Below are 56,974 nucleotides of genomic sequence, written 5' to 3'. Positions count from 1 at the left end.
AACTGCCCGGAAGAAGTTAGGTTCCACCGTCCCCTTCCGGCGGATGACAGATAGACCCGGAGCAGTCGACCGGACCCGCCGGAAGGGGACGAAGCATCACCGAACAATCGAATGTCCAAGCACCGCAGCAATATTGGCGATCCAGGAGGTGGTCACTGAACAGACGATCATCAGTTCCGCATCCGGGAAAGCAGCGGATGCGGTGTGTGAAAGCGGCCCTCACGGGCTGGTGAACAGTAATGACATCATTCCCCCTTCCGTAGATTCCAGGCCCCGGCGCAACCGCGCCGGGGCCTGTCGGCGTTGACACCGAGAGGCCCTGTGCAACTACCCAACCCCCACCCCGCCGACGGTTCCAGTGCCGCCGACAAGCTCGACGACGACGATTACCCCGCCTACTCGATGGGACGCGCCGCGGAAATCCTCGGTGTCACCCAAGCGTTTCTGCGCAGCCTCGACGCCGCGCAACTGCTGACCCCGCAACGATCCACCGGCGGGCACCGCCGCTATTCGCGCTACCAGCTGCGCATCGCCGCACGCGTGCGTGAACTCGTCGACGCCGGCAACGCCCTCGACGCCGCGTGCCGCATCGTCATCCTCGAAGACCAACTCGCCGAGGCCCAACGCCTCAACACCGAACTGCAACACACCCTCGACCAGCGCAACAACTCCACAGAGACGACGTGAACGTGCCCGACACACGCACCGGCGAATCGGCCGCCACCATCGAGTACGGCACCGGCCGGTCACACTCGCCGGGGGTCACCCGCTGGCCGGTGTCCTACACCACCGGTAGTCTCCCGCAGCAGGAGTGACACAACCACTGACCAATCCCGGAGGTCGGGTTCAGCGGCGTCGCGTTGTGCCGACTTCTCATCGGCATATTCACCCAGTGCCCGGCCCGCAGAGACATCGGCGAGGTTCGTTCGGCCGGGCCGGGCGCGGGCCGGTCAGCGTTCATGTGACATGCTGGTTGACGAGCACGGGTTGTTGACATGATCGCTCGGCTCGCAACAGGAAGTTGTACATCAGTATGTCGCAGGGCAGTGTGAAGTGGTTCAACGGCGAAAAGGGCTTCGGCTTCATCGCTCAGGACGGGGGAGGCCCCGACGTTTTCGTCCACTACTCCGAGATTTCCGGCTCCGGCTTCAAGTCCCTGGATGAGGGACAGCGCGTCGAATTCGAGATCGGCCAGGGCCAGAAGGGCCCGCAGGCCCAGAGCGTTCGCGCCATCTAGGGACCGAGTCTCCACGAAACCCGCGCCTGTGGCGCGGGTTTCGTGCTTTTCGGAGGGTTGCCGACCCGGGCGGCAGAGCGTTCGCCGGCATCCGGCCGGGCATGGGCGGTGCGCGGATGGCGTGGGCCCACGTGGACACGGGCGGCAGATTCCCGTAGCGTCGAGGTAGACACCCGGTCTCGTAGCAGCGGACGGTGGACAACAGGGTCCGCTCGGCGCTTCTGATCCGGAGACGGGATCACGGTCCTGACGATCGAATATCGGATCGGCAAACCACGAGCGGTCGAACGCCGCTGGATCACTCTTCGCAACCAGCGCCTGCATGATTCGCTTGCTCGGGGTGTGTGTTCTCCATCGCTCACCACAGGACCGCCACGGCCCGCGAACGGGCCCAGCGCCGGCGACGCCTGAGCGGAGCGAACGGTACGGCTCGGCGACATCCCGACCGATCTCATGGTCGTCACGTCGCCGGCTTCCCTCAATGCGGCCGATCCGCGGCCGAGTCAGGAGCGTCGGCATGAACTGCCCGACCCGCCCCATCCCCAACCCCGCACACCTGTACCGCGAGCATTGCGCACGCGTGCAACTCAAAACAGCCGAGACGAAAACGGGGTATGTCGACGGCGCTTGGTGGCCACACAGCACCGATCTCGCCGCCGAACTGCCCCACCTGATCACCGCGATCGCGGGACGGCTCGACTCGATCCACCGCGTGGTTTACCAGCCCGGCGAATGGACTCCCACCCCACAACAACTTGCCCACGCCGGACGCAGTGTCCGCCTCGACGGGAACCGGCACGGCACCGCGCATACGATCGAAATCCTCGGCGCCAGCGACCGGCGGCAGATCCTTCTGATCATCCCGCCACGCACCGATCCCCACAGGGCCGGCGCCGTGATGGCGATGGCTTGCCGCGTCGACGACGAATCCACGATCGACCAACTGCTGGCCCAGCTTCCCGGACGCACCGGCAGAGCAGCAGCCCTACGACAGTGGCGCAGCAGCGGAACCATCCGCCGGGTCGACACATCCGGCAACGCGCACCAGCTACATATCCGATAACGACAGAGAGAACACATCATGAGCGACAGAGCAACCGCCGGACCCCAGCTGTTCAGCCACGAGTACACCGCACCGGACAGCACTCCCGCCAGTGCAATCGACACCGACCTGCGACCGAAATTCCTTTCCGCGCACGAAGATCAGCAACACGACGACTAACGCCAGCGGCACCTCGATCTATCGCGGCGGCGAGTGGCTCCCGGCAAGCACCGCTTCGACCGCACCGGCATCGGCGTCGCGAGGCTATCGACGCCGCACAGTGCGCCATCAGCACATCGAACACGGTCGTCACCACCGGCCGGCGATACGAGTCACCGGAACCCACGGGCGACGACATCGCCGCCCTCGGTGGCGCCGATATCGAAGCGCGGCAACAGGATCGGCACCGACTCACCGAGCGTGTCGTACAGCGTCAGCGACGGGTCGATACCGCCGAGAGTGAGGTTCGGACGGCCCTCTCGGTTCGGCATCCTCGGCGGGCGTGGTGGTGACGTACCCCGGCGGCGAACTCGGCCCCGCCGGGGTGGATACGCCGCTGGTTGCCGCGCTGCCGAAACGGAGCGCCCAGCCGTGACACGCGAAACGAGGTCCGCTGCCACGCCGTCCGGCTCGCGTGCGACGGGTGGTGGGCGGCGCGGCGAGGTGCTCGCGGTATTGCGCGACTCGCGTGATGCGTTGAGCATCCTCGATATCGCCGCGCACCTGCAGTTGCATCCGAACACGGTGCGTTTTCACCTTGAGGCGCTGGTCGAGGCCGGGCAGGCCGAGCGGGTCGACAGTCCGCGCACCGGCCCGGGCCGGCCTCCGCAAATGTTTCGCGCCCATCGCGGGATGGACCCCGCCGGGCGGCGTAACTACCGGTTGCGCGCCGATATCCTCACCGCCCAGCTGGCCTCCGATCCCGACCCGTTGGATCGTGCGGAGCAGGCCGGGCGCAGCTGGGGCCGCGCGTTGACTCGCGACATGGATGCCGTGGCGCCGACCGCCGAGCAGGCTGTGAGCGATTTGGTGCGGGTGCTCGACGAGGTCGGATTCGACCCCGAACCCGACATCGAAAGCGGTCGGACGCGAATCCGGTTGCGGCACTGCCCCTTCCTCGACCTGGCCGAAACTCGTGCGAGTGTGGTGTGCCCGATCCATCTGGGCCTGATGCACGGCGTGCTGGAGGGCCGGGCCGCGCCGCTGGCTGTCGAGCGGCTCGAGGCATTCGCCGAACCCGATCTGTGCCTGGCCCATCTCACCCCGACCGGCAGCGCCGGGTCCGTGCCGGGCATGTGACCCACCTCCTAGTTTTTACAATATTCTGTTGTATAAACTGATCTGTGCGAGGCTCGCCAGCCAAGCCCCCCCGGTTATGACACGCGTCATCCATGACCCACCGGCCCGGCAGGGCGGCGACTCGACACAACCGCCCATACCGGAGATTCGAGGAAATGCGATGACCACCGCGATGCTGCCCCCGCCCCCGATCCACCACCCGCTCGAGATCCCGCAGCACGCGGTCGGCGTTATCCGCCGGGTGCGAGACGCCGTGCGTGCGTTACCCGCTCCGAGGCTTCCGCGGGACATGCTCGCGGCAACGACGGTGGGCGATCTCGCCTTCACTCACGTCATCGACGCCCGCACTCTCGCCGTCGTCGCCCGCAAGGACCGCCACATCCAGCCGATCGCCGCGATGATCACCGAACACCTGCTCGGCGTCACCGCGACAGTGGTCGGCAGCGCGATCACCGTCACTCTCCGCTGACCGTTCCGCGACTGTCCACAGCGACGCCGCGTTGATCCCCGCCCCGGTGGGTTCGAACCGGCCGAGAGGCCGGCAGTGTTTCCGCAATCGACAACATCCCCGAAACCGGCGGCGCCCTGATCGTGGCCAACCACGCGGGCGTACTCCTCATCGACGCACTGATGCTCCAGTTGGCCGTGCACGACCGACACCCGAAACAACGGCTTCTGCGGTTGCCGGCCGCTGATCTGGTCTTCGAACTGCCCATCCTGGGCGGGTTGGCCCGCAAGGCCGGGCATACCCTGGCCTGCCCCGCCGACGCCGAACGCCTGCTGCGCTCCGGCGAGCTGGCCGGAGTGGTTCCCCGAAGGATTCAAGGGTGTCGGCAAGCCCTACCGTCAGCGCTACAAGCTGCAGCGGTTCGGACGCGGCGGATTCGCTTCTGCGGCGGTCGAGGCGCGCGTGCCGATCGTTCCGTGCTCGATCGTCGGCTCCGAGGAGATCTACCCCAAGCTCGCCGACATTACCCCGCTGGCCCGGCTGCTCGGGTTGCCCTACTTCCCGCGCTGTACACACTGCTCGCCAAACGTCCGCACCCTTTCACCGCGGTCGGAACCGGGGTGCCGAATTCGATGTACCACTTCGAGGGCACGGTGAGATCGGGCGACGACGTCGAGCGAATAATCGCTGGTAGAGGTGCTCGTCCGTGTAAGATTCGTCCTGCTTGGTCGAAATGGATGATGCCGCGGCTGGAGCCGGTGGGTACTCGGCCTTCCGTGTTCGTGCGTAGCCCGGTTGTGTAGTGGCAGTACGGCGGCGCATTTCGAGTTGGTCCGATGGCGTCCGCGGTAGCCGACAAATGGATACTTCGCTGACGAGGGAAGGCTCGCATGCAGATTCCGGCTGCGCGAATCCTGTTCACCGACGATGATCGAGACGAAATCGCCCGTCGTGTCACCACCGCGCTGAGCACCGGTGCGCTCACTCTCGGGCCCAACACGCGAGAGTTCGAATCCGATTTCGCGGCCGCCCACGGCGCTCCCTATGCGGTCGCGGTCAGCAGCGGAACCGCCGCGTTGGAGATCATCCTGCGCAGCGTCGGCGTTGCCGGACGTGACGTCGTCGTGCCGGCGAATACCTTCGCCGCCACCGGATTTTCGGTGCTGCGCGCGGGCGGCAACCCGGTCTTCGCCGACGTCGATCGCGATACCTTCGCGCTGTCGCCCGCAACCGTGGAGGCCGCGCTCGGACCCGACACGGCGGCCGTCGTGCTCGTCCATATCGGCGGATTGGTCTCGCCCGACGCGCCGGCGCTGCGGGAGCTGTGCGACGAGCGGGGGATCGTGCTCGTCGAGGATGCGGCGCATGCTCACGGCTGTAGCTACGGCGGGCGGTTCGCGGGCTCCTTCGGCGTCGCGGGAGCTTTCTCGTTCTATCCGACGAAGGTGCTGACCAGCGGCGAGGGCGGAATGATCGTGACCGCCGACGAGCGTATCCGCGACGAAGCCGTGATCTACCGAGACCAGGGCAAGGCCGGCTTCCTCGGAAACGTGCACATCCGCGAGGGGTACGCCTGGCGGATGAGTGAACTGCACGCCGCGGTCGGCCTGGTTCACCTGCGTCACCTTCCCGAATTTCTGCGGGTGCGCCAGGCCGCGGCACACCGCTACGACGCGGCGATCGACGCGATGGACGGATTCGAGCGGCTCGCCATCGCTCCGGAAGGGCGCAGCAACTACTACAAGTACATCGTGTTGCCCACCGACGACATCGACCGGGCGCAGTTCAAGAAGGCGGTCAAGGAACGGTTCGAGGTTGCGCTGACCGGTGAGGTGTACGAGGCGCCGCTGCATCGGCAACCGGTGTTCGAGCGCTTCGGCGGCCGGCGGCTCGAGGTTGCCGACGATATCTGTGCCCGGCACATCTGCCTGCCGTTGCATTCGGACATGACCGATGCCGAGGTCGATCATGTGCTGGCTGCGCTGGGCGAGGTCCGAGACACACTGATGGGAGGCTGAACAAGACATGCGGATCGGAGTGACAGGCGGCTCCGGCTTCATCGGAGCCCACGTGATTCATCGGCTCGCCGAATCCGGACACACCGTCTACGCCCTGGATACGGTCGCCCCGTCGAGTCCGGACCCCCGGGCGCGATTCCGCCGGCTGGACGTGCTCGACTCGTCCGCCGTCGTCGGCGCTTCGGCGGATCTCGAGGTGATCTTCCATTTGGCCGGCATGTCGAATGTCGATGTGGCGCATCGCGATCCGCTGCGGACGGTGCGATTGAACGTGGACGGCACCGCCAACATTCTGGACGCGGCCCGTGTCCACGGCCTGCGCCGAGTCGTCTTCGCCAGCACCGTGTGGGTGTACGGGGCCGCCTTCGACGTCTCGGACGGGACGCGGCCGCTGACGGAGGCGGCGCCGATGGCGTTGGCCAAGGCCGGCCACATCTACACCTCGACGAAGATCGCCGCGGAGATGCTGATCCACAGCTACGCCGAGACCTACGACGTGCCGTTCACGATTTTGCGCTACGGCGTGCCGTATGGGCCCGGCATGAGAGACGAACTCGTCTTGGCCCGATTCGTTCGCAAAGCCATCGCGGGTGAGCCGCTGACTGTCGCCGGAGATGGCAAACAGTTCCGCAACTACGTTTTCGTCGAGGACCTCGCCGACGCGCATGCCCGCGTGCTCGACGACGCTGCCGAGAACCAGGTGATCGCGCTCGAAGGCAGCGAGCGGGTGAGTGTGCTCGATATGGCGGAGACGGTACAGGCGCGGTTTCCCGGTACCCCCATCGAGCATGTGCCGGCGAGGCCAGGTGATTTCCGGGGCATCGACGTATCGAACGCCCTGGCCGAGAAGCTGATCGGGTGGCGACCCACGACCTCTTTCCAGGACGGCGTCCGGCGATACGTCGAGTGGTATCTGGCGGAGCATCCGGACACGGCCGCGGCCCGCGGAAACGGGTAGCTATGTCGACTCCCTCCGCGCTGCTGCTGTCCGGCTCGCTCGGTATGGGACACGATGTGATGGCCGACGCATGCGCGGTGTCGCTGCGCCGGCGCGGATGGGCGACCGACACCGTCGACAGCATGCGCATGATGGGAAACCGTCGAGGTGGGCTCGGCGAAAAGGTGTTTCGCGGCATGCTCGCCGTGCCCGGCCTGTACGACGCCTTCCACTTCGGGCAACTGCGCTCCGGAGGCCGGCTGGCCCGGTTCATCGACGCGGCATCCTGCCGCTACCTGGTTCCCGCCCTGGACGCGCGGCTGCGCGACCGGCCGGTGCAGTTGCTGGTGTCGGTGTTCGCCACCGGCGCCGCCGCGGCCAGTCGGATCAAGGATCGTCATCCCGATGTGGTGAATGCGGTGTTCTGCACCGACACCTGCCCGCATCGGTTGTGGGTGCATCCCAACACCGATCTCTACCTGGTGACCTCGGACCCGGCGGCCCGCTACATCCGACGCTTCGAACCCGACGCGGAAATCGCGGTGGTACCGGCGCCGGTACGCCCGCAGTTCTACCGGGCGCCGCCGCAAGACGAGGCGCGGGACGCGCTGGGCGTGCCCCGGAACGCGAAATGCGTGCTGCTCATATCGGGGGCGTGGGGTGTCGGTCCGCTGGCCGAGGCGGCCGACCTGATCGCGCGCGCAGGCGTTCACGTGCTGGTGGTCGCGGGCCGCAATGCCGGACTGGAAGCCCGGCTGCGGTCGATGGCCGCTGGAGCGGAGCTGATCGTCCCCTTCGGTTTCACCGACGAGATTCCCGTGCTGATGTCCGCCGCCGACCTCGTCATCACCTCGTCGGGGGATACCTGCGCCGAGGCGAGAGTAATCGGCCGCGACTTGCTCCTGCTCGACGTCGTGCCCGGACACGGTCGAGACAACCTCCATCAGGAGCTCGTGCGTGGCGCTGCCGCGGTGACGTCCGCGCAACCGGAGGCGATCCGGCGTTGCGTTCTGGCTTGTCTGGAGCGAATCGAACCACCGCCGACTCGAATTGCCGTCGAACCCGAGGCGTGGGAAGAGGCGTTCGGCGCCACGCTGGATCGGGTCGGGCTGGGCGGCCGGGCGTCGGCGCCGTGAATCAGTCGCTGACGTACGGGTTGCCGGCGGTGATCGTAGCCGCGGCGTTGTACGGGTGCGCCCCGGCAATCCAGGCCACGGCGGCGCGGCGGACCGCGCACGGCGGCGGCCTGGGACTGCTGTTGCTGGCGCGGCTCGCCGTGCGGCCGCTGTGGCTGTTCGGATTGGCTTGTGAGATCGGCGGTTTCGCGGCCGAGGCATACGCGTTCTCGGTGGCGCCGGCGACTCTGGTCGCGCCCTTGCTGACCCTTGACATGGTGTTTCTCGTTGTGATTGCCCGCCGCGGTCTCGATGAACGGCTGGCGGCGGTCGGGCGCTACGGGATCGTCGCGATGATGCTCGGCACCGGCCTGATGGCGTACGCGTTCAACGACGAATCGGCACTCGGTTCGCCCGCGTCGAACGTACAGATGCTCCTGTTCGTCGTTGGCGGCGTAGCGGCCGCCGCGGCCGGGGCGGTCGTGGGGGACCTCGGTGCCAGGACCCCACGACCACGGGTCGCGGCGCTCGGGTTCGGCACCGCGGCGGGAATCGCCTACGGCATCGCAACGGTCGCGACACGCCAGGTCGGACTCACTTTCGAGCTACACCGTCCCTGGACGATGCTCGCCACGCCGACACCGTATGTCCTCGCGGTATGTTCGGTGCTCGGGATCAGCCTGCTGCAGCGCGGTCTGCAGGCGGGCGCCGCGGTCCTCACGTTTCCGGTCACCAGCTTTCTTTCCTCGTTCGTTCCCGTCGTACTCGGTGTCACCGTGCTCGGTGACGAGATCCCCGGAGGCGGCGCGGGCGCCGCCTTCGTCCTCGCGTTGCTGGCGGTATCTGTCGGTGTGACATGTCTCGGCCGCGATCGCGCGTCGGCCGCGCGCAGGCTCGAGGCGGAGACCGACCCGACCCCGAGGAGGGTAGGGTGAGCTGGCTGGTTACCGGTGGTGGCGGTTATATCGGATCGCACGTGGTGCGCGCGCTCCGCGCGACCGGCCGGTCCGTGGTCGTCCTCGACGATTTCTCCACCGGTCGCCGCGCCGCGATACCCGATGATGTCGCTACGGTCGCGGCGTCGGTCACCGACTTCGCGGCCATGACCACCGCGCTGCGCGAACACGAAATCACCGGAGTCGCCCACCTCGCCGGCCGGAAATCGGCAGTGGATTCGATGTCCCACCCGCTCGAGTACTACGAGCAGAACACCGGCGGAACCCGCACCTTGCTCGCCGCGATGCATGCTACCGGCGTCGAACATCTCGTATTCTCTTCCAGCGCAGCGATATACGGCTCGCAGGTCGGAAACGGGTCGGTACGCGAACAGACACCGCCGTGCCCGATAAACCCGTACGGGCGCAGCAAGCTCGCATGCGAGTGGATCGTCGCCGACGCCGCCGCGGCGTTCGACGCGCTGAGCTCGACCGTACTGCGCTATTTCAACGTCGCGGGGGCGGGCGGCCCGGGGCTCGGGGATCGAAACGCGACCGGCTTGATTCCCAATGTGCTGCAAGCGATTTCGACCGGCCGGCCGCCGGTCGTCTTCGGTGTGGACTACCCGACGCCGGACGGATCCTGCGTCCGCGACTTCGTACACGTGCTCGATGTCGCGAACGCACACGTCAGCGCTGTCGAACGGCTCGAGTGCGGCCGGACGGGGAATTCGGTGTACAACGTCGGCACCGGGCGCGGGTATTCGGTATTCGAAATTCTCGATGCCGCCCACGCGGTGACCGGCGAGCGGTTCCGGTACGAGGTCGGCGACCGACGGCCGGGCGACCCGCCCCGCGTGATCGCCGATATCGCCAGAATCGGCCGGGAACTGGGGTGGCACGCGCGGCTGGGACTGGCTGACATGCTGTGCAGCGAGTGGGAAGCGCGAAAAGCCGTGCGTGGGCGAACGAGCGCATGAAATCCGCTGTCGCGCAGGCGATGAGCGCTGGTGCCGGTGCCGTGATGCTCAATGCGCTCCCATCGGTCACGGCGATCTCCACGGTTCGCGCGCACCTGACCCCTCGCCTGTCGGGATACGCGGATACCGGCACGGTCGCATTGACCTTCGACGACGGTCCGGATCCGGCGTCGACACCTGCCGTCCTGGACGCACTGGCCACTGCTGGCGTGCACGCGACGTTCTTCCTCCTCGGATCGATGCTCGAGCGGGCACCGGCGCTCGGCGCTCGGATCGTCGAGGAAGGTCACGAGGTAGCGCTGCACGGCTGGAGCCACCGCTGCCTGCTGGCGCGCGGGCCGGTATCGACGCACCGCGACATCGCGCGCGCGTACGGCCTGATCGCGGAGACGACTCGGAGCAGACCGCTGCACTACCGACCGCCCTACGGGATACTCTCGGCCGCGGCGCTGACCACGGCCCGGCGGCTGGAGATGACGCCCGTGCTGTGGACCGCGTGCGGGAAGGACTGGACGCGGACCGCAACACCGGACACGGTGGCACGCCGAGTGATCCGCGAACTCCGCCCTGGGGGCACCATCCTGCTGCACGACTCCGACTGCACATCGGCACCCGGCTCGTGGCGCACCACCCTGGAGGCGCTGCCGCGAATTTTGACCGAGTGTGCCGAGCGTGACCTGTGTGTCGGCTCTCTGGCGGAGCGGACCTGCAACCAGGGGAGTGAGGCCGACAGCCGCGCGGGGAGTTGATCACTACCAGGAGGCGCCCCTGATGCTGGACCGCGGAAGTTCGACGGTCAGGTGCCGAGCAGTTCTCGGGCGAAGAGGTCCTCGATCGCCCACTGTCGCGAGGACAGTCCCTGTTCGGCGTGGTAGCGCAGATAGGTGTCGAGGGTGGGGCGGTTGGCCGCGATGCCGTAGGGCCACCAGTCGTCGCCGAACTGCTCGGCGTTGCGCTCGACCAGTGCGTTGAACCACGGCACCATGGTCTGCACTTCGTACAGGCGGCGATTGCGGCGATAGTATTCCGCCGCAGTGTCTTTCGCCTCGTTGAAGACCCGGAAGATTTCGCGCGCGAGGCCGGGGCGTTCGCGCAGCCGGTCGCGGCGCACGACGATGACGTGCATGATCGGGAAGATCTCGGTGCGTCGGTGATAGTCGCGCTCCAGGAGTTCGGCGTCGGGAAACAGGCGGGCGACGTTCGGCGATCCGTCGAGTACGCACTGGGGGACGTTCGCAGAGAACAGGGCGTCGATCTCGCCCGCGTCCAGCATCGCGCTCAGGCAGGCGCCCTCGGGTGCGGCGGTCACGTCGACGCCGGCGGGATGCGGGTGCGGTATGAAATCGAACGGTGCCATGGGTTTGTCCAGTCCGCCGATCACCCAGCGGCTGCGTTCCGGGTGGAAGTCGTATTCGTCGGCGAGGATGCCTTTGGCCCACACGCCGGAGTCCTGACCGTAGGTGCCGAACTCCCCGATGGTGCGCCCGGCGAGCTGTGCGGGGCGCTCGATACCGGCGTGGACGTTGACGAAGACGCAGGAATGACGGAACACCCGGTTCGGGAAGATCGGCAGCGCCACGTACGGTAGGCCCGCGTCGAGCAGGCGCAGGTAGAAGGTGAGTCCCAGCTCCGCGATGTCGTATCCCCGGTCGCGGATCGTCCGTTCGAAGATCTCCGGCAGGGTGGCCGCGGTGTGCATGGTGAGTGCGCTGCCGTCGACGGTGGTGGCCTCGTCGAACAGTGCGCGCGTGGTGTCGTAGCGGAAGCAATCCGCGGTGAGCGTGTCGTCGGTCATGAGCGTGAATCTCCTTTCGGTTCTGCGCTTTCCACGGTGGCCGGTGGGCGTACGAGGTGTCCAAGTCCCGCTCCGCAACGTCGATACCCTCTCGGTATCGTGCGTGGGGTGGATCTTCGCCTGCTCCGGTACTTCGTGGCCGTCGCGGAGGAGCGCCACGTCGGCCGGGCGGCGCACCGACTGCACATGACCCAGCCGCCACTGACCCGCGCGATCCGCGAACTCGAGGACTACGTGGGTGTGGCGTTGTTCGAACGCACGCCCAAGGGGGTCGTCCCGACTGCGGCCGGATCGGTGTTGTACGAGGAGGCGTGCGCTCTGCTGCGCCGGGCCGACCGCATCCGCGAGCGGGTGACCACCGCGGCCGGCACCGCGACGCTGACCATCGGGACACTGGCCGATACCGCCGCCCACGTCGACAGCCGGCTGGTGGCCGCGTTTCGCGCCCGCCATCCGCACGTGCAGGTCAGGATTCACGAAACCGATCTCGGCGATCCGACGGCCGGGCTGCGCGCCGGGCTGGTGGACGTGGCGCTGACCCGAACTCCGTTCGACGCCAACGGAATCGGCATGCGCGTGCTCCGCTCGATACCGGTCGGTGTGGTGATGCGCGAGAACGATCCCCTCGCTTACCGTTCGTCGGTCACCGCGGCCGATCTGACCGACCGCCGCTGGGTGCGGCTGCCCGCGGAGGCCGACCGGGCGTGGACCGCGTACTGGACGTGCGGCACACCCGATGGTGCCGCGCCGGAACTGCGCACGATCCAGGAATGCCTGCAAGCGGTCCTCTGGAACGGGACCTCGGCCCTCGCCCCGCTCGACCAGCCACTACCCGCCGGGCTGGTGACCGTCCCGTTTCCGGATCGCCCGCCGAGCCGTCTGGTCGTGGCATGGTCGAAAGCCGCTCGCAGCCCGCTGATCCGTAGTTTCGTCCGGACAGCGGCGGAGGGATACGGTGCCGCGGACGCGGGCGTCTGAACGCACCGCCCTGCGGGAGGTGGTGCAATCGAGAACTAACGGTCGGTGTTGAATCGAGAGCCGGCGGATGATCTCGTGGACGAATTTCGCTATGGCGTCTTGTATTTCGGGTCGGGCCGAGGTTGTTCGAGGCGGAATGCCCGGTGTTGCCGAGCATGCCCGTCCGTACCGGCATTGGCGGTGATCGGCACCCAGGACCGGCTGGCTCAGACGCGACGGCGGTGGCGACGGAACGGAAAGCGGCTGTGCTGATGCGTATTCGGGGTGCTGCCGAGGGCGACTCGACCTCATCTCGAGCTGACTATCGTGTGTCGGTGAGCATTCGCGAATACGAGCCGGGTGATGTCGTCTACTTCCCGGCGGGACCGTTCCACGGCATCTGCGCGGTCGTACAAGAGGTGGACGACCACCGAGCGCAGCTGCACCTGAGCTTCAGTGAAGGTGTCGCGCATCGCGAAGGGAACGTACTACGAGAACGCCGCCACAACTTGACCGTCGGATTCGATGAAATCGAGTTGCTCTAGATAGTGCCCCAGCTGGGCGGTCACAGCGGGCCGGGCTCCCGGGGACGAGGTCGTGTCAGCGGGACGAGCCGGGGGCCTCGGCGGGGCCGGGGCGATGGGCGGACGCGGAGCCTGGCAGTTGCAGGGTCGGGGAGTAGCGGATGGCGACCAGGACCGCAGCGGCGATGAGCCCGGCGTTGACCGCGACGAGGGTGGCGGTGGTGGCGGCGCGGGAGATCGAGACGATGTCGACCATGCCGTGAAAGACCGCGACGATCAGGAGGCTTGCGCGGGCGTTGTTGAACAGGAATGTGGTCAGGTAAGCGCCGAACAGGATGCTGATCAGCCAGCCCGGAATCATCAGCGGCCCCAGGGTGGCCAGTCCGTCCGGGTAGAAGAACAGCGGCAGATGCCAGCCCGCCCACGCGACCGCGAATGCCGTGGTCGCGGCATAGGAGGTCCAGCCGGCGGCCTCCAGGCTGGGGATGGCGTAGCCGCGCCAGCCGGTCTCCTCCCCGAATCCGAAGAAGGCGATCTCGATCGCCACGAGCCAGATCCCGACGTCGGCGTATTCCTTGGAGCCGAGGAACTGCGAGAAGTCGACAGGGTCGCCGAGCAATGCCGAGATCAGCGCGCCCACCCCGAACAGTGTCAGCGGAAATCCGATCGCGAACAGCCACCAGCGCGGCGGCACCCGCCAGCGGACCATCTGCGCGAGCAGTTCCCGCACTGCGGGTGCGCCGCCGGTGCGAGCGCGCATGACGAACGCCGCGATCAATGGGCCCAAGCTGCCCAGGTAGTGCAGGAACTGCAGGCGGTCCGGAGCCAGCAGCATCGGCAGCCACAGCAGCCAGGTCAGGGCGTAGGCCAGAGCGAAGAACTGTATCGTCCGCGCCGGGATCGGTCGCCACCATCGGGGTGCTCGCACCCTGTCCCCCTTCTATCCGGGCCCAAACAGGCCGTCGTCCGCCATGGCGGAATCCAACCAGGCGCGGGACTTTCAGAACGCAGTGGTCGAGATCGAACAGAGCGCACCGCGGTCCGGTGCGGCCTCCCTCGCTATCGGAGTTCGAGCCGTATCGTCCGGGGAGTGACCAACGCCGAGCAGATCGTACGACTCGCCCAGGGCGACGCTGCTGTCACCATCGACCCTCGCAATGGATGCCGGATCAGCGGCATGACCGTTGACGGCATCGAATTGCTCCGCCAGGGAACCGAATACGGCGCCTTCCCGATGGTGCCCTGGTGCGGCCGCCTCGCTTACGGCCGCTTCCGCAACGGTGGCGTCGTCCACCAGATGCCGCTCAACCACCCGCCGCACGCCATCCACGGCACCGGACGGGACTCCGCCTGGACCACCACCCGGACGGACGACCTATCGGCTGCATTCACCGTCGATCTTGCCGACCCGTGGCCTTACCCCGGACGCGTCACGCAGCGGGTAGAACTCGGCGACGACTCTGTGACACTCACTCTGGAGCTGGCGGCCCCTGACATAACGGGGCCGAAAGACTCAGCAGCCGGCAGCCTGGTCATCGGGGGAGGCGTTCCAGCTCGTCGTGATGCCGGTCACGGCCGGCTTCGGCCTATGGTCTGGCCTTCTGCTTCCTGGATCCGGCGTGCGACTTCGCCGAGGCCGTCGGCGAGGGCGGTCAACTGTGTTGGTGTGAGAACGTCGATCAGCAGGTCGCGGACCAATGTGACGTGCCCGGGAGCCGCTTGTTCGAGTGCGCGGCGGCCTTTGTCGGTCAGGGTGGCGGTGACGCCGCGGCTGTCGCCGGGAACGGTCCCGCGGCAGACGAGCCCGGCCTTCTCCAGCTGATCCACCTGATAGCTCAACCTGCTCTTGGAGTTGATCAGCGAGTCGGCGAGCGCAGTCATCCGGAGAGTGCTGTCAGGGGCGTCGGCCAGCCGGACCAGAACCTCGTATTGCCCGTGGGACAGTCCGGCATCGCGTTTGAGCTGGCCTTCGATCTCCCGCTCGAGCAGCGCCCAGCCGGAGAGCAGCGCCTTCCAGGCGCGCATTTCCTGGTCGTCGAGCCATCGCACGGGCTCAGTCTACCCACCTTGTTCGAATTTGAATAAAGGCGTACTATCGCCGGCATAAGGTTCAAATTTGAACAATAGGAGGTGTGATGACTGCCGAGCGGACAGACCGGATGCCGGTCTTGTATCTGTCGCACGGTGCGCCACCGCTGGCCGACGACCCGATCTGGCCCGAACAGCTGGCGCAGTGGTCGGCGGCATTGCCGAAACCGAAAGCGGTGCTGATGATTTCGGCGCATTGGGAGGATGCGCCGGTGACCCTCGGGGCAACCGAGACGGTTCCGCTGGTGTACGACTTCTGGGGCTTCCCGCAGCACTACTACGAGGTTCGCTATCCAGCGCCGGGTGCGCCCGAGTTGGCGGCGCAGGTTCGAAAGTTGGTGCACGGTCCGGGGACGGCGGTGCGGGAAGCGCCGGACCGGGGCCTGGATCACGGTGCGTACGTGCCACTGGTGGAGATGTATCCGGAGGCAGACGTCCCGGTGCTGCAGATGTCGCTGCCCACTCTCGATCCCTCGGAGCTGATGACGCTCGGGCGCAAGCTCGCTCCGCTTCGTGACGACGGCGTGCTGATCGTGGGCAGCGGATTCTTCTCGCACAATCTACGGGCACTCACCGAAGACGGCTCCGTGCATCCGGTGATGGCCGAATTCGACGAGTGGGGCCACGGCGTGCTCGCCGCGGGCGATATCGATGCCCTGCTCGACTTCGAGAACAAGGCCCCCGCAGCGCATCTCGCGCACCCGCGCACCGAGCACTTCGCCCCGCTGTTCGTCACCCTCGGTGCGGGCGAAGCCGACCTCGCCACCCAGCGCAGCGTCATCGACGGCTTTTGGCACGGCCTCGCCAAACGCTCCATCCAACTCGGCTGAATCACTCACCCAGACCCATAGGAGTTTCCATGACCAGCGCCACCGCGACCGCCCCTGTGGCGCACGCCTCCAGCCAGGTCGGCTATGACACCGGGCTGCTGGTGTTGCGTCTGGTGATCGGCCTGACCGTCGCCGCGCACGGCACCCAGAAGCTCTTCGGATGGTTCGGCGGCGGCGGCATCTCCGGCACCGGCCAATTCTTCAGTGCCAGTGGCTATCCCGCGGGTGACGCCATGGCGGTCGTTGCCGGGCTCAGCGAAACCCTCGGCGGTCTCGGTCTGGCACTCGGTCTGATCACTCCGCTGGCGGCGGCCGCCGTGCTGGGCGTCATGATCAACGCCATTGCGGTGCACGGAACCGGTTCGTTCTTCGCCCCCAAGGGTTTCGAATACGAATCGACCCTCGCCCTCGCCGCTGCCGCGCTCGCCCTCACCGGACCCGGCCGCTTCTCCGTCGACCACTACCTTCCTGTGCTGCGCACTCACCGGCTCGTCTACGGCGTGGCCGCGATCGTGCTGGCAGTAGTCGCCGCGAGCATCGTGCTGCTGGTACGCAACTGACCTGCCGTCACTGTTCGGCTTCCGTGCCGGGACCGGGCATACCGCCCCGGCACCGAAGCGGCCGCCCCGGTCCCGCAACGAATTCGGCACCTCGGTTGGTGCTTCGACCTTGCCGGGTCGGACTGTGAAGATCAGCCGAGTGTGAACGTCCTGGCGCGGATACGGCGCCGGCTGGGAGAGTGTTCCGCATGGAGAACTTGCGGGACGCCGAGCGCCGACTCCAGACCGCGCAGCTCGCTGGAGACGTCGAGGCGCTGGATCGGCTGCTGGATGATCGGCTGATTTTCACCTTCGGTGCGAACGTTCAGACCAAGGCGGACGACCTGGAGCTGCACCGCACCCGAGCGCAGGTGGTGACGAAGGTGACCGAGGAGGAGTTGACCGTACTCACCGACGGGCGTACCGGGGTGACGTGGTTTCTCGGCACCGTCGAAGGGACCGTCTCCGGGACGCCGTTCGCGGCCAGGATGCGCTACACCCGTACTTGGCTGTACGACGAGACCCACGGTTGGCGAATCATCGCCGCGCACGCCAGCACGACTGATTGAGGCAGCCGAGCTGCACTTTCGCGACCGTGTGCCAGCCCTTCCAGATGTCCGCCCGGCAGTTGGCATCGAGTCCGACTGCTAACCGGTTACTTTCGTTCCTGCCGAACAGGTTGGTCGGCTGATGGGGCGTTAGCCTTGCGCGAGTTCGTAGCTGTAGTACACCAGGCCGTCACCGAGCTGTCGGGTGTTGACCAGGTGTAGCGGCTTCTTGGCGCCGGCCTCGTCGAACAGCCGCCGGCCGGTTCCCACCACCACCGGAAAGACGACGAGCCGCAGTTCGTCGAGCAGGTTGTGTTCGATCAGTGTGCGTGCGAGCCGGTAGCTGGCGTAGATCAGGATTTCCCCGTCCACTGTGCCCTTCAGCTCCGAAACCTCCTCGACCGCGTCGCCGCGCAGGACGGTGACGTTGCTCCACCGAGGGGCCTCGACAGTCGAGGACACGACGTACTTGGCCATGCTGCGCACCCTGTTCGCCCACTCGGGGCCTACACGGCCCTCCGCCAGGTTCTGCTCTGTCATCCGGTCCGCGAACCACTCATTGGTCCGCCCACCCAGCAGCAACACCTCGGCATCCAGCGCCTCCTGCGTCTCGCGGGCGGTCCAGTCTTCGAGGTCCTTGGCTCCGACGAACTGGTGGAACCAGCCGCCGTGTTCGAAGCCCTCCGCGCCGTCCGGGTCTTGGACCACTCCGTCGAGTGTGACGTTCGAGGTGAGGACGATCTTTCCCATTTTCCGTGCTCCTTTGACGAGGTTGTCGGTTGTCACCGGTGTCGACGCCGCGGCACCGGAAAAGGGGGCGCTGCCCGTGCGCCCCCTTCGCGCGGCGGCCGGCGTCCGTACAGGATGGAACCGCACACGCGGAGAGAGGTGGCCGGAGTGGAGCTGGCGAAAACAGACCTGATGTCGCGGGCGCGGGACGGCGACGGCGAGGCGTTCCGAGCGCTGACCGAGCCGCACCGTCGCGAGCTACAGGTGCACTGCTACCGGATGCTCGGATCGTTTCAGGATGCCGAGGACGCTCTTCAGGACACCATGTTGGCCGCGTGGCGTGGCCTCGACCGATTCGAGGGCCGTGCCTCGGTTCGCACATGGCTGTACCGCATCGCGACCAACCGGTGCCTCGACGCGTTGCGCGCCGAACGCCGGCGTCCCGCGAAGCAGTGGGACGTTCCGGGAGTCGAACCGCCGGAACCGACGGGTTTCGGCGAAATCCATTGGCTCGAGCCCTATCCCGACACCCTTCTGGACGGCGCGATCAGTGTTCCGCTGGGTCCGGAGGCCCGCTACGGGCAATCCGAATCCATTTCCCTGGCGTTCGTGACCGCCCTGCAGATTCTGCCACCTCGCCAGCTCGCCGTTCTCATCCTGCGCGACGTCCTCGGATTCCACGCCAACGAAGTAGCCGACATGCTCGATACGACCGTCGAATCGGTCAAAAGCGCCCTCAAACGCGCACGGGCGGGCATGCGACATCGACTGCCGGTGACGGCTGCCGGAGCCCAGCCGCCCGCCGCCGGCTCGCCTGCCGAGAACACGCTCGCGGCGAAGTTCGTCAGCGCCTACGAATCCGCCGACATCGATGCCTTGGTGGCGCTGTTGACCGACGACGTCTTCATGTCGATGCCACCGATACCGTTGGAGTACCGGGGCCGAAACAGCGTGGCCCGATTCTGCGCCCTCGTTTTCGGCTTGGGACGGAGATTCGAACTGGTGCCGACGCGAGCCAACGGTCAACCGGCGTTCGGTGTCTACCTGCCCACCCCCACCGGTAGTCAGGGAGTCGGCCTGTTCGTGCTCACCCTCGCCGGCGACCGAATCAGCGCCATGACCCGCTTCGAGGAGAACGTCCTCCCTACGTTCGGGCTGCCGTCATCCCTGCCACGTGCACGGTAGAGCGCCGTCGACTCATGCCACCTACCGCCGCACATCGCGCACACCCCGACCCTGGCCGGGCAGGATTCGGGCGATCCGATGACGTTGGCGCACACCGACGCAGTCGCCTCCCCGACCGGGTATCTTCACGACCGTGACCTGTCCGACGTGGTCCGTTCGTTCCCTGGTTCAGGTCGCGGGCACGCTCGGGCCGCCAGGGCAACCACCAGCAGCCTTGTCCCGCAGCAGAACTCAACCCGATTCCTCGCCACGCACTACGCCGTATCCGTTGGATCTTGGCGATTACTACCGGAACCCGACTGTGGTTCAAAGAAATTCGGAAGGAGCTCGGGGTGCACGCATCGGTTTCCCGGCTGAAGGGGATCATGGCGCCGTCACCGCTGCCCGAAGCGGTGTCGCCGCCGTGGGACGACATCGAATCGGCCTGTGGGGTCCGGCTGCCGTCGGACTATCGGGATTTCATCGACAACTACGGCAACGGCGGGATCGGCGAGCTGTACGTGCTGTACCCGGCGTCCCGTCGGCTCAATGGTGAGGTTCGGCTCACGTCGCTGATCGACAATGCGCGGGATCTGGTTGCGAACGAGGTTTTCGACTACGACGACGACGGCAATCCGCTTGTCGGTTATCCGGAACCGGGTGGCCTGCTCCAGTGGGGTGGCAGTACCAACGGCGACATGTTCTTCTGGGTCACCGAAGGTGAGGATCCCGACGGTTGGACGGTGCTCGCGCATCTTCACGGCCCCGCGGTCTGGGCCAGGTACGACGGTAACATGGTCGACTTTCTGACCGAACTCGTGACCGGTGAATACCGTTATGCCCGTTCGGTACTCGGCTCGCACGCTGGACACGTGCTGTGGACGATGATCAGCGATTGGAAACACCGCTACGGCGGGCCCCCGCATGCTTCCCTCCATGGCGGCGACGACCAGGCCGGTGTGCAGGTGAGCGCAGGCTCACCGCTGCCGTGGGACCGTGTCGACATATCGGGTGGTGATCAGGACGTCTTCGGACGAACCGGCGAAGTCGTTCCGCTGATAGCCGCCGACGGTGCGACGACGATCCGGCTCGGTGGAGGCGGCCTCGCGCCCGGCATCGCCTATCAGCTGTTCGCGTGGGCACATACGGACGAGGACGCCGCGCCCGATCTGCTCGAAATAGTCTGCGACGGAATGATTGTCGCACGCGGAACACTGTCGGACTCGCCACGGTCGCGCATGGTGGAGGCCCGGATTCTCGTCCCCGCCAACACGCCGGATGCGGTGGTACAGATCCGTGTCCGCAGCGAGAAGCCGGCAGTCATGCTACGCATCTTCTACCTGACCATCAACGGGACACTGGGGAACTGACTGGCGTCCGGCGTCCGCTTCCGGCTCAGGGAGGACCTCGTGCAGTTCTTCCACGACGGCGGCCGGTGCGACGCTGGGGCACAACGCTTCCCGGCACGAAGAGTCGAGATGATCAGTGGGCAGTGAAGTCGCCCGCGACGCGTGCCCCGGTCAGGCTGTGACCGCGCCTGATCGTGGCGAAGCGCATGTTCGACTCACCTTCTGGTTCCGGTCCCGAGGTTTCACAGATCGATGCTCTGGCCAGGGGACAGGACCGTGATTTCGATGCCGGTCAGGCCGGCCAAGAGGGTTCGGGTGGAGGTTTGGCCGAGGTCGCTGAGCATGAGCTCGTGGATCTGGATTACCCGGCGAGGCTTGACCGCGCGCAGGTAGTCGGCCGCCTCGCCCAGCTTGGTCCAGGGCCCGCTTGTGGGCAGTAGCAGGGTGTCGACGGGCACCTCGGGTACGAAGTAGGCGTCGCCGGGGTGGAACAGCGTCTCGTCGATGAGGTAGCCGAGGTTGTCGACGCAGGGTATGTCCGCGTGAATCGTGGCGTGGCGGTCGCCGTGGACACCGACGGTGAAGCCGCCGACGCTCAGGTCGTCCCCGGTGGTGAGGATCTGCACCCGCCCGCCGTGGCTGCCGAGCTTGTCCAGCACCGCGCGCGGTCCGAGGATCCGCAGTTCCGGATCGTCGTCCAGGGCGGCTGCCAGCAGGGCGTCGTCGAAATGGTCGAAGTGCTCGTGGGAGATGAGCGCTGCTGCGGCGCCCGTGACGGCGGCCTTCGCGTCGGGGGTGAACGTGCCGGGGTCCAGCACGATTCTGGATCCGTCCTTCTCCAGGGCAACGCAGGCGTGGGCGTATTTCGTCAGTTGCATGGTGGTTCCGTTCCTGCTCGGGCGTTATCGCACGGTTCAAAGTATACAGTTTTGCTGTATATGTCGAGCGTCGTGTGGTTGCCCGGGTTGCTGTTGCTGCGGCCTGTGGCGCGGTGGGTCAAATACAGCAGGGCTGTATAGTCGACCCGTGGCGGACCGAGATCACTTGGCGGAGCGGCTGCGGGTCTCCATCGGCAGGTTCGTGCGTGCGACTCGCGCGCATGCCGACACTCTGCCGCCACCTCTGGCGGAGACCATGGGCCTGCTCGATCGTGAAGGTGATGCCTCGACGGCGTCCCTTGCCCAGTGGCGTGGTGTACGCCACCAGAGTCAGAGCCGGGCGGTAGCGGATCTGCAGGCCAGGGGGTATGTCGCCCGACGGGACGATCCCCGGGACCGCCGCGGTTTCCTCGTTACCCTCACCGAGCAGGGGCGCGCTGCCCTGGACCGAGATCGGGAGGCCAGGCGCGAATGGGTCGCCGAGGCCATCGTTGCTCTCCTGAGCGCAGATGAGCGGGCGCAGCTCAGCGCTGTGCCTGAGCTCTTGGATCGATTGTCCGCATATGAGGGCGACCGTAGGTGACCTATCCGGCGCATCATTTCGAGCTTCGATCCGCCGTAGGAAGGAAACCGCCATATCACCAGCCGGACAGTGATTTTCGTAGCGAGTTTGGTGGTGTGGCGGCATCCACGGGCGCAGTGTGCAGCCATCCGGCCGCGTTCCGAATCACCGTCGGTTTCCGCTTGCCGGCACCGCTTTTCGGATCCGGCACCGAGGCCGCCGAACGTGGACAACGTGACATCGGTGCCCCGAGTCCCGCAGTGGTCCATACGACGGGGGAGTGCTGCTCCGCTGATGTCGCCGCGGCCGCTGGAGATCTGGTAGCAGACTCTGTGGCCCACGATGACCAGGTCGTGGTCGTTGATATTGCCTCGGTCGACCCCGGATGTGTTGATGGAGTCGATGAATCCGGGCGCGTCTTCGGTTTGTGCGTCGATCTGGGCCTGGACCAGGGGGCGGGGCGTGGATCGGCGTGTGCCGCAGCGGTTGTCGTGACGAGTGGTCTTACGGCGGACACGATCACGTGGCTCGGCGGTAACGAGTACGATCCGTTACGGCAATGTGCGCGTCTACGAGAACACCTCTACCTCGTCAGCGGACCCCCTTCGTATGCGGCCGACTCGCAGGCACACCCGCCGGCGCGATCGACGACGGCACTCCGCAAATGCGAAAGGGATTGTGCCGTCGGCTGACTCGTACGCTGGTGAGCAGGTGTGGTGCGACGTGGAGCCCGCGATGACGGTTACACCTGCGAGCGGGTCGGCGGTTTCACCGTGATCTACATCTGATCCGCCAAGTCTTGCGAGGAAGGGAGCCCCAGTGGCCGCCGAGCCGTTCGAAGTCAGTATCACTGAAGCCGAGATCGCGGATTTGCGTGAACGATTGCGAAGGACGCGGTGGCCCGAGGCCGAGCCGGTGGACGACTGGTCGCAGGGTTTGCCGCTGGCTTATGCGCAGGAGCTGTGCCGCAGCTGGGCCGAGGACTACGACTTCGGGTTCGCCGAGCGGCTGAACGTGTTCCCGCAGTATCGCGACACGATCGACGGGCTGGGCATCCACTTCCTGCACGTCCGCTCGCCGGAGCCGGATGCGTTCCCGCTGGTGCTCACGCACGGGTGGCCGGGTTCGGTGCTCGAGTTCCTGGAGATCCTGGGCCCGTTGACCGACCCGCGCGCGCACGGTGGGGACCCGTCGGACGCGTTCCACGTGGTCGCGCCGTCGTTGCCCGGGTACGGCTGGAGTGACAAGCCGTCGACGACCGGGTGGGGCGTCGATCGCATCGCACGCGCCTGGGACACGTTGATGGTCTCGCTGGGTTACGAGCGGTACGGCGCGCAGGGCGGTGACTGGGGTTCGGCGGTGTCCGGCGCGCTGGGCGAGGTGGCGCCCGAGCGGGTCGCCGGCGTGCACTTGAACATGGGGTCCGTGGCGGCGGGCCCGTTCGACGACCCGACACCCGCGGAGCTGGCGAACCTGAAGGCCGCCAAGGAGTTCCGACGCACCGGTCGGGGGTACTCGGCGATCCAGGCGACGCGGCCGCAGACGCTCGGCTACGGCCTCACCGACTCCCCGGCGGGCCAGGCCACGTGGATCGCCGAGAAGTTCTGGGCCTGGACGGACAACAATGGTCATCCCGAGGACGCGTTGTCGCGGCAGCAGATCCTCGATGAGATCTCGGTCTACTGGTTCACCGCGTCGGCCACGTCGTCGGCCCGCCTGTATTGGGAGAGCTTCGCCGCTTTCCGCGACAAGGTCACCGCGCCGTCCGGGTTGTCGGTCTACCCGCGCGACATAACCCGCCCGTCGCGGCGGGAGGCGGAGCTGCGGTTCACCGATCTACGCTGGTTCGAGGAACTGCCGCGAGGTGGCCACTTCGCCGCGCTGGAGCAGCCGAAGTCGCTGGTCGAGCAGGTGCGCGGCTTCTTCCGCCTCTTCCGCTGACGGTCTGCCCCAACCCACCACAGCCGGCCCAGCCCACCAGTATCTCGGGAGCGCCGCGCGAGAATCCGGACCCACGCGTGCCCTCTCACGTCGATGACGGTGAAAATGGCGACGGGAGTGTCGAATTCGCGCATTGCGTGCCTCTCGCTGGTGTACGGCCCTTACCATGTGAGTCGGGACATCGGCGCCATCCCGGACATGCCCGCGCGTCACCGGTGAACATGCCGGGCGAGGACGCCGAGCAGGCGGGGGACGGCGACGTACACCGCGGCCGGGACCACGAACGCGGTCAGTACGAGTGCGCGCAGCACGGGATGCCAGCCGGCCGTGAACGGTGCCATCGCGGTCATTCCGAGGGCGACCATAGGGAAGATCGCGAGCCAGGTGACGGCGGCGCGGACGTGCACGGATGGGGCGGGAACAGGGGTGCTCACAGTGACTCCTCAAGACTCCAACTAGATGGTTGTAGATGTGAGTAGACACCTCCGGAAGGAATTCTGCAACTGTTTAGTTGGAGAATTTGCTAGTCTGGCCGCATGGCCTGGGACACCGAACGCACCCGACGATTGCTGCTGGACGCCGCGGTGGCGGAATTCGGTGAGCGCGGGCTGGCGGGTGCGCGCGTGGACCGCATCGCGGCCGCTGCGGGGGTCAACAAGGAGCGGATCTATAAGTATTTCGGCACCAAGGATCAGCTCTTCGCCATCGTGATCGCCCGGGAAATCGGCGAACTCGGCGAGGCGGTTCAGGTCGAGGGGGAGGGAACCGCTGCGGTGATCGGTTATGCCGAGCGGTTCTTCGATCACCTCTGCGACAAGCCCGCATTGGCGCGCCTGCTGTTCTGGGAGAGTCTGGAATTGGGGGCACCGGTGGCCGAATCCGAGCGGCGCGAGAGCATGCTGGGCAAGATTCGAGCTATTCGCGATGCCGTGCCGGAGCTTCCGGAATCCGCTGCGAGAGAACTACTTCTGACGATTCTGTCGCTGTGTTACAGCTGGCATGCGTTGCCTACCCTGGATCGCCTGGCCACCGCCACGGAGCCCGACGCTGCCCGGCGGTCGGCCCGGCGTACGGCGATCGGCGAAACGGTGGCGGCCGAGCTGGCGCTACACGTGTCCGACCACGCCTCGGTTGCGCGGCAGTGGTCGGGATAGGCGGCGCGACCCATGGTGCGCACGAAATCGCATCATGTGGCCGTCGGCGCGGCTTACGGGCATTTCAGAATTTGGCATGCCTGGATGAAGTGTTCACGCCGGACGTCTCTTCCATTGGAACCGCCGTTGATGATGCGTGAGACGGGGTCGATGCTCGCGGGGTCCTGGGGGTGCGCGTGGTCGGCGGCGGCGTTGAGATTGTGGGTGTTCCAGTACCACGCGGCCGTGGCGAACGCGTACTTCGGATCCGCCACAAGCTCAGGGTGATTGACGAAGTCGACACCGAGCGCCTGGCTTGCGCGTTCGTAGTTGTTGCGTCCGGTGAGTTGGAGGCCACCGCGCCCTTTGTACCTGGGGCCGTCGCCCGGTTGGGTGTTGCCGAGATCTGCCCGTCCGTTGTAGTCGCTACCGTCGCTGTACTCGGTCAACGTGGCGAAACCGGCGGTCTCCTGTCCGACCTGGGCGAGGAAAGCGGCGGCACGCTGTGGTGTGTCGATACCGGCCGACTGCATCGCGCTGTTGATCTCCGGTAGCCAGGTGGTGACATTCGCCTGATCGGCGCCGGGCAGCGCCGCGGGGGCCGCGATGGGCGCAGGGGCCGGGGCCGCGACGGGCTGAGGAGCCGGGGCCGCGACGGGCTGAGGGGCCGGGCCGGGTGCCTGAGCTGCTCCGGGCGCGCCGGCTGCGGCGACGGTAGTCGCGAGCGCCTTGATATCGATCGCCTGTGCTGTGGACGACTGGCCACCGCCGGCCGTGGCGATGATGGTCGCTGCCGCGGTGGCGGCCAGCGACACGGCACCGGCGGTGCGGACGATCGAGGTCATGGATCTGCGGCGTGCTGATGTTGCGGACATGCGGTCTGATTCCTGTTCTCGACTGTTCGGGCACACAGCGGGCAGCGAGCAGCCGGGCGGGATCGAATGAACTCGCCTCTGCACGGAGTGCTGTGGGGATGGCCTGACCCGGAACGACCGAACTGTCGCGATGCTGCGGGCGCTGCGCTGTGCCGCGCCTCGACCGGAGTCGGGCGCGCGTCCTACCGCGATCAGTCCGCCGACCGGTTTCTCACGCCGAAGGCGCGGCCGAATTTGGCGACGGTTTCAATTGGGAGGTGCGAATTACGATTCGCAAGGCACATTCGGACCAGGTAGCCGAACGTATTTCTATACGATAACGCTCCGGCATCACTCCGACAACGACGAGACGTCGGAAGCGGAGCCGCACGACGGTTGGTTACCAACTTTTCAGGCGTCTGACCGGGCGGCCTTTCCTAAACTATGTCGCCGCTCACAGTTTGTGGTTCTGTACTCCAGATCACGTTCACATCACGAAGGCTGTTACGTGTTCGAGCGTCACGGGGCCGGACGGGGGCGTATTTCGCCGGCCTGGTCGCCCTGCGGTCGGCCGTGAGCGAGGGACGCTGCCCCTGGATACGATGATTTACGCCACGCCACGCCACGCCACACCGGCGACGTGCGGACGCGGACCGATGGCTTGATCGGCCGTATCGGGGGTCGTCTCATCGCCGGTGATTTCGCGACGTCTCGACTGGCCGCGTACTCGGCGGCGGTCATGTTGAAAGACCGGGCGCGCGATCTGGTCGTCATTTACACCGTCACGGTTTGCCTTTCAGTCGCCCCTTCGCTCGCGACTTGGCCATGTCTTCGCGGGTGCACAAGTGGCCGAGGTTGGCTTCGAATTCGGCGACCATCGTCAGGGTTTGCAGGAAGAGCGTCGGTGATCGCGGGATGGGCACCCGACGAAGCGTTCTGGCTCACCGGTGACGTCCGCGCCGACGGTGACATCATCGAATGGGCGCGCGACGACATCAACGAGACGTGGTCCGGCATCCGAAGCGGGGTTGGTGGCCGCAGTACCCGATCCGCAGCCGACATCCTGATCATCAGCCAATTGGTTCTGAGCGCCAACGCTTTCGCCTGCTGCAGAGTTGATCAGGACGCCCACGAGCGGTGCAGTAGCCCCTGCGCCGCGGTAACAATGTCTGTAGCAAGCTGGAAAGGAGTGGCGGCTTGGTTGGCTTCCCAGTCGCCGTAGCGGTCGGTGAGTTCCAACAGCGGGCGGAGCGATTCCGGCTGGTTGAGCTGCATCCAAGCCTCGGTCGAGATCAGTTCGGCACCGATTACCGGTGGCAGATGTCCTTGTGTGATCTGACGAAGCCACCATCGAACCAGTAGGTGCCGGATATCGCACTCATCGGTGGGAATCGTTGCCACGATGTCGAGTTCGTTCAACACTTGGTCGAACAGTTCCTCGGCTTGGTCGATCTCTGCTCGGGCGAGACCGCCGAGCAGAGGCAGAGATTCGCTGTCGATATCGAGAACCAGTGCGACGAGGGCAGCTTCGACGAGCTTTTCCGGTTCCACTGGGCGTCCGATGTGCCGCTCCAGCGCCAGCATGCGCAATTGTTCCACGGCATGGTCTGGGCTGACAGCGTAGGGATCCGATGGCGCGATGACTCTCAAGTCCGGTGGTCCGCCACTGTCGCCGAGCAGGTAATTCCAGAAGGGAGCTGTTGCGTGAGCCAAGTCCAGGTCACTGGCCTGCTGCAGAAATTCGCGCCGAAGATAGTCGGAAAGGTCTAGGCCAGCGTAGATTGCGTCGGTCTGGACAATCGACACCACCGGGTGACCGCATTGCCCCGCGATGCCTGGCAGGAACCGATGACCGAACACAGGAATCAGCTGCGGCGCGTCCGCGAGCCCGCGGCGGGCGATATCCAGACATCGGATCGGATCGGCGGGCCGGTCACCCCATGCTGGGTGCCAGAAACCGTTGTGTTCAACGTCGAACAACACACCCTCTGCGGGTTGAGCGAGCCACGTTCCGAGAACGTCCGGATCCTCGTGTCTCCAGTCCGGCCAGCCACGCCAGCCGGACTCGCCCGGCTCGTCCACGGGAAGTCCAGCCGCCAGAAAGGCGCGGTGGTCGTCAGCGAATCGAAAGTGGTAGCGCGATTCGATGGAGTCGAATTCGCTATCGGTCAGTCCTGGTGTGACCTCGGCTGGCAGGTGCCGCTGGAGCCGGCGGGCCGATTCGATCGAGAAGCTGTCACGCCGCTGCTCATTCATGGCCGCTCGATGACATCGCTACCCCGCTCTGCCCGAGCAGGTTCGTCATGATCCTCATGCGACCTCATTGTCCTCGGCTCCGTGGTCGAACCTCCTTACCAGACACAGGAAGGCTGCATCCAATCGAGGGCGGAACCATGCCCGCCCCGCGTCGGCGTCATAGATCCCGTATTCCGTTGTGCCCAGTTCGGGTGCCGATGCGGATTCGCCGACGGCGATTTCGACGAGAGACGGGACGGAGACGGGACGCGGCCGCGTCCTGACCCCGAAAACCCCCTCTCACCAGGCGATCTACAAGCTCCGCCCGATAATCAGCTTCATGATCTCGTTCGTCCCCCCATAGATCTTCTGGATCCGAGCATCCGTGAACACCCGCGAAATCGGGTATTCCGCCATGTACCCATATCCGCCGAACAGCTGGAGGCATTCGTCGGCGACGCGGCATTGTTGTTCTGTCAGCCACCATTTCGCTTTGGCGGCGGTGGGTATGTCGAGCTCGGCGCGGAGGTGTTTGGCGACGCAGTCGTCGAGGAAGGCCCAGGCGACCGAGGCGATGGTGTCGCATTCGGCGAGGGTGAATTGGGTGTTCTGGAAGTTGAAGATGGGTTTGCCGAAGGCCTGGCGTTCCTTGGTGTAGGCGACGGTCATCTCGACAGTCTTCTCGATCGCTGCCGCGGCGGCGACGGCCAGGATCAGACGCTCCTGCGGTAGTTGCTGCATGAGCTGGATGAAGCCGGTGCCCTCGGTGGCGCCGAGGAGGTTGGTCTTCGGGACGCGCACGGCGTCGAAGAACAGTTCGCAGGTGTCCTGGCCGTGCTGGCCGACCTTCTCGAGGTTGCGGCCGCGCCGGAAGCCGTCTCGGTCGGTCTCGACGGCGATCAGCGAAACCGATTCCGCGCCTTTGCCTTCGGAGGTCTTGGCGGCGACGATCACCAGATCGGCGAGCAGGCCGTTGGAGATGAAGGTCTTGGCGCCGTCGATGACGTAGTGGTCACCGTCGGCGACCGCGCGGGTGCGGATGCCCTGCAGGTCGGAGCCGGTACCGGGTTCGGTCATGGCGATGGCGGCGACGATCTCGCCGGATGCCATCTTCGGCAGCCACGCCTGCTTCTGTTCCTCGGTGCCGTAGGCGTTGATGTAGTGCGCGACGATCGTGGAATGCACCGGGTTGCCGAGGCTGGGCGCCATGGCGCGGGTCTGCTCGATCGCGATCACGGCCTCGTGGGCGAAGGTGCCGCCGCCACCGCCGTACTCCTCGGGGATGGAGATGCACAGCAGCCCCAATTCGCCTGCGCGGTTCCAGATTTCGCGGTCGACGTGGTGCTGGCGGCCCCAGCGATCCTCGTTCGGTGCGCACTCCTTCTCGAAGAAGCGGCGCGCCAAATCGGTGAGCGCGTCGAGATCTTCGTCCATCCATGGGGACCGATGCACCGGCACGGGGAAACTCCTCTGGTCGAATACAGTGTTCGTTCGCCAAGGTAGGAGCGCGCCGCGCGGCAGCCAATGACCGCAGCGCTCGATCTTGTGACCGGATCGCTCAGGGCGCGGCGGCGGGACCGCGATAGGAACCGGGGGAGCTGCCGGTCCAGCGCCGGAACGCGCGGGAGAAGGCGCTGGGTTCGGAGAAGCCGAGCCGGCGCGATATCGCGGTCACCGTCTCGCCGCGCACCAGCACCGCGATCGCGGCATCGCGCAGGATCTGTTCTCGGATGCGGCTGGGCGAGGTATGTTCCTCGCTCAATTTGCGCCGCAGTGTCGCGGGACTGACGGCCAGTTCGCCGGCGATCTGTTCGACGCCGGGCCAGTGCCGTGGTCCGCCGCGCTCCAGGATCCGGCGCACCTGCGCCGCGGTGGACACCGAATCGTCGCCGCGGCCGATCACGGCCTCGGGGGCGTTGCGCAGGAAGCGCAGCAGATCGTCCTCGTCGCGCACGAGTGGTGCGGTGAGCAGGGCGGCATCGAACACCAGGGCGGGATGTGGCGCCGAAAAGCGCACGGGCGCATCGAAGATCAGGTCGTAGTCGTCGAGATCGTTGGGCGGATAGGGGACTTCGACGCGCAGCAGTCGCAGCGAGCCGCCCACCGACCAGTCCAGGAAGCGGTAGACGACCATCAGCATGGTGTCGATGATCAGGCTGTGCGGATGGCGGATATCGCTGAGGTCGAACGCGATGCGCGCCTCGCGGGCATCGGTGCTCAGCTGTAGCGGCGGAAATCCCGGCAGGGCCTTCTGGAACATCCGGAACCGGTGCAGCGCGGTGGCGAGATCGCGGGAACCGAGCAGGGCGAAGCACACCAGCCGGAAGGTGCCGCGTGGCATCGGGTGACGGCCCAATCCGAGTAGTTCGTCGTCGGTGCTGCGCCACAGTTGCTGCACCAGATGCACGGCTTGCCCGACGGTGACGCGGGCGCGTCCCTGGTTCAGCAGTTGCGGCGCGATGCCGGCTTCGGCGAGCAGTTCCCCGGTGTCCCAGCCGCGCCGGCGCGCCAGGTCGACGATCGTGTGCACCCGCCCGATGGGCAGCGTGAAGGCGGTCGACGGCGGGGGCACTCGGCGACGCTATCAACGCCGCGTTCCGGTGCCCGTGACCGCCTCGGCGGCCGGATGTGCCGGGTTCGTCCGCGTGCACGACTACCATCGATCTTCCCGCCGTGGCACGGGCGTTCCGGTGTCGGAAGGAGTGCGATGAACCCTGCGACGATGGCCGCCTGGCAGGTGGTGCGGCCCGGCCCGATCGACGAATCCCCGCCGGTCCGCGCCCGGATCCCGATTCCCGAGCCGGCCGCGGGCGAGGTGCTGGTGCGAGTGCTGGCCTGCGGCGTGTGCCGGACCGATCTGCATGTCGCCGAGGGTGATCTGCCGGTGCACCGGCAGCGGGTCGTGCCCGGTCACGAGGTGGTGGGGGAGGTGGTGGCTGCGGGTGCCGGAGCGACGGCTGTCGCGCCCGGCGACCGGGTCGGTATCGCGTGGTTGCGCAGCACGTGCGGGGTGTGCGCATACTGCCGCCGCGGCGCGGAGAATCTGTGCCCGAATTCGCGCTACACCGGATGGGACGCCGACGGTGGTTACGCTGAATATGCGACGGCGCCTGCCGATTACGTGTACCCGCTGCCTTCCGGGTATGCCGACGCGGAATTGGCCCCCTTGCTCTGCGCGGGCATCATCGGCTACCGGGCGCTGCGGCGGGCCGCGCTGCCGCCGGGGGGACGGCTCGGCATCTACGGTTTCGGCGGCAGCGCGCATCTGGCCGCCCAGGTCGCCCTGGCTCAGGGCGCCGAGGTGCACGTGATGACCCGCGACGCCGCCGCGCGGGAGTTGGCCCTGGCACTGGGTGCGGCGTCGGCGCAGGGCGCGGCCGACCCGCCGCCGGTGCCGCTGGACTCGGCGATCCTGTTCGCGCCGGTCGGGGACCTCGTGCTGCCCGCGTTGGAGGGGCTGGACCGCGGTGGTGTGCTGTCGATCGCGGGTATCCACCTCACGGACATCCCGGTGCTGAACTATCAGCGCCATCTGTTCCAGGAGCGCGAGATCCGTTCGGTCACGGCCAACACGCGCGCGGACGGCCGCGAATTCCTGGAGTTCTGCGCTCAGCACCGGATGCAGGTTCGCATCAACCCCTATCCGCTCGAATCCGCAGACCGGGCCCTGGCCGACCTGGCACACGGCCGATTCGCCGGGGCGGCTGTGCTGCTGCCCGGAGCCCGCTGACCGCACCCGGTACCATCGAATTGGAACGCGTTCTAATTCATGACCGGGCCGGCGGTGCGGGAGGTTGCGATGGCGGCGGAGCGGCAGACGGCGGGCAGTGGTCGCGAGGCGCCCGGTGGGCGCTTCGGTACCCGCGTATCGGGCACGACCTCGGTGCCCGCGGGGCGGATGGTGGATCTGCCCGGGCGCGGGCGGACCTATCTGGTCGATATCCCCGGGCCCGAGGGCGCACCGACGGTGATCCTGTTGCACGGTCTGGTGACCACGGCGATGCTGAACTGGTTCCCGGCCCTGGCGGAGTTGTCCGAGCACTATCGGGTGGTGCTGTTCGACCAGCGCTGGCACGGGCACGGAATCCGTTCGCCGCGTTTCGATCTCGACGATCTGGCCGATGATGTCGTCGCCGTCGCGGAGGTGACCGGCGTGGACCGGCCGATCCTGGCGGGGTACTCCATGGGCGGCATCGTCGCCCAATCGGTCGCGTATCGGCGCCCGGACCTCGTCGGCGGCCTGGTGCTGTGCGCGACGACCTACCGTTTCCGGGAGAAATGGCGGGAACGGCTGTTCCACGGCGGGATGGCGCTGCTCGCCGGGGTGATGACCGAGACGGCGGGGCGCCGAGTGGCGGAGGCGGCGACCAAACTGCCGCATATGCCCGAAATATCTTGGGAGACAGGTCGAATGGATCGCTGGGCGCTGGCGGAGCTGCGCACAACCAGCGGGTGGGCGATGACTCAGGCGATCGCCGAATTGGGGCGCTTCGATTCCTCGCCGTGGCTGTCGAGCCTGCGGGTGCCCACGGGTGTGGTGATCACGACACACGACCGCGCGCTGCCGGTCTACCGGCAGCTGGAGATGGCGACAATGATCGCCGGTGCGGAGATTTTCCTCGTACCGGCCGGACATGCGGCATGTGTACTCGAGGCGGACGCCTTTGTCCCTGTGCTCCTCGAGGCCTGCGCGGCGGTGGCCGCTCGGCGGGAGAGCTGAGGCGCTCAGCGCTGGGCCTGAGCCGCCTTCAGTAACGCGGAGATGCTGTCGTGCACGGCGTCGGCCATCCGGTCCGGATCGGGAACCAGTTCACGGCAGGCGATGAAGCCGAAATCGAGATCCCCGTTGGCCGACAGCACCGTGACGTTGAGGCCGGCGCCGTGGAAGACCGGGCCGAACGGGAACAGCGCGTCGATGCGGTAGCCGAGGAAGTACAGCGGCTGCTGCGGTCCGGGCACATTGGAGATCACCAGGTTGTGCACCACCGGATGCCGTTCGGCGAGTTTGAACGACGAATAGGCGCGCACCGCGATCCGGAAGGTGTTCGGCGGCGCGTATTCGGCCCAATCCTGCAGGAAGTCCGCGCCCAGGACTTCGTGTTCCTCCTTGGCGCCGACGTTGGCCTCCGCGATGAGCCGCAGCCGTTCCACCGGATCCTCGACATCGGTGTAGAGCTGGGTGAACAGCGTCGACACCTTGTTGACACCGCGTTCGTGCCGCGTCGTCTCGTGGGTGGAGACGGGCACCGAGGCGATCAGCGAGGTGTCCGGCAGTTCGTCGTGTTCGCTCAGGTATTGCCGGAGCGCCCCCGCGATGACGGTGAGGACGACATCGTTGATCTTCACCCCGAACGCCGCCCGGATCTCCTTGATATCGGCGAGCGGGGCCGTGGTGAAGGCGACGCTGCGATGGCGGGTGATGGTGCGGTTGAACGGCGTGCGCGGCGCGGTGAACGGAATTGCCATGCCTTGTTTCTCGCTGCGACGGCGCTGCACCAGCCCGCCCAGTTTGCCCAGTGTCTTCGGCACCATGCCGACCACGCCGAGTTTCGCCGGCATCCGCACCAGCCCCTCGGCCGCGAGGGCGAGATCGTTGGGTTCGGCGGACTTCGTGTCGGTCTCGGCCGGCGGATCGGGGTAGTGCACACCCGGTTCGGCATCGCACAGATACGCCATCATGTTGGCGCCGGTGACACCGTCGACGGCGGCGTGATGGTATTTCGACACCACGGCGACCTTGCCGTCGGCCAGTCCCTCGATCACCCACATCTCCCACAGCGGCCGGGCGCGGTCCATCGGTTGCGCGGCGATGTCGCCGACGAGTTCGGCCAGTTCCTTCGGTCCGCCGGGGGAGGGCAGCCCGAGGCGGCGGACGTGCCGGTCGAGGTCGAAGTCGTTATCGGTGACCCAGACCGGGTGGTCGAGGTCGAACGGGACCCGATGGACGCGGCGGCGCATGGAGGGGATCAGGTGCAGGCGGCGGCCCAGTTCCTCCTTCAGTGCGGTGAATTCGTAGTCGGTCCCGTCGGCGGGCGGGTCGAGAATCAGCAGCGCGCACACGTGCAGCAGTTGGGTGTCGGTCTCCAAATACAGAAAGCTGGCATCCAGCCCGGTCAGTCGCTCCATACCTACAGACTATTAGAACACGTTCTAGTTTTGGCCGAAACGGCCCGGGGAGTTCGGTCACATTCCGGTGGGTTTCGTGCCAGCGATCAGTTGCGAGACGGTCACGAAACCGTAACCGCGCGAACGGAGTTCCGCGACGATGCGCGGTATCGCTGCCGCCGCGGCCGACTGGTACATCGCATGCAACAGAATGATCGACCCCGGCCGGGCGCGGTTCACCGTCTCCGAGACTATGGCATCGGTGCTCGCGCCACCGGTGGAATCGGATTCGACATCCCACATGACGGTGGTGCGGTCGTGGTGCGACAGATACCAGGGGAGTGCGACCAGCTTCTTTCCGTAGGGCGGGCGAAAGGTCACCGGGCCGTGGTATCCCGTGTGCTCGATTTCGGCGTCGGTGCGCTCGATCTCGTCGCGGACCGTGGCCGGGGTGACGAAGATCAGCCGCCGATGGGTGTAGCTGTGGTTACCGAGTTCGTGCCCGGCCGCCGCGATCTGCGCCCCGTAGTCGCGATGGGCTGCCAGGTCGCGGCCGACGAGGTAGAAGGTGGCCGGAACATGTTCGGCGGCAAGGGTTTCCAGAATCGCGGGGGTGTGGTCGGTGGGGCCGTCGTCGATGGTCAGCGCGACGACCTTTTCGCTGGTGGCGACGCGGTGGACCAAGCGGCCGGCGACCTGGAAGGTCCGCGAATTCATCAGGATGTAGGTGCCGGTAGACAGCACTGTCGCGAGGACGACGACGATCGCGCCGCCGAGCAGAAGCCTGCGTTTCACCGGCGAAACCTACCACCGGACACCGGGTCCGGTGGTAGGTGCGGATCACCAGTGCAGGCCGGGCAGTCGGTTGACGATCCGAGCCGCGGGGGTGGGCAAACCCATCAGCGGCTGCACCACCGGCGCGAGCGCCAGCAGCGGACTGCGGCCGCCGGTCTCGCCCGTATCGGCGGCGGCGCGGCCGTGCTTGGCCGCGGTGGATTCGCCGGTCCGCCGGAAGCCTTGGTGCAGAATGGCCTTCTTCACCGAGGGCATGACCGTGTCGATGACCTGGGCGAAGGTGCCGATCGGAGTGTCGATGCGCGCGGGCCGCTCCTCGAGTGCGCGCACCACGATCGCCGCCGCCTGTTCAGGGCTGTGCACCGGCAGTGACCGGTACATCTCGGTCGGCGCGATCATCGGGGTGCGCACCAGCGGCATCCGCACCGAGGTGAAGGTGATGCCGGCGTCGGCGTTCTCGACCGCCGCGATCTCGCTGAAGGTGTCCAGTGCTGATTTGCTCGCCACGTAGGCGGCGAAGCGCGGCAGTTTGGTCTGCACCGCGATCGAGGAGATGTTGACCACGTGGCCGAATCGGCGCTCCCGCATGGCCGGCAGCAGAGCCAGGATCAGCCGCACCGCGCCGAAGTAGTTGACGGCCATCGTCCGCTCGAAGTCGTGCATGCGGTCGGTGGAGTTCAGCACCGAGCGGCGGATCGAACGCCCGGCGTTGTTCACCACGTAGTCGACATGGTGATGGTCGGCGAGCACCTGCTTGACCAGCAGTTCGACCGCCTTCTCGTCGGTGATGTCGCACGAATAGCTGTAGGCGTCGCCGCCTTGCTCGCGCACCTGGGCGGCCGCCGCCTCGAGTTCGTCGACCCCGCGTGCCACCATCAGCACCTTCGCACCGCGCTGCGCCACCGCGTGCGCGGTCGCCAGGCCGATCCCGGAGGAGGCGCCGGTGATGAGCACGATGCGGTCGCGCAGCCGGTCGCCGCCGCCGTGGCGGCGCGCCCGGTCGGGATCCAGGTGGGCGCGCCAGTACCGCCACAGATTCTCGGCGTAGGTGTCGAAGGCGGGGACTTCGAGATCGGTGCGGCGCAGCAGCGCCCGGGTGGAATCGGAGACGAATTCCGATGCGAACGAGGTGTGCGGGGCGACCTCGGCGGGAATGCCGAACTGGCTCAACAGGAAATCGCGCGCCGCGGTGACACCGGGCAGCCGGTTCAGCGTTGCCAGCGCTGTGTGGCTGCCCGGCACCGGGCCCATGCCACCGGGTGCGCCGGCTGCTCGCGACAGCGCGCCGTAGATCTCGGTGAACGGCTGCGGACGCGGGTTGACCAGGTGGAAGGTGCGCTTGTTCAGCCCCGGGCGGCCGATGAGCTCGACCATGGCCTGCGCGACGTAGTCGACCGGGACGATATTGGTCGCACCGAGATCCGGCAGCGGCAGCGGCAGCCCGCCCGGGAGCGCGGCCAGCCGCGCGATCGCGGGGAAGAAGTAGTACGGACCGTCGATCTTGTCCATCTCGCCGGTGCGCGAATCGCCGACCACGATGGCCGGGCGATACACCCGCCAGCGCAGCCCCGTGCTTTCGCGGACCAGTCGCTCGGCGGCGAATTTCGTTCGGTGGTAAGGAGATTCGAGATTCTGTCCGAGGTCGAAATCGTCTTCGAAGAATTTGCCCCGATGGTCACCGGCCACCGCCACCGACGACACGTGGTGCAGCATCGCACCCAGTTCGGTGGCGAGCGCGATCACCGCGCGGGTGCCGTTCACATTTGCCGCGTAGGCGGATTCCTCATCGGCGGTCATGTCGTAGACCGCGCCCAGATGCACCACGTGCTGTGCGGCCGGCGGTTCGTCCACCAGCCCCAATCCCTCGGCCGTCAGGTCTCCGACCAGCGGAAACACCCGGTCGGTGGCATTCCATCGGGCCGCGAGTTCGGCCAGTTTGGCCGCCGAGGCCTCGCGTACGAGCACGTGCACCACGGCGTCGGAATCGGAGGCGAGCAATCCCTCCATCACGCGCCGTCCCAGAAAACCCGTTCCACCGGTCACGATATAGGTGGCCATAACCCCTCCTTGCATGTCGAACATGTTGTCGCACAACGTTGTTCGTCCGACATGCGTCGGTGGATGCGGACTGAACGAATCGGCCTCTATCAGAATCGAGGTCGCTGTAGGAACCCCTGCGTGCCTAACTGGTGAGTAACTTTAGCTGGCGGCGAGTTGCGCCCGCAACCACACGGCGCCCCCTGTGGTGTGGGACTTGTCACCACGTGGGAGCGCCGATCAGTATGTGTAACAACGATTTTGATGTAACTCGGAGACGCATCTGGCTACTAGCTGGCAACCTTCCGGTCGATTGTCCAAGAGTGTCCGAGGGCGGTTCAGCCTTCGCGGCGGACCGGGAATTCGCTTGCCAGATCCGCGAATACGGCACTGTTGAGATCGAAGGCGCGCCGGCACTCGCCGAGTACTCGCTGCTTCTCCAGATCGTCGACGGCCAGTTCGTCGAGCAGGGTGCGGTAGCCGCGCTTGAAAGCGGCCGGGTTCGCGATCTGATCGAACACGTAGAAGCGCACCCCGTCGCCACGCTTGGGCAGCTGCCACAGCTTCGCCGCGGTGCCCCGAATGACCTGACCGCCGGACAGATCACCCAGATAGCGGGTGTAGTGGTGGGCCACATAGCCCGCGGGCCAGGTCAGTGCGCACTCGGTGATGCGGGCGGCGTACTCGGCGGTGGCGGGCAGGGCGTCGATGTCGTCGCGCCACTGCGGCCCGCCCAGATGCGCCAGATCGTCCTCGAGATGCGCCAGGCGTGCGAGTTCGGGCCGGATGAACGGACCGGCGACCGGATCGTCGGCGAGGGTGTCCCAGTGCGCCTCGAGCGCCCGGTAGATGTGCCAGAGCTGGCCGGTGTAGCGATAGAACGCCCGGACGTCCAGGGCGCCGCCCAGCATGTCGCTCATGAAGGTGGAGTTCTCGGCGCGTTCGTGCTGTTCGGCGGTGGCGGAGCGGATCTGCGCGGAGAACGGCACGGGCTGCTCGGTGGAGGTGGCGTCCGGCATGATCCTGTTTTCCTCGCTTCGTGGGACGACAAGTATGGGTAACCTAATTTCGCCTCCGACGATACCGGTCGACAAGCGTGACGGAATCAAACTTTCGGACGAGAAACCCGCGCGCGGCCGTGTGCGCAGCGACGATCGGCGATCGACGAACCGGGTTCTTCGCCGGCGGTCGGTCGCTGAAGGGGGGCGAAGCCCAATCGGGACGGCGCGGCGCCGCCGCGTTCTGCGTCTCGAAGAGCTTGCCCGCCGTGTGATCGGCGCGCTCTGCGCATCATGTGCCGGACCGGCCGAATGAAGTGGGCTGTTGCAGTGGTGGGCTGTCTGCGCCCGCGGCTTGCGCAATGCGCATCGGGGAGCCGGATCGGGGTGTTGTGTGGAACTCGGACTCGGTATGCGCAATACCGACTGTGGCGATAAAGCGGCACGCGAGCGTCCAGCTATTCAATAAGTACGTACGTACATATTTGTAATCCGGCGACAAAGATTGTTCTATTGTCAGAAAGCGTCAACGGCTGTAGTTTCACGATAACACCGGGTGTAGCCTTATGCCTGAACAAGGCGTTCTTCACACTGAGGCAAGACAATTCGACATCAATTGTTATCCCGAAGGGAGCTATAGGATGTCCGGCCTACCGACTCGCGGAATCGTCGCTGTGCTCGCGGCGGTGGCCATGATCGTTTTTCTGCCCGGCATAGCGGCGGCCAACGCGGCCGCCACCTTCTCCACCTCCGGTTCAGTGCTTACCGCCCAGGTCGGTAATGTGGCGAGTGGCGAATCGTGTGTGTTCAGAATCAATAGCGTGGTGAAGTACTCGAGCCCGGCACCGAATCCGAGCACATTGACCTATACGTACGACTTCAGCGGGACTTCTGCCGGGCAATATACGGCCGACGTCCAATGCGATGGCGGGCAGGGGGTCTTTTACACCGCCGGCTCGACCAACGTGACTTGGAAGGGTAGTAATTTCGGCGGCACAGGCACAGGTGCGCGCTCGGCCGTGGATGTTCTCGTCCGCAACTTCCCCTTCCTCGCCCCGCTATTTCCTCTACTGCAGCTCGACTAGTTCCGGCGTGCGGCGGCGACACCCGCATCGGTAGTCGATGATCAGCCCGTCCGTTCGATTTCGCTTGCGATGCAAGGTTGTTGTCGTCGCCGGGAAATCATCGGGCGGGTAGAGGTCAATCGGCTTCGGGCGGGCGAAGTTCATTCACCATCGGCGACGTCCCTCGGGAGCGCCACCCGGGTCAGGCCGCACCGCAGCCCGCGTCGCCGGGATCGGCGGTCGTGAAGGATGCACTCCCGGTCGCGCTGGGGTGGGTGCATTCGGAGTCGCCGTGTCTCGACTGGGATATCGCTCAGGTGCGACGGCTGGCGGAGCGGCTGGGCTATCGGCTGGTGTGGGGGCCGGAGACGAGTTGGATACCGCTCGCCGATCAGGTGCGCGCGGCCGATGCCGACGTCGTAATCGCGCCGTCGACAGAGCATTTCGACTTCCTTGCCCTGAATTCGGTGATGGCGGTCGCCGACGTCGAAACCGTGAATCCGCGGTTGTCTTTCGCACGTTGGGCTACCGGAGGGCAACCCGACCGGTAGTCGAAGTGGGGGCCGGGTGACGATAGGGGTGGTGGCGCGTTCGGGCGGTGCGGTCCCGGGGCGGCGGAACGAGAGGTTTCCGGTTGTTCGCCCGCCGCGGGCGAAGTGAACTATTCGGGCGAAAGCGGCGAGTTCGGACAAGCTCGGACAAGTCGGGCGCGTGGTGGCGCGCGCGAGACTCCTTGTGTTACAACGGTTTTACGGATAGTTCCCTAAGCTAATTAATTATTGAGAGGCGGCGGAATGTGCGGAATCGCGGGCTGGGTGGCGTTCTCGGACGACCTCACCCGGCAGCAGGGGGTTGTCGATGCGATGACCGAAACCATGGCCTGTCGCGGGCCGGACGGGCGGGGCACCTTCGTTCGTACACACGCGGCACTGGGGCACCGGCGACTGGCCATCATCGACCTGCCGGGCGGGACGCAGCCGATGACCGTGCCGACCCCGGCCGGCGACGTCGCGATGGTGTACTCGGGGGAGGCCTACAACTTCCGGGAACTGCGCGAGGAGCTGCGCGGACTCGGCCACCGCTTCGACACCGACAGCGACACCGAGGTGGTGTTGCACGGCTATCTGCAATGGGGTGAGTCCGTCGTCGACCACCTCAACGGCATGTACGCCTTCGCGATCTGGGACGAGCGCGACGAGAAGCTGGTCATGGTGCGCGACCGGATGGGGATCAAACCGTTCTACTACTACCCGACCCCCGACGGTGTGCTGTTCGGTTCCGAGCCGAAGGCCATCCTCGCCAACCCGCTGGCGGCCGCGACCGTCGACCTGGACGGCCTGCGCGAGCTGTTCGCCATGACCAAACAGCCCGGCTGGTCGCTGTGGAAGGGTATGGAAGAGGTGCTGCCGGGCACGCTGATCACGGTGGACCGCAACGGAATTCGCCCCCGCACCTACTGGCGGCTGCATGCCGTCGAGCACACCGACAGCCAGGAACGGACCGTCGCCCGGGTGCGTGAGCTGCTGACCGACATCGTCGATCGCCAGCTCATCTCGGATGTGCCGCGCTGCGTGCTGCTCTCGGGTGGACTGGATTCGAGCGCGATCACCGGCCTGGCCGCGGCCCGGCTCGCCCGCGACGGCGAGCAGTTGCGGACCTTCTCGGTGGATTTCGCCAACCAGGAGCAGAACTTCGTCCCCGACGAGATGCGCGACACCCCGGACTCGCCGTTCGTACGGGAGGTGGCCGCGCTGGTGCGTTCGGCCCATCGCGACGTGATGCTGAATCCGGCGGATCTGGCCGCCCCGGCGGCACGGCGCGCGGTCGTCACCGCCCGCGACATCCCCGTCGGTTTCGGCGATATGGACACCTCGCTGTACCTGCTGTTCGCGGCCATCCGGCAGCAGTCGACCGTGGCGTTGTCGGGGGAGTCGGCCGACGAGGTGTTCGGCGGGTATCGCTGGTTCCACGACGAGGTGGCGCTGAAGGCGGACACCTTTCCGTGGCTGGCCTTCAACAGTGCCCTGACCGGCGACGCCCGCTGGCAGATTCTGAACCCGGCCCTGCGTGAACGACTGCGGCTCGAGGAGTTCGTCGCCGACCAGTACAGCGCGGCGGTGGCCGAGGTCGAGCACCTCGACGGCGAATCCGAGGTCGAACACCGGATGCGGACCGTTTGCCACCTGCACCTGACCAGGTTCGTGCGCACGTTGCTCGACCGTAAGGACCGCGCGTCGATGGCGGTCGGCCTCGAGGTGCGGGTGCCGTTCTGCGACCACCGCCTGGTCGAGTACGTCTACAACACCCCGTGGTCGCTGAAGACGTTCGACGGCCGGGAGAAGAGCCTGCTGCGGCATGCGGCCGAGCATGTGCTGCCGGAATCGGTGGTGCGGCGGGTCAAGAGCCCGTACCCGTCGACGCAGGATCCGGGCTATGCGGCGGTGCTGCAGCAGCAGGCGAAACACGTTCTCGCCGATGACGATTCACCCCTGTTCGAGCTCATCGATCGGCAGTGGCTGCAGCGAGCGGTTGCCCACGACCCGTCCGGCATCGACAGCTCCATGCGCGCCGGACTGGACCGCATCATCGATCTGCACACCTGGCTGGAGCTGTATTCTCCGCAACTGCAGCTGGACTGAGTGCTTGTCCGGGCCGGTCTCGATCTCGTGTGGGGCCGGCCCGTGCACTGTCCGCGCTGGTCGGGGCTGGTGCCGGCCGTTTGCTCGCGCGCCGTAACAAGCGCGTGAACATGATTTACTAATAGGTGTTCACAAAACGGGTGTGGTGTGGTTCACTCCATAGGAACGTGTTCCAAAGGAGGTACCGTGTCCGCGCCGTCTCTGCCGTCCATCAGTCACGATTTCGATTTCACCGACCCCGATCTGCTGTCGCAGCGCCTGCCCGTGGCCGAATGGGCCGAACTGCGCCGCACCGCCCCGGTGTGGTGGGTCGACCAGCCCAACGGAGTGAGTGGATTCGACGACGGCGGCTACTGGGTGGTGAGCCGGCTCGACGACATCAAGGAGATCTCGAAGAACTCCGAGGTCTTCTCCACCCAGGAGAACACCGCGGTGATCCGCTTCAACGGCGAGATCACCCGCGAGGAGATCGAGATCCAGCGAGCCATGCTGGTCAACACCGATCCGCCGGCGCACGACAAGCTGCGCCGGATCATCTCGCGCGGCTTCACCCCGCGCGCGGTGGAGAGCCTGCGGGCCGCGCTGCGCGAGCGGGCCGAGCGGATCGTGCACGAGGCGAAGAAGACCGGCGGCGGCGACTTCGTCCAGCAGGTGGCCTGTGAGCTGCCGCTGCAGGCCATCGCCGAACTGCTCGGCGTGCCGCAGGAGGATCGCGGCAAGCTGTTCGAGTGGTCCAACCAGATGATGGGCTACGACGACCCCGAGTACGCCGACAGCTACAAGATGGCCAACGCCCAGGTCATGGGCTACGCGTGGAACCTCGCCGAGGAGAAGCGCAAATGCCCGGCCGACGACATCGTCTCCCAGCTGCTCAACGCCGATATCGAGGGCGAGGCGCTGGGCTCGGAGGAGTTCGCGTGGTTCGTCATCCTGCTGGCCGTGGCCGGTAACGAGACCACCCGCAACGCCACCACCCACGGCATGAAGGCCTTCGTGGACAACCCGGCGCAGTGGGAGCTCTACAAGGCCGAGCGGCCGCGCACCGCGCCCGACGAGATCGTGCGCTGGGCGACCCCGGTCATCGCGTTCCAGCGAACCGCGTTGTCGGACACCGAAATCGGCGGTCAGGCCATCAAGAAGGGCCAGCGGGTAGGCCTGTTCTACTCCTCGGCGAACTTCGACGAGGAACGTTTCGACAAGCCGTTCGACTTCGACATCATGCGAAACCCGAACCCGCACGTGGGTTTCGGCGGTACCGGCACCCACTACTGTGTCGGCGCCAACCTGGCCCGGCTGCAGCTGGATCTGATCTTCAACGCCATCGCCGACGTGATGCCCAACCTGCGTGAGGTTTCCGAGCCGGTCCGGCTACGCTCGGGCTGGTTGAACGGAATCAAGAGCTGGCAGGTCGCCTACGAGTGAGCGCCGCGGCCGCCGGGGCAGCGCCCTCGGCGTCCCCGGTCTCCGGCGGCCCAGGACACAGTGTGCGTACCGGCCTCGACGTACCCGCGACGTCGGGGCCGGTGCGCATGCGACGAAGGACGACGCATGACAGCCGCACGACGGGGCCGGATGCCCGCGGTCAGCGACGCCGACATCCGGCGCGTGGCCCGCACGCTCCTGGTGGAGCAGGGACCCGAGGCGGTGACCCTGCGCGCCATCGCGCGTGAGCTGGGTATCACCGCACCCGCGTTGTATCGGTACTACGCCTCCCGCGACGACCTGGTGGGTGCGCTGCGCAGCGATATCTGCGCCGACCTGGCCCAGGAGCTCGCCGAACAGGTGGCCGAGCTGCCCGAGGACGGCATGGTCCAGCTGTTCGCCATCTGCAAGGGTTTCCGGCAGTGGGCCCTGGCGCATGCCCACGAGTTCACGCTCGTCTTCGCCTCGCCGGCCGGGGGTTCGGCCAGCGCCATGCGGCAATTCGACGAACCGTTCGGCCGCATCTTCCTGGAGGCCGCGGGACGGTTGCTGACCACCTACGACATCGTCACCCCGCCGACCGATGTGATCCCGCACGCGCTGCGCGAAGACCTCATCGGATTCCAGACCGAACTGCTCACCGTGCTCGCCGAATCGGGGCAGAAATTCCCGGCCGAGAAGCTGGACCTGGGTGTCACCTATCTGATGATCCAGTTCTGGGCCCGGCTGTACGGGCATGTCACCCTCGAAGTCTTCGGCAACTACCCGATGCCGGTAGGCAACCCGGATGCGCTGTTCGATGCGACGCTGGCCGATCTGGCCCGCTCCATCGGGTTCGCGGCCTGAGGCCGGGCCGCGAACCCGGCGGTCTCAGGTGAAGTCGTCGGGGCGCACCCCGGTGACCCGCCGCAGGATCCGCGGCCGGCGCAGCCACCGGGCGAACCACTCGCCGAGCGTGATACCGCCGCCGAGGGCACAGCCGACGACCAGTGCGGCGAACATCTGATTCAGCCCGACCAGCAGATCGTCGTTGATCAGGGCGAACAGGCCGCGATAGACCTTGAGACCGGGAAGCAGCGGAGTGATGCCCGCGATGGCGACGACCAGCGGGGGCGTCACCGCGCGGCGGGCCAGCAGACCACCGGCGAGACCGATCGCGGTCGCCGAGACCGCGGCCGCGATCACCGGCCCGAAACCGGCGTGCTGCACGAACAGGTAGCACACGGTGATCCCCGCGCCGCTGATGGCGGCGACGGCGAGGGCCCGGCGCTCGGCATAACAGGCGAGCGCGAACGCCGCCGCCGCCACCGCACCGGCGGTGATCTTCAACGGCAGATTGGTGATGTCGTAGGACGGCGACATGTCGATCGGCGGCACCTGGGCGCCGAAGGCTTGCGCTCCGCGCAGCGCCAAACCGACCCCGCCGATGATCGCACCGGTCATGACCAGCACTTCCAGCATGCGGGCGGCGGCCGTGATCGGTGCGCCGGTGATCGCGTCCTCGACCGCACCGACCAGCTGTAAACCACTGAGCAGCACGGTGATCCCGGCCGCGACGATCACGCTGGGATTGGTCTCCAACCCCTCGGCGAAGGTCTGCAGCAGTATCGCGGGCAGGGTCGCGATGATGCCGCCCATCATGTTCTGGAAGAAGAAGGGCAGGCCGCGCTTGTTCAGCTCGCGGTTGCATCGGTCGATCAGCAACGTCGTGGCGAAACTCACGGCCGCGACCAGCACGCCACCACCCAGCAACAGCGCGATGGACGCGGCCAGCAACGACCAGCCGAAGGTGGCGACCCACCGGTTGTAGGGGTGCGGGGCGGTGGTGATCGCGTCGAGGGCGGCGTGCGCCTCCTGAGGCGGCACCACCTCGCGGCGGATCCGCCGGGTGAGGCGGTCGACGGCCGACAGGCGAGTGAAGTCCAGCGAGCGATACTGCACCACCCGCATGGTGCTGGCGGGTGGCAGCGACGGACCCCGATCGGCGGAGATGCGAATCGAGTTGTAGGTCACGTCGATATCGCATTGTGCCAAACCGTATGTCGCGGCGATGAATTCGACCTGTGTGCTGGTGTCGGTCACGGCGGTGCCCGACGCGAGCACCACCTCGCCGACTCGCTCGGCCAGGTCGAGCACCTCGGTTACGGCGGCGTCGTCGGTGAGATCGATCGGCTTCAGCGGGGCCGGTGCCTCGACCACCGAGTCCACCGTGGCGCGCCGCTGGGCGACCAGCCGATCGGTTACCGCTCCCATCGCCCGATGCCACAACGAACTCGGCCGGGTTTCCGGCCCCGTGCGGACGAGTTCGGGCTCCAACTCATCTGTCACACTGCACACGGTAGCCGGAGTCGGCGCACGGCCCGGGGGCAGCTCCCTCACGCCGCCGGAAGCGGCGAATAGAGCAAACCGCTGGTTATCGCCGGTGGCTTCCCGGTCCCGCTACAGTCGATAACCATGGGCACCGATACGGCTACGGGTACTGAAGCAGCAGCTTCCGTGAGATCAGACTCCGCGCAGTCGGAGGCCGGGACATCGAGCACCGGGAGATCGAAGAACGGGAAGTCGACCGCCGACCATCTGCGGGCCGCGCTCGACGGCCCGTGGCGCGAGGTCCGCGAACAGGCGCGAAGGCAGCTGGTCGACGACCGGTTGTTCGGTGATCCCTACCTCGACTACCGCCAGGCTCGCGCGCGAGTACTGGACCAGATGCGCCTCATCGCCGAATTCGGTTATGCGGAAAAGGGTTTCAGTCTGGAGCACGGGGGAACCGGCGATCCCGGCGGGGCAGTCACCGGCCTGGAGATGCTCGCCTACACCGATCTGTCGCTGTGGGTGAAGGCCGGCGTGCAGTGGGGTCTGTTCGGCGGCGCGGTGGAAAACCTGGGCACCGACCGCCACACCGACATCGTCAAACGCCTGCTGTCGCTGGATCTGCTCGGCTGTTTCGCGATGACCGAATCCGGGCACGGCAGCGACGTGGCGAATCTGGAGACCACCGCCACCTACGACCCGGCGACCGGTGAGTTCGTGGTGCACAGCCCGACCGCCTCCGCCCGCAAGGACTACATCGGCGGCGCCGCCGAACACGCCCGGATGGCGGCCGTCTTCGCCCAGCTGATCACCGGCGGCGAGAGCAAGGGCGTGCACTGCTTCCTCGTCCCGATCCGCGACGAGGAGGGCAACGACCTGCCCGGGGTGACCACCTCGGACTGCGGTCTCAAGGGCGGTCTGCCCGGGGTCGACAACGGTCGCATCGAATTCGACCACGTCCGGATCCCGCGGGAGAACCTGCTCAACCGCTACGCCGACGTCGACCCGGACGGGACCTACCGCTCCGATATCGAGAACCCGAGCCGCCGGTTCTTCACCACGCTGGGCACACTGGTGCGCGGACGGATCAGTGTCGGTGGCGCGGCCGCCGCCGGTGCGCGGGTGGCGTTGAGTATCGCGCTGCGCTACGGCGACAAGCGCCGCCAGTTCTCCGATCCGGACGACGGCAGCGAAACCCTGCTGCTGGACTATCGCAGCCATCAGCGCCGGCTGTTTCCGCATGTCGCGCGCGCGTTCGCGCTGGCGTTCGCCCAGAACGATCTGGTGCGGCGCATGCACCTGGTGCAGACCGGGCAGAATCTGGACCCGGAGGCGCAGCGCGCGCTGGAGAAGCGGGCCGCCGGGCTGAAGGTCGCCCAGACCCGCCACGCCACCCGATCCATCCAGGAATGTCGCGAATGCTGCGGCGGCGCAGGCTATCTCACCGAGAACCGGCTGGTCACCCTGAAGGCCGACACCGATGTGTTCACCACCTTCGAAGGTGACAACGTGGTGCTGACCCAGCTGGTGGCCAAGGAACTGCTCACCGCCTACTCCGACGAGGTGCGCGATCTCGACGCTCTCGGCTGGGTGAAATTCGCGGCCACCATGGCCCGCGACGTGGTGCGCGAGACCTCGGGTGTGCGCCAGCTCATCCAGCGCCTGCGCGACCGCTCCGACGACGGGGTCGACGAGGGCGATCTGTCCCGGCGTTCGGTGCAGCTGCAGCTGTTCGCCGACCGGGAGGACTATCTGACCCGCACCGCCGCGCACCGGCTGCGCGCGCGGGCCGAGGAGACCGGGCCGTTCGAGGCGTTCAACAACGCGCAGGACCACATCCTCGCCGCTGGTGAGGCGCATATCGACCGGCTGGTGCTGGAGGCGTTCATCGAGGGCATCGCCGATATCGAGGATCCCGACGCGCGAGCGTTGGCCGACACCGTCTGCGATCTGTTCGTGTACTCCACCATCGAACAGAATCAGGCCTGGTACATCATGCACCGCTTCATGTCGGTGGATCGGGCCAAGTCGGTGCGGCGCGGTGTCAACGAACTCGTGGACCGGTTGCGGCCGGAGTCGGCCACACTCGTCGAAGCGCTCGGCGTGCCCGAGGCCATGCTGCGCGCGGCGATGCTCGACGACGCGAGCGTGCACCAGGGCGCGTGAACCCACGCCCGATATCGGCGGCCGGTGACGGTGGGGCGGTAGGCGGACGCGGCTATGGTCGACAGGTGCCCGCTCCACCGCCGGTCGCTCGATTTCGAGCGCATGTCGTTGCCGCCACCGTCACCCTGATCGGCCTGCTGATCACCGCGACGGTTCCGCTGAGCTTCCCCGCCGACGGGGGGCCGACGGCGTTCGATCGCGCGATCGACGATCGCGTGCACGAGGGGTTGGACGCGCATCGCGGCGTCTACGACGCGCTGGTGGTGCCCAGCGACGCCTATATCGTGTTGCCGCTGTTGCTGATCGGTGTGCTCTACTGTGCCCGCCGGCGCGACTGGTGGGGTGCCGGATTTCTGGTGCTCGTCCCGGAGTTGGTTGTCGCGATCAATACCTGGGCTTTGAAACCGCTGTGGGACAGGCATTTACAGCACTATCTCGCCTACCCGAGTGGGCACACCGTCCAATTCGTCGCCATCGCAACGGGTTTGCTGCTCGTCGCCGCCACCGTGCGCTTGCGCCTCGTCCTCGGCATGGTCGCCGCGCTCGCCTTGGCGGCCCTGGCGGTGGGCATGGTGGGTCTCGGCTATCACTATCCGACCGATGTCGTCGGCGGCACCGCGTTCGCCGTCGCGGCGGTGACCGCCTGCTGGGCGGTGACGACGGCACTGCGCATGCGGTTCGAGACCCGGCCGCTCCGGGCGGAGGCCGCCGGCGAGACCGGTGCCGGCGCACAGGCGGAATCGGGCGAGGATGCCGCAGGGGACACCGATCGTACGGCGGGCACGCCCGCGGCCTGAGGGATGCCCGCGGCGGGCGCCGCCGGTCCGGCTCAGCCGGGGCCGAAGTTCAGGACCAGCGAGATCACGAACCAGACCACCCAGGCGGCGCCGACGAGCATGCCGATCGCGAGCAGGATGCGCAGCACCGCCCGGCCGGGATCGATGCGGTCCGCCTCCTTCGGATACAGGTTCCACGGGCTGTACCAGGGCATCGTGATCGCGACGGGGCGCCCGTAGGACTGATCGGCGTGGGCCTGTTCCTCCAGGAACGCTTCCGCCTGCGCCTGTTGCGGGCCGCCGTACCACAGCGTGGTGTCCACCGGTCCGCCGAAACCCTCGGCGACGAGATCCTGCGGGGCGGGCAGATACGGCAGAATGCCCAATCCGCGGAAGGTCAGCGCGACCTCGTTGACCGTCCACTGCGCCCGGCCCTGCGAGGTGAGCGCGGTCAGGCAATCGGCCAGCCGCCGGGGATCGTCGCCGAGTACCACCTGGAAGCCGGGATCGTTCCAGAGCTGGCGGATCGTCGGCTGGGCCCCGTGCGGCGGCACCACCACGACCACGCCCTGCACCACGCGCTGGCCCAGGCCGCGTTCGGCCAGCCAGTTCTGCAGGGCGTGGGTGTGCTCGCGGGAGCGGTCCAGCGGTGTGCCGCGATCGCCGCCCTCGAAACTCACCACGTGCCCGCCGACCCGCCACGGCCCGTTCAACGGGACCTCGAGGTCGCCGCTCACCCGCTCGACCAAGGCCTCGGCCTCGATCACCACGCAGGTGGTCCGCGTCCAGATCACCGCATCGAACTGATGCAGCCGGTCGGCGTAGAACAGGCTGCAGTTGACCGTTGCCACACCCTGCGGGTCACCCGGCCCCTTCCAGGTGCGCAACCAGTCGATGAGGACCCGCTCGGCCAGGGTCCCGGCCGCATTCTGCACTCGCACGAGCATTGGCGACCGCCCTTCCGTCGACACTCGGTACCGGAAAGCATAAGGGGCACTACGGGTCCGGGGGAGACTTCGACGCGCCGGTGTCGGCATATCGCGCGCCTTCGCCGCCCGGCGGGGCAGTGGCGAAGGCGCCCGGTATGCAGACCGTCAGCGCTCGGCGGGCGCGGGATCGATCGGCGCGATGGGCAGCCGCAGCGCGCCGGGCGCGGTATCGGGCACGGTGGCGTAGTGGGGGGCGACCGGGTCGATGCGGCGGTAGCCGGCGCCCAGTTCCGGCCGCGGATCGGGTTCACCCTTGTTGGGCCAGAACGCCATCGCGCGTTCGGCCTGTGCGGTGATCGTCAGCGACGGGTTCACCCCGAGGTTCGCGGTGACCGCGGATCCGTCGGCGATATGCAGTCCGGGATGGCCGAATACGCGCTGATACGGGTCCACCACACCGCTTTCGGGCCCTTCGCCGATCACACAGCCGCCGATGTAGTGCGCGGTGGCGGGGATGTTGAACACGTCCATGACCAGGCCGTGCACGTCGCCGTCGACCTTCTCGCCGAACCGGCGGCCGACCTCGTGGGCCAGCGGAATCCAGGTCGGATTCGGTTGTCCGGTGCCCTGTCTGGTCTTCAGTTGTCCCCAGCGGCGGAACGAGGTCAGCGAATTGTCCAGCGACTGCATCACCAGCAGGATCACCGACTTCTCCGAGGCGTGGCGGGCGTTGAGGCTGCGCGCGAACACCAGCGGGTGCAGCACGATGGCCAGCAGGAAGCGCAGGAACCGGAACGCGCCGCCGTCGACGATCGGCACCGACATCGGGAACAGCGCGTTCTGCCCCTTGCCGTAGTGGCAGACCTCGACGTGGGTGTCGGGTTCGGGATGGATCGAGGACGTGATGGCGATGCCCTCGGCGAAATCGCTGCGCTGCCGGCTGACCACATTGAGAATGGCCTCGGAGTTGCTGCGGGTCAGCTCGCCCAGCCGGGGCGACAGGTTCGGCAGCACCTTGTCGTCGCGCATCTTGTGCAAAAGCTTCTGGGTGCCCAGCGCCGCGGCGGCGAAGACGACCTGTTCGGCGGTGAAAGTCTTGCGGCCCTTGCGAACCCAGCGATCCGAGCGCTGCGTCTCGATCGCGTAGCCGCCGCCCGCCATCGGCCGCACGCGCGTCGCCGTGGTCAGCTCGAACACTTTCGCACCGGCCTGTTCGGCGAGGTACAGGTAGTTGGTGGGAGTGGTGTTCTTGGCGTTGTGCGGGCAGCCGGTGAAGCAGCGCGCGCAGTGGATGCAGCCGCTGCGGCGCGGGCCGGCGCCGCCGAAGTAGGGGTCGTCGACCTCGACGCCGGGCTGCTCCTCGTTGAAGAACACGCCGACGTTGGTGGGGTGATAGGTATCACCCACGCCGAGATCGTCTGCGATGGAACGGATCACCTCGTCGGCCGGCGTCACCCGCGGATTGGGCGCCACGCCCAGCATCCGCTTGGCCTGGTCGTAGTAGGGGGACAGTTCACTGCGCCAGTCGGCGATATGGGCCCACTGCTTGTCGGTGTAGAAGTTCGGCAGCGGTTCGTAGAGGGTGTTGCCGTAGATCAGCGAGCCACCGCCCACACCGGCGGCGGAGAACACCGCGCACTTGCCGAGCACGCTGATCCGCTGCGGCCCGGTCAGGCCCAGGCGCGGCGCCCAGATCGACTTGCGCACATTCCAATTCGAATTCGGAATGGACTCCGCGGGCCAGCGCCGGCCGGATTCCAGAACGGCCACCCGATAGCCCTTCTCGGTGAGGCGCAGCGCACTGACGCTGCCACCGAAGCCGGAGCCGATCACCACCACGTCGTAGTCGAAGTCGGGCATGTCTTCCTCTCGTCACCGCGTTCACAATGAAACGAATTACGGCTCATTGTGTCACTCGCTAGTGTGCCATCCGGGCGGATGCGACCGGTAAACCTATCGTGCCGCCGCACCCGTCGCGGCGTGCCCGAATGGCGCGGCGGGATCGGTTCGGGTAAGCAACAGGCGTGAGCAACCGACCGGCCGGCGGGTCCGGCCCCGACCATCAGGCCTCCGAGCCCTCGGAGCCCGCGCGCGAATCCGCGGACGCCGAGGTCGGCACGGAGACCGACCGCATTCTCACCGTGCCGAACGTGCTGAGTGTGCTGCGGCTGATCGGCGTGCCGGTCTTCCTCTGGCTGCTGCTGGTCCTGCATGCCGACGGCTGGGCGTTCGCGCTGTTGGTCGCCAGTGGCGTCACCGACTACCTCGACGGAAAGCTGGCGCGGCTGCTCGATCAGTACTCGCGGCTGGGCGCGCTGCTGGACCCGTTGGTGGATCGGTTGTATCTCATCGCCACCGTGCTCGGCCTGCTGGTGCGCGGAATCCTGCCGTGGCCGTTCGTCGTCGTACTGATCGGCCGCGACCTTATTTTGAGTGCGACGCTCCCGATCTATCGCCGCCGCAACCTCGATCCGCCGGAGGTCATCTACCTCGGCAAGGCGGCCACCTTCGCGCTGATGTCGGCGCTGCCGTGGCTGCTGGCCGGCCAGATGGATTGGGCGGCGGCCGGTTTCGGCCGGGCCTTCGGCTGGGCGCTGCTGTGGTGGGGTACGGCGGTCTACGTGTGGACGGGTCTGCTGTATCTACGCAAGGCCTTCGCCGTCGCCCGGACCATACCTGTTGCGCCGCGAGCAACTTCGTAGCGGGTGTGGCGATCCGCCGTGTCGGCACGGGTCGATAGAGTTGTGCCGAACGCCGGTCGGCCGACACCCGTGAAAGGACGCCCCGTGAGAGGAATCAGCCTGTGACCAACCTTCCCGAGGACCTTCGCTACACCGAGGAACACGAATGGGTGCAGCGGATCGCGCCGAACCGCGTGCGGGTCGGTATCACCGATTTCGCGCAGTCGCAGCTCGGTGATGTGGTGTTCGTGCAGCTGCCGGCAGTCGACACCGTGGTGTCGGCCGGCGAGGCGATCGCCGAGGTCGAATCGACCAAGAGCGTCTCGGAGATCTACGCCCCGCTGAACGCGAAAGTCGTTGCGGCGAACGAAGATCTCGACTCCGAGCCGGAATCGCTGAACACCGATCCCTACGGTGACGGGTGGATGTTCGAGCTGCAGATCGACGACGCCGAGGCACTCGATACCGCCCTCGGTGCATTGCTCGATGCCGCAGGTTACCAAGGAGTTATCGAGGGCTGAGTCAGCCTTCCCAGTTCTACCTGCACGGGTGCGGCCGAGCAGGGTACGGTCAATGCCAACAGATGTGCCGGCGGCCGGTGCCGGGAACTCTGCCGGAACTTGCCGGTGACACCTGACAGCGCGACAGCCGGTCGCGATGGGTGGCGACGGTGAGGGCAGTGCGCTCGGAATTGGCGCCGGATACCGGTACGGAAAATCGGTTCGAGGAGGAGAGCAAGGGTGAGCGAGAACAAAGACCCGGGATACGGGGAGAGCGCGGCCGAAACGACTTCGGTGTTCCGCGCTGACTTCCTCAACGAGGTCGACGCGTCGCGCTCCGGTGAGCAGACCGGCGAGCAGCCGGTGCAAGGGGTCGAGGGGCTGCCCGCGGGTGCTGCCCTGCTGGTGGTCAAGCGCGGTCCCAACGCGGGGTCGCGGTTCCTGTTGGATCAGCCCACCACGTCGGCGGGCCGTCACCCCGACAGCGACATCTTTCTCGACGATGTCACCGTGTCCCGTCGGCACGCGGAGTTCCGGCAGGACGAGGACACCTTCCAGGTCGTCGACGTGGGCAGCCTGAACGGCACCTACGTCAACCGGGAGCCGGTGGATTCCTCGGAGCTGCAGAACGGTGACGAGGTGCAGATCGGCAAGTTCCGGCTGGTCTTCCTGACCGGACCGCGACCGCAGGTCAACGAGCCGAGCGCATAACGGCCGAGGCGGATTCCACTGATGACTGGCGCAGCGCAATGGACACGCGGAGGAATGTCGATCGGCTCCGTGCTGGACCTGCTGCGTCCGGATTTTCCGGACATCACCATTTCCAAGATCCGCTTCCTCGAATCCGAGGGGCTGATCCGCCCGGAGCGCACGCCTTCGGGATATCGCAGATTCTCGGTCGCCGATGTCGAGCGGCTGAAGTTCGTGCTGACCGCGCAGCGGGATCAGTATCTGCCGTTGAAGGTGATCAAGGAGCAGCTCGAAGCGATCGACCGCGGCGCGGCGACCCTGGGTGTGCGCGAGGCGCGGGCCCGGGCCGACGGCGCCGGTGTGGACGGCTCGGGGCGTGCGCCCGAGTCCACCCGCACGGTGGGCGCCCCCGCGGCGCCCCGGCGGCTGGGTGTGGTGCCCGGCGAGGTGTCGCCGGACGAATTGCGTCTCGATCACGAAATGCGCGTCACGCGTGCCGATCTGCTGGAGCAGGCCGGGATAGATGAGAAATTTCTCACCGAACTGATACGCGCCGGGCTCATCACGCCCGGCGCTGCCGGATTCTTCGACGCCGAGGCCGTCACCTTGGCTCGCACCGCCCAGGCGATGAGCGAATTCGGTTTGGAGGCACGGCATCTGCGGGCGTTCAAGCTGGCAGCGGACCGGGAGGCGGCCATGATCGCCCAGATCGCCGCGCCGATAGCCAAGAGCCGCGACGCCGATGCCCGGGCCCGCGCCGAGGAGACCGTACGCGAGTTGGCGGCGTTGTCGCTGACGCTGCATACCAGCTTGGTGAAGACGTCGGTGCGGGCTTCCCTCGGCGGCTGAATTCTTCGCCTAGACTCGGTGATACGGCCTGCCCAGCTGGGCTCGTGCGGGCGGCCGGCGAGTATGGGAGGCCAGTGCGATGAGTGAAATGCGTGTGATCGGCATCCGGGTCGAGCAGCCCCAGAACCAGCCCGTGTTGCTGCTGCGTGAAGAGTCGGGCGACCGTTATCTGCCCATTTGGATCGGTCAGGCCGAGGCGACCGCCATCGTGCTCGAGCAGGAGGGGGTGACCCCGATCCGGCCCCTGACCCACGACCTGATCAAGATCCTGATCCACGACCTCGGCCACACCTTGAAAGAGGTGCGAATCGTGGATTTGCAGGAGGGAACCTTCTACGCCGACCTCGTCTTCGACAACGACGTGCGGATCTCCGCACGTCCGTCGGATTCGATAGCTATCGCCTTGCGGGTCGGTTGCCCGATCTACGCGGAGGAGCCGGTCCTCGAGGAAGCCGGGCTGGTGATGCCCGACGAACGCGAGGACGAGGTGGAGAAGTTCAAGGAATTCCTGGAGTCGGTGTCACCGGACGATTTCAAGGCCACCGACAGCTGAGCTGTCTTCGAAGACACCGACAGCTGAGCTGTCTTCGAAGGCACCGACGCTGAGCTGTCTGGGAAGGTACCGACAGCTGAGCTTCTCGCCCGGGTTACTGGCGACCGCGTATGGCGGGCAGGTGATCTCGACCGTGCTCTATACCTCACGTAGAGGGTGAGAAACACGCCGCACGCGGAGTTTGGCTCCATGCCCGTGCTGCCGAGACAATCGACAGAGTAGCCTCGACAGTTAGGCCGTTGTTCTTCTTCGGCGATGCAGTGAGGGAGTAGCAGTGGGAGACCGACCGCAGCAACCAGCACCCGACCCGCGGCCCGCCGCGGTCGTGCAGCCAGGGCTGTTCCCTGACGACACGGTGCCCGACGAGCTGGTCGGTTACCGCGTTCCCAGCGCCTGCCAGGTGGCCGGTATCACCTACCGGCAGCTCGACTACTGGGCCCGCACCGGGCTCGTCGTCCCCTCGATTCGCAGCGCCACCGGTTCCGGCAGTCAGCGCCTGTACTCCTTCAAGGACATCCTGGTTCTCAAGATCGTCAAGCGGCTGCTCGACGCCGGGATCTCACTGCAGAACATCCGCATCGCCGTCGATCATCTGCGCAGCCGCGGGGTCGAGGATCTGGCCGGGATCACGCTGTTCTCCGACGGCACCACCGTCTACGAATGTTCCTCGCCGGAAGAGGTCGTCGATTTACTGCAGGGCGGTCAGGGCGTCTTCGGTATCGCCGTCAGCGGGGCCATGCGCGAGCTGACCGGCGCGATCGCCAACTTCCCGGCCGAACGCGCCGAAACCCACGAGGCGAGCGACCGGCCCGAGGACGAATTGGCCTACCGGCGCAAGGCGCGCGAGAACCGCAAGACCGGATAGTCGTCGCTCGTCGAATGTGACGCAGCCGACTGCGCGCTGAGCTGGGTCGGAAACATGGCGTTTACCGCGCACCGCTTAGACTGAGGGTGCGTCGCCGCCGTGCGGGAGAGTTCCGGGTTCCGTCCCGGACGCCGAAGGAGCAGCACCTCCCCGTCAATCTCTCAGGCATCAGGGACCGTACGGAGTTCGACGCCTCTGGAAAGCGGCGGCCGCACACAATGCGGGCCGCCCGCCCATGGGGAAAGGGATCGCGCGCGACCCCGAATCTCTCAGGCGCCACGACAGAGGGGGAGGGCCGACAGTCGTCGACGGTGGCACCCGGGGTGCCGGTCGACCCGCCCGAGCCTTGGAGCTGCCGTGACCCGTAGTTTCGCCGACCGCCACATCGGACCCGACACCACCGAACTGGATCGGATCCTCGATACCGTCGGCGTCGGGTCGATGGACGAACTCGCTGCACGTGCCGTGCCGGCGAGCATTCTGGACGCCGCCGGCGAGACCGGCCTGGACGCGCTGCCGGCCGCGATCTCCGAACACGACGCACTCACCGAACTTGCGGCGCTGGCACATTCGAACACCGTCGCCACGTCGATGATCGGCCTCGGTTACTACGACACCCTGACCCCGCCGGTGCTGGTCCGCAACCTGCTGGAAAACCCCGCCTGGTACACCGCGTACACGCCGTATCAGCCCGAGATCAGCCAGGGCCGGCTCGAAGCGCTGCTGAACTTCCAGACGATGGTCTCCGATCTGACCGGGATGGAGGTGGCCAACGCCTCCATGCTGGACGAGGCCACCGCCGCCGCCGAGGCGATGACGCTGCTGCAACGCGCCAACCGCAAGAGCAGCTCCCAGCGGCTGCTCATCGATGCCGACCTGTTCCCGCAGACCCGAACCGTGCTGACCACCCGGGCCGAACCGCTCGGCATCACCTTGGTCGAGGCGGATCTGAGTTCCGGCGAACTGCCCGAGGGCGACTTCTTCGGCGTGGTCCTGCAGACGCCGGGCGCCTCCGGCCGGATCGCGGACCCGACCGCGGTGATCGCCGCGGCGCATGCGCGGGGCGCGCTGGTCGCGGTCGGCGCCGATCTGCTGGCGCTGACGCTCATCGCCCCGCCCGGGGAGCAGGGCGCCGACGTATGCTTCGGCACCACCCAGCGGTTCGGTGTCCCACTCGGCTTCGGCGGTCCGCACGCCGGATATCTCGCGGTGCGCACCGCACACGCGCGGCAACTGCCGGGCCGGCTGGTCGGCGTTTCCGTGGACGCCGACGGGGACCGCGCCTACCGGCTCGCGCTGCAGACCCGCGAACAGCACATCCGCCGCGAGAAGGCGACCTCGAACATCTGCACCGCGCAGGTGCTGCTCGCGATCGTGGCCGCGATGTATGCCTCCTACCACGGCGCCGACGGGCTGCGCGCGATCGCGCGGCGGGTGCACGGCCACGCCGAGCGGCTC

At 67.0% G+C, this 56,974-nt stretch carries 56 protein-coding genes, 4 pseudogenes and 1 riboswitch; of the genes and pseudogenes, 41 read left to right on the top strand and 19 right to left on the bottom strand.

Annotated features, from left to right (window positions below):
• The first annotated feature begins 402 nt into the window (after positions 1–402).
• From NE2_RS19810 to NE2_RS35795, 5 genes are all read left to right on the top strand, one after another.
• Complete coding sequence (locus NE2_RS19810; protein ID WP_218018633.1) at positions 403–687, top strand: helix-turn-helix domain-containing protein; 285 nt, start codon at positions 403–405, stop codon at positions 685–687.
• A gap of 2 nt (positions 688–689) precedes the next feature.
• Positions 690–815, top strand: a complete 126-nt coding sequence (locus tag NE2_RS37455) for a hypothetical protein (protein WP_267468826.1) — start codon at positions 690–692, stop codon at positions 813–815.
• A gap of 218 nt (positions 816–1,033) precedes the next feature.
• Positions 1,034–1,237: a cold-shock protein gene (locus NE2_RS19805; RefSeq protein WP_030517997.1), complete on the top strand. Its 204-nt coding sequence runs from the start codon at positions 1,034–1,036 to the stop codon at positions 1,235–1,237.
• A 481-nt stretch (positions 1,238–1,718) separates the two neighbouring features.
• Positions 1,719–2,300, top strand: a complete 582-nt coding sequence (locus NE2_RS19800) for a DUF5994 family protein (RefSeq protein WP_063028242.1) — start codon at positions 1,719–1,721, stop codon at positions 2,298–2,300.
• A gap of 18 nt (positions 2,301–2,318) precedes the next feature.
• On the top strand, positions 2,319–2,459 hold the full coding sequence (locus tag NE2_RS35795) for a hypothetical protein (protein WP_157110949.1): 141 nt from the start codon (positions 2,319–2,321) through the stop codon (positions 2,457–2,459).
• A 152-nt stretch (positions 2,460–2,611) separates the two neighbouring features.
• On the opposite strand, the gene NE2_RS35790 is transcribed toward NE2_RS35795, so the two are convergent.
• Positions 2,612–2,770 (bottom strand): hypothetical protein, encoded by a 159-nt coding sequence (locus tag NE2_RS35790; RefSeq protein WP_157110948.1) that lies wholly within the window; start codon positions 2,768–2,770, stop codon positions 2,612–2,614.
• Positions 2,771–2,870: 100 nt separating this feature from the next.
• On the opposite strand from NE2_RS35790, the gene NE2_RS19795 reads away from it, so the two are divergent.
• From NE2_RS19795 to NE2_RS19760, 9 genes and pseudogenes are all read left to right on the top strand, one after another.
• Complete coding sequence (locus NE2_RS19795) at positions 2,871–3,578, top strand: helix-turn-helix transcriptional regulator (RefSeq protein ID WP_063028240.1); 708 nt, start codon at positions 2,871–2,873, stop codon at positions 3,576–3,578.
• A gap of 160 nt (positions 3,579–3,738) precedes the next feature.
• Positions 3,739–4,047: a hypothetical protein gene (locus NE2_RS19790; RefSeq protein WP_063028238.1), complete on the top strand. Its 309-nt coding sequence runs from the start codon at positions 3,739–3,741 to the stop codon at positions 4,045–4,047.
• 77 nt (positions 4,048–4,124) lie between these two features.
• Positions 4,125–4,590, top strand: a pseudogene (locus NE2_RS35080) (lysophospholipid acyltransferase family protein); the annotation flags it as partial.
• Positions 4,591–4,916: 326 nt separating this feature from the next.
• Complete coding sequence (locus tag NE2_RS19785) at positions 4,917–6,044, top strand: DegT/DnrJ/EryC1/StrS family aminotransferase (protein ID WP_063028236.1); 1,128 nt, start codon at positions 4,917–4,919, stop codon at positions 6,042–6,044.
• Positions 6,045–6,063: 19 nt separating this feature from the next.
• A complete protein-coding gene (locus tag NE2_RS19780; protein ID WP_218018631.1) occupies positions 6,064–7,002 on the top strand; it encodes an NAD-dependent epimerase/dehydratase family protein in 939 nt (312 codons plus the stop codon).
• A 2-nt stretch (positions 7,003–7,004) separates the two neighbouring features.
• Positions 7,005–8,117 carry an MGDG synthase family glycosyltransferase gene (locus NE2_RS19775; protein ID WP_063028232.1) on the top strand — a complete coding sequence of 371 codons (1,113 nt, stop codon included), beginning with the start codon at positions 7,005–7,007 and terminating at the stop codon, positions 8,115–8,117.
• Complete coding sequence (locus NE2_RS19770; RefSeq protein WP_063028230.1) at positions 8,114–9,031, top strand: DMT family transporter; 918 nt, start codon at positions 8,114–8,116, stop codon at positions 9,029–9,031. Before NE2_RS19775 ends, NE2_RS19770 begins: the two co-directional genes overlap by 4 nt.
• Positions 9,028–10,011 (top strand): UDP-glucose 4-epimerase GalE, encoded by a 984-nt coding sequence (gene galE / locus NE2_RS19765; protein WP_063028228.1) that lies wholly within the window; start codon positions 9,028–9,030, stop codon positions 10,009–10,011. Before NE2_RS19770 ends, galE begins: the two co-directional genes overlap by 4 nt.
• Entirely contained in the window at positions 10,008–10,760 is a 753-nt protein-coding gene (locus NE2_RS19760) for a polysaccharide deacetylase family protein (RefSeq protein WP_106958579.1), read from the top strand. Before galE ends, NE2_RS19760 begins: the two co-directional genes overlap by 4 nt.
• A 47-nt stretch (positions 10,761–10,807) precedes the next feature.
• Here the strand turns inward: NE2_RS19760 and NE2_RS19755 are convergent, their stop codons facing one another.
• Positions 10,808–11,806, bottom strand: coding sequence for a substrate-binding domain-containing protein (locus NE2_RS19755; RefSeq protein ID WP_106958580.1), 999 nt, complete (start codon positions 11,804–11,806; stop codon positions 10,808–10,810).
• 108 nt (positions 11,807–11,914) lie between these two features.
• Between NE2_RS19755 and NE2_RS19750 the strand changes: the two genes are divergently transcribed.
• Together NE2_RS19750 and NE2_RS19745 are read left to right on the top strand one after the other, a co-directional pair.
• Entirely contained in the window at positions 11,915–12,784 is an 870-nt protein-coding gene (locus tag NE2_RS19750; RefSeq protein ID WP_063028226.1) for a LysR family transcriptional regulator, read from the top strand.
• Between the two features lie 314 nt (positions 12,785–13,098).
• Positions 13,099–13,308 carry a KOW domain-containing RNA-binding protein gene (locus NE2_RS19745; RefSeq protein WP_063028355.1) on the top strand — a complete coding sequence of 70 codons (210 nt, stop codon included), beginning with the start codon at positions 13,099–13,101 and terminating at the stop codon, positions 13,306–13,308.
• 55 nt (positions 13,309–13,363) lie between these two features.
• Here the strand turns inward: NE2_RS19745 and NE2_RS19740 are convergent, their stop codons facing one another.
• Positions 13,364–14,215: a CPBP family glutamic-type intramembrane protease gene (locus NE2_RS19740; RefSeq protein ID WP_063028224.1), complete on the bottom strand. Its 852-nt coding sequence runs from the start codon at positions 14,213–14,215 to the stop codon at positions 13,364–13,366.
• Positions 14,216–14,464: 249 nt separating this feature from the next.
• Here NE2_RS19740 and NE2_RS37700 point away from each other — a divergent pair.
• Positions 14,465–14,707: pseudogene (locus NE2_RS37700) on the top strand (aldose epimerase family protein); the annotation flags it as partial.
• Positions 14,708–14,856: 149 nt separating this feature from the next.
• Here the strand turns inward: NE2_RS37700 and NE2_RS19730 are convergent.
• Positions 14,857–15,336, bottom strand: a complete 480-nt coding sequence (locus NE2_RS19730) for a MarR family winged helix-turn-helix transcriptional regulator (protein ID WP_233429832.1) — start codon at positions 15,334–15,336, stop codon at positions 14,857–14,859.
• A gap of 86 nt (positions 15,337–15,422) precedes the next feature.
• Here NE2_RS19730 and NE2_RS19725 point away from each other — a divergent pair, with 86 nt between their 5' ends.
• The 3 genes from NE2_RS19725 to NE2_RS19715 all read left to right on the top strand — a co-directional run bounded on the left by NE2_RS19725 (position 15,423) and on the right by NE2_RS19715 (position 17,313).
• Positions 15,423–16,205 carry a dioxygenase family protein gene (locus NE2_RS19725; RefSeq protein WP_063028220.1) on the top strand — a complete coding sequence of 261 codons (783 nt, stop codon included), beginning with the start codon at positions 15,423–15,425 and terminating at the stop codon, positions 16,203–16,205.
• 29 nt (positions 16,206–16,234) lie between these two features.
• A complete protein-coding gene (locus NE2_RS19720) occupies positions 16,235–16,765 on the top strand; it encodes a DoxX family protein (protein ID WP_063028217.1) in 531 nt (176 codons plus the stop codon).
• Positions 16,766–16,953: 188 nt separating this feature from the next.
• Entirely contained in the window at positions 16,954–17,313 is a 360-nt protein-coding gene (locus NE2_RS19715; RefSeq protein WP_063028215.1) for a nuclear transport factor 2 family protein, read from the top strand.
• A gap of 129 nt (positions 17,314–17,442) precedes the next feature.
• Here the strand turns inward: NE2_RS19715 and NE2_RS19710 are convergent, their stop codons facing one another.
• Entirely contained in the window at positions 17,443–18,042 is a 600-nt protein-coding gene (locus NE2_RS19710; protein ID WP_063028213.1) for a dihydrofolate reductase family protein, read from the bottom strand.
• 147 nt (positions 18,043–18,189) lie between these two features.
• On the opposite strand from NE2_RS19710, the gene NE2_RS19705 reads away from it, so the two are divergent.
• Positions 18,190–19,206: a sigma-70 family RNA polymerase sigma factor gene (locus tag NE2_RS19705; protein WP_373862260.1), complete on the top strand. Its 1,017-nt coding sequence runs from the start codon at positions 18,190–18,192 to the stop codon at positions 19,204–19,206.
• 332 nt (positions 19,207–19,538) lie between these two features.
• Positions 19,539–20,555 (top strand): SMI1/KNR4 family protein, encoded by a 1,017-nt coding sequence (locus NE2_RS19700; protein WP_106958581.1) that lies wholly within the window; start codon positions 19,539–19,541, stop codon positions 20,553–20,555.
• A 221-nt stretch (positions 20,556–20,776) separates the two neighbouring features.
• On the opposite strand, the gene NE2_RS19695 is transcribed toward NE2_RS19700, so the two are convergent.
• On the bottom strand, positions 20,777–21,412 hold the full coding sequence (locus NE2_RS19695) for an MBL fold metallo-hydrolase (RefSeq protein ID WP_063028207.1): 636 nt from the start codon (positions 21,410–21,412) through the stop codon (positions 20,777–20,779).
• Between NE2_RS19695 and NE2_RS37695 the strand changes: the two genes are divergently transcribed.
• Together NE2_RS37695 and NE2_RS19685 are read left to right on the top strand one after the other, a co-directional pair.
• A complete protein-coding gene (locus NE2_RS37695) occupies positions 21,411–21,995 on the top strand; it encodes a MarR family winged helix-turn-helix transcriptional regulator (RefSeq protein WP_084494170.1) in 585 nt (194 codons plus the stop codon). The genes NE2_RS19695 and NE2_RS37695 overlap by 2 nt on opposite strands.
• A gap of 798 nt (positions 21,996–22,793) precedes the next feature.
• Positions 22,794–23,915, top strand: a complete 1,122-nt coding sequence (locus tag NE2_RS19685; RefSeq protein ID WP_063028205.1) for an epoxide hydrolase family protein — start codon at positions 22,794–22,796, stop codon at positions 23,913–23,915.
• 209 nt (positions 23,916–24,124) lie between these two features.
• On the opposite strand, the gene NE2_RS19680 is transcribed toward NE2_RS19685, so the two are convergent.
• A complete protein-coding gene (locus NE2_RS19680) occupies positions 24,125–24,349 on the bottom strand; it encodes a putative antibiotic biosynthesis monooxygenase (protein ID WP_063028203.1) in 225 nt (74 codons plus the stop codon).
• 102 nt (positions 24,350–24,451) lie between these two features.
• Between NE2_RS19680 and NE2_RS19675 the strand changes: the two genes are divergently transcribed.
• Positions 24,452–25,069, top strand: a complete 618-nt coding sequence (locus tag NE2_RS19675; protein WP_063028201.1) for a TetR/AcrR family transcriptional regulator — start codon at positions 24,452–24,454, stop codon at positions 25,067–25,069.
• A gap of 53 nt (positions 25,070–25,122) precedes the next feature.
• On the opposite strand, the gene NE2_RS36635 is transcribed toward NE2_RS19675, so the two are convergent.
• The 5 genes and pseudogenes from NE2_RS36635 to NE2_RS19655 form a co-directional block, all read right to left on the bottom strand.
• Entirely contained in the window at positions 25,123–25,923 is an 801-nt protein-coding gene (locus NE2_RS36635; RefSeq protein WP_063909431.1) for a glycoside hydrolase family 19 protein, read from the bottom strand.
• A gap of 767 nt (positions 25,924–26,690) precedes the next feature.
• Positions 26,691–26,801: pseudogene (locus NE2_RS35070) on the bottom strand (recombinase family protein); the annotation flags it as partial.
• 220 nt (positions 26,802–27,021) lie between these two features.
• On the bottom strand, positions 27,022–28,158 hold the full coding sequence (locus NE2_RS36595; RefSeq protein ID WP_174553960.1) for a hypothetical protein: 1,137 nt from the start codon (positions 28,156–28,158) through the stop codon (positions 27,022–27,024).
• Between the two features lie 291 nt (positions 28,159–28,449).
• Entirely contained in the window at positions 28,450–29,571 is a 1,122-nt protein-coding gene (locus tag NE2_RS19660; RefSeq protein WP_063028198.1) for an acyl-CoA dehydrogenase family protein, read from the bottom strand.
• Between the two features lie 124 nt (positions 29,572–29,695).
• Positions 29,696–30,709 carry an AraC family transcriptional regulator gene (locus tag NE2_RS19655; protein WP_063028196.1) on the bottom strand — a complete coding sequence of 338 codons (1,014 nt, stop codon included), beginning with the start codon at positions 30,707–30,709 and terminating at the stop codon, positions 29,696–29,698.
• 150 nt (positions 30,710–30,859) lie between these two features.
• On the opposite strand from NE2_RS19655, the gene NE2_RS19650 reads away from it, so the two are divergent.
• Both NE2_RS19650 and NE2_RS19645 read left to right on the top strand, forming a co-directional pair.
• On the top strand, positions 30,860–31,867 hold the full coding sequence (locus tag NE2_RS19650; RefSeq protein ID WP_063028193.1) for a zinc-binding alcohol dehydrogenase family protein: 1,008 nt from the start codon (positions 30,860–30,862) through the stop codon (positions 31,865–31,867).
• 69 nt (positions 31,868–31,936) lie between these two features.
• Positions 31,937–32,857 carry an alpha/beta fold hydrolase gene (locus NE2_RS19645; protein WP_063909434.1) on the top strand — a complete coding sequence of 307 codons (921 nt, stop codon included), beginning with the start codon at positions 31,937–31,939 and terminating at the stop codon, positions 32,855–32,857.
• A 5-nt stretch (positions 32,858–32,862) separates the two neighbouring features.
• On the opposite strand, the gene NE2_RS19640 is transcribed toward NE2_RS19645, so the two are convergent.
• From NE2_RS19640 to NE2_RS19625, 4 genes are all read right to left on the bottom strand, one after another.
• Positions 32,863–34,263: a WS/DGAT/MGAT family O-acyltransferase gene (locus tag NE2_RS19640; protein WP_063028191.1), complete on the bottom strand. Its 1,401-nt coding sequence runs from the start codon at positions 34,261–34,263 to the stop codon at positions 32,863–32,865.
• A 57-nt stretch (positions 34,264–34,320) separates the two neighbouring features.
• Positions 34,321–35,037 (bottom strand): polysaccharide deacetylase family protein, encoded by a 717-nt coding sequence (locus NE2_RS19635; protein ID WP_063028189.1) that lies wholly within the window; start codon positions 35,035–35,037, stop codon positions 34,321–34,323.
• A 45-nt stretch (positions 35,038–35,082) separates the two neighbouring features.
• Positions 35,083–37,095 (bottom strand): SDR family oxidoreductase, encoded by a 2,013-nt coding sequence (locus NE2_RS19630; RefSeq protein WP_063028187.1) that lies wholly within the window; start codon positions 37,093–37,095, stop codon positions 35,083–35,085.
• Positions 37,096–37,412: 317 nt separating this feature from the next.
• Positions 37,413–38,093: a biliverdin-producing heme oxygenase gene (locus tag NE2_RS19625; RefSeq protein ID WP_063028185.1), complete on the bottom strand. Its 681-nt coding sequence runs from the start codon at positions 38,091–38,093 to the stop codon at positions 37,413–37,415.
• Between the two features lie 620 nt (positions 38,094–38,713).
• On the opposite strand from NE2_RS19625, the gene NE2_RS19620 reads away from it, so the two are divergent.
• The 5 genes from NE2_RS19620 (at position 38,714) to NE2_RS19600 (ending at position 44,043) form a co-directional block, all read left to right on the top strand.
• Positions 38,714–39,157: a hypothetical protein gene (locus NE2_RS19620; protein WP_063028182.1), complete on the top strand. Its 444-nt coding sequence runs from the start codon at positions 38,714–38,716 to the stop codon at positions 39,155–39,157.
• A gap of 221 nt (positions 39,158–39,378) precedes the next feature.
• On the top strand, positions 39,379–39,687 hold the full coding sequence (locus NE2_RS19615; protein ID WP_233429831.1) for a hypothetical protein: 309 nt from the start codon (positions 39,379–39,381) through the stop codon (positions 39,685–39,687).
• Between the two features lie 243 nt (positions 39,688–39,930).
• Positions 39,931–41,775 (top strand): asparagine synthase (glutamine-hydrolyzing), encoded by a 1,845-nt coding sequence (gene asnB / locus NE2_RS19610; protein ID WP_063028180.1) that lies wholly within the window; start codon positions 39,931–39,933, stop codon positions 41,773–41,775.
• Between the two features lie 186 nt (positions 41,776–41,961).
• The gene (locus NE2_RS19605; RefSeq protein WP_030517734.1) at positions 41,962–43,197 is read left to right on the top strand and encodes a cytochrome P450; all 1,236 of its coding nucleotides are present in this window, start codon (positions 41,962–41,964) and stop codon (positions 43,195–43,197) included.
• 126 nt (positions 43,198–43,323) lie between these two features.
• Complete coding sequence (locus NE2_RS19600; RefSeq protein ID WP_030517733.1) at positions 43,324–44,043, top strand: TetR/AcrR family transcriptional regulator; 720 nt, start codon at positions 43,324–43,326, stop codon at positions 44,041–44,043.
• A 24-nt stretch (positions 44,044–44,067) separates the two neighbouring features.
• On the opposite strand, the gene NE2_RS19595 is transcribed toward NE2_RS19600, so the two are convergent.
• The gene (locus tag NE2_RS19595; protein ID WP_063013138.1) at positions 44,068–45,450 is read right to left on the bottom strand and encodes a threonine/serine exporter family protein; all 1,383 of its coding nucleotides are present in this window, start codon (positions 45,448–45,450) and stop codon (positions 44,068–44,070) included.
• A gap of 201 nt (positions 45,451–45,651) precedes the next feature.
• Here NE2_RS19595 and NE2_RS19590 point away from each other — a divergent pair, with 201 nt between their 5' ends.
• Together NE2_RS19590 and NE2_RS19585 are read left to right on the top strand one after the other, a co-directional pair.
• Positions 45,652–47,673, top strand: a complete 2,022-nt coding sequence (locus NE2_RS19590; protein ID WP_084494169.1) for an acyl-CoA dehydrogenase family protein — start codon at positions 45,652–45,654, stop codon at positions 47,671–47,673.
• A 65-nt stretch (positions 47,674–47,738) separates the two neighbouring features.
• Positions 47,739–48,470, top strand: a complete 732-nt coding sequence (locus tag NE2_RS19585) for a phosphatase PAP2 family protein (protein WP_063909430.1) — start codon at positions 47,739–47,741, stop codon at positions 48,468–48,470.
• A gap of 32 nt (positions 48,471–48,502) precedes the next feature.
• Here the strand turns inward: NE2_RS19585 and NE2_RS19580 are convergent, their stop codons facing one another.
• A complete protein-coding gene (locus NE2_RS19580) occupies positions 48,503–49,384 on the bottom strand; it encodes a nuclease-related domain-containing protein (RefSeq protein WP_233429829.1) in 882 nt (293 codons plus the stop codon).
• A gap of 159 nt (positions 49,385–49,543) precedes the next feature.
• Positions 49,544–51,238 carry a GMC oxidoreductase gene (locus NE2_RS19575; RefSeq protein WP_063028176.1) on the bottom strand — a complete coding sequence of 565 codons (1,695 nt, stop codon included), beginning with the start codon at positions 51,236–51,238 and terminating at the stop codon, positions 49,544–49,546.
• 272 nt (positions 51,239–51,510) lie between these two features.
• Here NE2_RS19575 and NE2_RS19570 point away from each other — a divergent pair, with 272 nt between their 5' ends.
• The 7 genes and pseudogenes from NE2_RS19570 to NE2_RS19540 all read left to right on the top strand — a co-directional run.
• Positions 51,511–52,080, top strand: a complete 570-nt coding sequence (locus tag NE2_RS19570) for a CDP-alcohol phosphatidyltransferase family protein (protein WP_036500985.1) — start codon at positions 51,511–51,513, stop codon at positions 52,078–52,080.
• A 101-nt stretch (positions 52,081–52,181) separates the two neighbouring features.
• Positions 52,182–52,580 (top strand): glycine cleavage system protein GcvH, encoded by a 399-nt coding sequence (gene gcvH, locus NE2_RS19565; RefSeq protein WP_063013135.1) that lies wholly within the window; start codon positions 52,182–52,184, stop codon positions 52,578–52,580.
• Positions 52,581–52,799: 219 nt separating this feature from the next.
• Positions 52,800–53,270 carry an oxoglutarate dehydrogenase inhibitor Odhl gene (gene odhI / locus NE2_RS19560; protein WP_036500944.1) on the top strand — a complete coding sequence of 157 codons (471 nt, stop codon included), beginning with the start codon at positions 52,800–52,802 and terminating at the stop codon, positions 53,268–53,270.
• A 54-nt stretch (positions 53,271–53,324) separates the two neighbouring features.
• A complete protein-coding gene (gene ftsR, locus NE2_RS19555) occupies positions 53,325–54,098 on the top strand; it encodes a transcriptional regulator FtsR (RefSeq protein ID WP_104363541.1) in 774 nt (257 codons plus the stop codon).
• 79 nt (positions 54,099–54,177) lie between these two features.
• The gene (locus NE2_RS19550; protein WP_030517724.1) at positions 54,178–54,651 is read left to right on the top strand and encodes a bifunctional nuclease family protein; all 474 of its coding nucleotides are present in this window, start codon (positions 54,178–54,180) and stop codon (positions 54,649–54,651) included.
• Between the two features lie 274 nt (positions 54,652–54,925).
• Positions 54,926–55,516, top strand: a complete 591-nt coding sequence (locus NE2_RS19545; RefSeq protein WP_063028172.1) for a MerR family transcriptional regulator — start codon at positions 54,926–54,928, stop codon at positions 55,514–55,516.
• 92 nt (positions 55,517–55,608) lie between these two features.
• Positions 55,609–55,704: riboswitch (glycine riboswitch) on the top strand.
• A gap of 169 nt (positions 55,705–55,873) precedes the next feature.
• Positions 55,874–56,974: pseudogene (locus NE2_RS19540) on the top strand (glycine dehydrogenase); the annotation flags it as partial.

This window comes from Nocardia elegans NBRC 108235, assembly GCF_001612845.1.
Classification (GTDB): domain Bacteria; phylum Actinomycetota; class Actinomycetes; order Mycobacteriales; family Mycobacteriaceae; genus Nocardia; species Nocardia nova.
The sequence above is the reverse complement of the archived record's forward strand: the minus strand, read 5'-3'. Positions and strand labels throughout refer to the sequence as shown.

Excerpts from the sequence above, each read along its gene's own strand:
- NE2_RS19715 (WP_063028215.1), top strand. The coding sequence starts at position 16,954 with ATGGAGAACTTGCGGGACGCCGAGCGCCGACTCCAGACCGCGCAGCTC.
- NE2_RS19650 (WP_063028193.1), top strand. The coding sequence starts at position 30,860 with ATGGCCGCCTGGCAGGTGGTGCGGCCCGGCCCGATCGACGAATCCCCG.
- NE2_RS19595 (WP_063013138.1), bottom strand. The coding sequence starts at position 45,450 with ATGGGAGCGGTAACCGATCGGCTGGTCGCCCAGCGGCGCGCCACGGTG.
- NE2_RS19620 (WP_063028182.1), top strand. The coding sequence starts at position 38,714 with ATGTCCGGCCTACCGACTCGCGGAATCGTCGCTGTGCTCGCGGCGGTG.
- NE2_RS19760 (WP_106958579.1), top strand. The coding sequence starts at position 10,008 with ATGAAATCCGCTGTCGCGCAGGCGATGAGCGCTGGTGCCGGTGCCGTG.
- NE2_RS19790 (WP_063028238.1), top strand. The coding sequence starts at position 3,739 with ATGACCACCGCGATGCTGCCCCCGCCCCCGATCCACCACCCGCTCGAG.
- NE2_RS19725 (WP_063028220.1), top strand. The coding sequence starts at position 15,423 with ATGACTGCCGAGCGGACAGACCGGATGCCGGTCTTGTATCTGTCGCAC.
- NE2_RS36595 (WP_174553960.1), bottom strand. The coding sequence starts at position 28,158 with ATGAATGAGCAGCGGCGTGACAGCTTCTCGATCGAATCGGCCCGCCGG.
- asnB (WP_063028180.1), top strand. The coding sequence starts at position 39,931 with ATGTGCGGAATCGCGGGCTGGGTGGCGTTCTCGGACGACCTCACCCGG.
- NE2_RS19710 (WP_063028213.1), bottom strand. The coding sequence starts at position 18,042 with ATGGGAAAGATCGTCCTCACCTCGAACGTCACACTCGACGGAGTGGTC.
- NE2_RS19720 (WP_063028217.1), top strand. The coding sequence starts at position 16,235 with ATGACCAGCGCCACCGCGACCGCCCCTGTGGCGCACGCCTCCAGCCAG.
- NE2_RS19660 (WP_063028198.1), bottom strand. The coding sequence starts at position 29,571 with ATGGACGAAGATCTCGACGCGCTCACCGATTTGGCGCGCCGCTTCTTC.
- NE2_RS19645 (WP_063909434.1), top strand. The coding sequence starts at position 31,937 with ATGGCGGCGGAGCGGCAGACGGCGGGCAGTGGTCGCGAGGCGCCCGGT.
- NE2_RS19695 (WP_063028207.1), bottom strand. The coding sequence starts at position 21,412 with ATGCAACTGACGAAATACGCCCACGCCTGCGTTGCCCTGGAGAAGGAC.
- NE2_RS19810 (WP_218018633.1), top strand. The coding sequence starts at position 403 with ATGGGACGCGCCGCGGAAATCCTCGGTGTCACCCAAGCGTTTCTGCGC.
- NE2_RS35790 (WP_157110948.1), bottom strand. The coding sequence starts at position 2,770 with ATGCCGAACCGAGAGGGCCGTCCGAACCTCACTCTCGGCGGTATCGAC.
- NE2_RS19575 (WP_063028176.1), bottom strand. The coding sequence starts at position 51,238 with ATGCCCGACTTCGACTACGACGTGGTGGTGATCGGCTCCGGCTTCGGT.
- NE2_RS36635 (WP_063909431.1), bottom strand. The coding sequence starts at position 25,923 with ATGTCCGCAACATCAGCACGCCGCAGATCCATGACCTCGATCGTCCGC.
- NE2_RS19640 (WP_063028191.1), bottom strand. The coding sequence starts at position 34,263 with ATGGAGCGACTGACCGGGCTGGATGCCAGCTTTCTGTATTTGGAGACC.
- NE2_RS19550 (WP_030517724.1), top strand. The coding sequence starts at position 54,178 with ATGAGTGAAATGCGTGTGATCGGCATCCGGGTCGAGCAGCCCCAGAAC.
- NE2_RS19625 (WP_063028185.1), bottom strand. The coding sequence starts at position 38,093 with ATGCCGGACGCCACCTCCACCGAGCAGCCCGTGCCGTTCTCCGCGCAG.
- NE2_RS35795 (WP_157110949.1), top strand. The coding sequence starts at position 2,319 with ATGAGCGACAGAGCAACCGCCGGACCCCAGCTGTTCAGCCACGAGTAC.
- NE2_RS19775 (WP_063028232.1), top strand. The coding sequence starts at position 7,005 with ATGTCGACTCCCTCCGCGCTGCTGCTGTCCGGCTCGCTCGGTATGGGA.
- NE2_RS19600 (WP_030517733.1), top strand. The coding sequence starts at position 43,324 with ATGACAGCCGCACGACGGGGCCGGATGCCCGCGGTCAGCGACGCCGAC.
- NE2_RS19800 (WP_063028242.1), top strand. The coding sequence starts at position 1,719 with ATGCGGCCGATCCGCGGCCGAGTCAGGAGCGTCGGCATGAACTGCCCG.
- NE2_RS19630 (WP_063028187.1), bottom strand. The coding sequence starts at position 37,095 with ATGGCCACCTATATCGTGACCGGTGGAACGGGTTTTCTGGGACGGCGC.
- NE2_RS19785 (WP_063028236.1), top strand. The coding sequence starts at position 4,917 with ATGCAGATTCCGGCTGCGCGAATCCTGTTCACCGACGATGATCGAGAC.
- NE2_RS19805 (WP_030517997.1), top strand. The coding sequence starts at position 1,034 with ATGTCGCAGGGCAGTGTGAAGTGGTTCAACGGCGAAAAGGGCTTCGGC.
- NE2_RS19590 (WP_084494169.1), top strand. The coding sequence starts at position 45,652 with ATGGGCACCGATACGGCTACGGGTACTGAAGCAGCAGCTTCCGTGAGA.
- NE2_RS37695 (WP_084494170.1), top strand. The coding sequence starts at position 21,411 with ATGGTGGTTCCGTTCCTGCTCGGGCGTTATCGCACGGTTCAAAGTATA.
- NE2_RS19675 (WP_063028201.1), top strand. The coding sequence starts at position 24,452 with ATGGCCTGGGACACCGAACGCACCCGACGATTGCTGCTGGACGCCGCG.
- ftsR (WP_104363541.1), top strand. The coding sequence starts at position 53,325 with ATGTCGATCGGCTCCGTGCTGGACCTGCTGCGTCCGGATTTTCCGGAC.
- NE2_RS19755 (WP_106958580.1), bottom strand. The coding sequence starts at position 11,806 with ATGACCGACGACACGCTCACCGCGGATTGCTTCCGCTACGACACCACG.